This window comes from Paenibacillus sp. ACRRX (assembly GCF_022346885.1).
Lineage (GTDB): Bacteria > Bacillota > Bacilli > Paenibacillales > Paenibacillaceae > Paenibacillus_B.
Genome location: NZ_JAKRNK010000016.1, coordinates 1 through 52,079 on the forward strand (window position 1 = coordinate 1; position 52,079 = coordinate 52,079).

Here is a 52,079-nt window from a genome sequence, read left to right on the forward strand (position 1 = left end):
ACAGCTCTATAATAGACTATTTAATGTTTTATTGTTATTAATTGGAATCAAAAAACCTGTCTATTAGACAGGCTCTGTTTTAATATGGCATGAGAGCAGCACATTTCTTAGCTAGACACCATCAATAATAATTAGGTTCTTATTGCAAGTCCTTCTTCATATAGTAGTGTACGTGCGTCCCCGCATTCTCAATGGACCCATACACCTCAAAGCCATGTCTCTTATAAAAATCCAACGCTTGAAAGCTTAACGTATCCAGTTTAATAAAATCACACTTTTTTTCTCTTGCAATCTGTTCGACCTCGGCTATCAACTTGCTACCGTATCCTTGTTTCCGAAGTTCTTCATCCACATATAAATAATGCACCTCTAACCAATTCCAGCAGATCTCGCCTACAACACCGCCACATACTTGGCCTTCCTCATTTTTGATAAACAGATTTACTTCTTCATATCTGCTTTTTAAATGATCTGGGAAATGCTTTGCATTAAATTGAATAAGTCCATTCCTCACGTATTGCTTGTCCGTGCTATTTGATTCACGTGTAATGTGAAGTTTCATCGTTCCACTCCTGTTCTCTGCTGTATTCATTTGACGTGAAAGGGATTATATCTCAACATAAATTTAACACATTTAACCATATAAATATATCACTTGAAACTGAAATATGCATACTGCTTGGGCAAAACAAAAGTAGCCACACGACCTGTAAAAAAAGGATTGGCATTAACATAAGGTTAGCCCTTTTGTCCTATCACACCTAAACTAGAATTCATTCGATGATAAGCGCTCATTTAGACAATAAAAAAATCCATTTTAAGTGAAGTCGACTAAAATGGATTCTTAATGTATCTAATTCATGCTATTGCTATTTCTTTAATATAGTGAACTATTTTTTCTCCATAATCGCAAAATAATTTTGCTCCTCATCCGCAAAGTTAAATACTCTACCAGAAGGCATGCTTACCATTTCACCGACTGTAATATTTTTATCCACGAATTCTTTGTATAATTGTTCAAGATTATCTGCAAAGAACAGCAGCGAAGGCGTACCCAAATTTAATTCTGGCTGCATCTTGGCAATGAACTCCTTATTATGAAGGACGATGCTTGTTGCTGCCTCCTTAGAGGGTGCAATTTCAATCCATCTTAAGCCTTGCCCGTTATCTTCCTCCGAAATTACGCTGAATCCTACTTTTTCTGTCCAAAACTTCACTGCCTCATCCTGGTTGTTTACATAAACCATAATTTGACCCACTTTATTGATCATCCGCTTCGCTTCCTTTCTGCTAGTCCTGATTATATTATTTTTTACATTTGAACTCTTGATTATACTTAAAATACAACATCAAATATCTATGTACGATAGGTCGGTCTAAAAGAGTGATAAATAAAACATCCTTATAGCGTCTACTTTATCACCATAGTGTCATTCTACCCATTTCAAGTCCCATTCACAACTTCATATAATGTAAAGAATTAACGGAATTGTTCTTCATGCATCCGGCTTAAATAAGTCGTTAGGGAACGACATACTAGTCAAGTCTAATATGTCGTTCCCTCCCATTACTTCTTTGTTACGCGTGTGCCTTTATTTCAATTTTAATGCCATCAGAAAAGCCACAAATAGAATACAACAGCCTGCCAGAAACGGGGCAAACATGTTCACATCAAATAAACAACCTGCTAGAGTCGGACCCAATATATTTCCTATACTGATATAGGCATTATTCATACCGGCCACATAGCCTTGTTCACTCCCTGCCATTTTAGAGAGTTGTGTATGAAGAGCTGGTCGAAGCATAGCCGTAGCAAAGAAAATACATGAGGTTACAAGAAAGATGCTCCAAAAATCTGCTGCCAATAGCAAAACTATATAAGCAATTGAAGTTAAAAGAAGAGATCCTTTTATCACTTGTTGTTCGCCAAACTTCTTAATGACTTTCGCTACAATCAATGCCTGTATGCCAACTCCAATAATCGCGCCCGTGGTTAGAATAATAGCAATATGCTGCGGTGTAAACTGAAAACGATTCGTTACATATAAACCAAGCACGGATTCAAAATTAGCGATGCCAAACGTCATCACCAGAACGAGCACAAAGAGCATCGCATACTTGGATGTTAAAGATTTCGCATACTGTTTAAAAATAGATTCTTTGGGCCGCTCCCTTTCTCGTGCTGATTTCATCTGTTCTTGCGATAAGCTTTCAGGTAAACAAATGATGGAGAAAATAACTGCAGCAACCGCCGCACCAGTTGCTACATAGAGCGGTACTCTCGTTCCATACCCTGCAAGAAAACCTCCAAGTCCAGGTCCAATTACAAATCCGAAGGACATCGCTGCGGACAGCATGCTATTTCCTTTAGCCCGATCTTCGGTAGTTGTAATATCAGCTACATAAGCCATCATTGGCGGAACCATTAAGGCTGCAGCCACTCCTTCTAGCAGTCTTGAGGCATACAACATCCATAACATATCCCCAATAGCAAATATAAACTTGGCTACAGCAAAGACAATGACACCTGCAATGATAAACGGCTTCCTTCCATATCGATCCGATAATTGTCCAGTTCTCGGAGACAGCAAGAACTGAGTAATCCCATAGGCTGCAACCAATAATCCCATCGATTGTCCATTTGCTCCAAATTCAATAATTAGTTCTGGCAGAATAGGGGTTATTAACCCTACCCCCACCATAACAATGAATATATTAATCATAAGAATTAAGAGTACTCTTTTATTGTTTGTTAATGTAATCATACGAATCCTCCTTACTTGCAGTACAGCAATTCTAATGTTCTTCAACCGCACCTTCGTAGCTTATAAATGCAAAAAAACCTCCTTATCCACGAATTACGGGATAGGAGGCAAACATGCGGAAATACAAACAATAAGATACACTGCTCGCGTTAAAGAGCAAATATCTTATCGTTAATATGTAAAAGCCCACACTAATCCTATCCAGAAAATCCGTAAGATCACGATTTTTCTTTTGTGGAATCGGATTAGTAGATCATTGGCTTTTGGTCACCCTTTCGATACTTATTGTCAGTCAGCATAGCATATTACAGTTTTGAAGGTCAATAAAGGATTTTCTATTTGGGAGCATGCCACACTCCCATAAGGTGTCATTGATTTATAGACGTAACTCACGTACATATACGGAACAACTTACTTGAATACAAATATGTTGGAACAGTCGCTTAAAATAGTTAAGGGTTAAGCGCTCTAGCCATTGCGTCCACATAGCTTTGACTAGCGCGTTGGCTTACTTCCGCTTCTGGGACAAACACTTCAAAACAGTGGAAGCAGCCAGGATACAGCTGAAATTCAACGTCAACACCCGCTTGTGCAAGGCGCGTCACATATTCGATCGTTTCATCTCGGAACAGATCAAGCTGCCCCACGCACGTATAGGTCGGCGGCAAGCCAGCCAAGCTGTCCGCTTTCGATGGCACCGCGTACGGAGACAACTCATGATCTTCGACACCCGCGCCCAAGTACATCTGCCAAGCTTCCACATTGTTTGTCCGGTTCCAAGTTGCGTTGTCAGCCGTGATTTCATAACTTGATGCCGTCGTATTGCGGTTGTCGATCATCGGATACAGCGGCATTTGGAAAATAAGAGCGGGCCCGCCTTTATCCCGCGCCATTAGGGCAAGCGCTGCGGTCAAGCCGCCACCCCCGCTTGCACCGGCAATCGCAACCCGATCTACATCGATGCCAAGTGATTCTGCTTCGTCCGTCATCCACACCAAGCCGGCATAACAATCCTCGATGGCTGCCGGGTAAGGATGCTCGGGGGCTCGTCGATAATCGACCGATACAATAACACAATGAGCTGCCTGCACGAAACGTTCACACAATACGTCGTCCATATCTGGATGACCCAGCACATAGCCACCCCCATGTGTCCACAGCATAGCGGGAAGCTTTGCGTCCGTTCTGTTTGCTGGCTCGTAAATTTTGACCAGCATCTCGCCTGCTCCGCCCCTAATCATTCGGCTTGTCGTACTTACATGCTCCGATGCCTCAATAGGAGGACCGGACAGCATACTCCTGCTCCCCTCCAAGTTCGCTTCCAACTGGAAACCAGGGAATTGTGCTAACGCCAACTTTAATTCCGGTAATACCCGACTTTCAAAATTCATGTAAATTCCTCCGACAATAGAATATGTTTTCGAATCACTTGCCATTTTATTATTTAGCCCTTAGATATAAACTCCATTTTCCGTCTCCGCTTCCCACTTGGCTATTTCCGCTCTAACCCGAGGCGCAACCTCAGTGCCTAACAACTCAATAGCTCTCATCACTTGGTGATGCGGCATCGTACTTAGCGGCACATACAGCATAAAGCGAGTAATGCCTACATGTTTGCGGAGGTGAATAATCTTTTGCGCGACAGTGTCCGGATCGCCTACATACAATGCGCCTTCAAAGCTGCGCGCGGCATCGAAGCTAGCACGATCATAGTGCGCCCAGCCCCGCTCCTTGCCTAGCTTATTCATACCTGCTTGGGTAGATGGGAAAAATGTATCGGCCGCCAGCTCCGTATCTTCTGCAACAAATCCGATCGAATGCGAACCCACCTGAAGCCGCGATTCGTCATGGCCAGCGTGTGCGGCCGCCTTCTTATAAAGCTGCACAAGCGGTGCAAAGTGCAGCGGGCTTCCGCCTATGATGGCCAACATCAGTGGAAGTCCCAGCAATCCTGCACGGATAGCCGATTCCTGATTTCCCCCGCTGCCAACCCATATCGGCAAAGGATTCTGAACAGGCCGTGGATATACACCCAGATTGTTAATCGCTGGCCGATGCCCACCCTTCCAAGTTACCTTCTCAGATGCGCGTATTTTAAGGAGCAGCTCCAAATGCTCGTCAAACAGCGCATCATAGTCATTCAGGTCGTAACCGAATAACGGAAAAGATTCAACAAAGGAACCTCGTCCTGCCATAATTTCTGCGCGCCCATTTGAAAGGCCATCCAGTGCTGCAAAATCCTGAAATACACGCACTGGATCAGCCGATGAAAGTACAGTAACAGCACTGGTCAGCCGAATCCGTTTGGTCTGGGATGCAGCAGCAGCCAGTACAACTGCTGGTGAGGATGCTGCATAATCCTCGCGGTGATGTTCCCCTATTCCAAAGACATCAAGTCCCACTTGATCAGCAAGAACAATTTCCTCTACCACCTCACGCAATCGTTGTGCATGACTTATCACTTCACCCGTCTGAATATCCGGCTTTGTTTCTACAAACGAAGTAATGCCAATTTCCACCTGTCATCTCTCCTCTTTAAAGTTTCTTTTTAAATGGACATGGACTAGAATAAAACCATTCACTTCGATATCGTATATCTTTAGTTCAAGTTATTAACCAGGTCTTAGTAGCAACCTGTCCATCCGACTCTTATTTCTGAATCTGAATAGCGTAGGACACCAGCTTTATGTTGTTGCTGCAGCTGTAGAACGACTAGTCATAGCCCAAAATAGTAGAGCTGCTGCACTAACAGAAAACCCAAGCAAGCTTACTCCCCCCCAGCCATAGTGAGCATACATATGGGTTGAAGCAATTGAACCGCCCGCACTACCTATAGAATAGAACACCATATACCCAGCAGTAAGCCGACTGCGCGCATCCGCACGCAAAGGAAGGATCATCGTTTGATTCGTCACATGTACCGCCTGCACAGCCAAGTCAAGCAGAACAATACCGATCACTAAAGCGAATAGGGACTGCTCTGTGTAACTGATGAACAGCCAGGACACTAACAACAGGCTCAAAGCAATACCCGTTGTTTTCTGCCCGTAACCTCGATCAGCCAGCTTTCCTGCCCGTGCTGCTGCCAAAGCTCCAGCTACTCCAGCAAGGCCAAATGCCCCAATTGCACTGTGCGTCAGAGATAAGGGTGGTGCATGAAGTGGCAGCACGAGTGAAGTCCATAAGATGCTGAAGTCAGCAAAGATCAGTAGGGCTAGCACTGAACGGATACGTAATATCCGTTCTTGTACAAACAACCTAAATACCGATCCCAGCAGTTGCGTGTAGGACAGTGATTTCACTTGTCGTTCAACTTGAGGCAGCACTTTAGAAAACATACAGATCATCAAGAACATTAACGCAGCTGAAACCAAATAGACAGAACGCCAACCCGCAAGATCGGTCAATATGCCTGCAATGGATCGCGCAAGCAATATGCCGATTACAATTCCGCTTGTAACGATGCCAACGACACGTCCTCGTTCGGCCGGAGCAGCCATATTTGCTGCAAACGCCACAATTGTCTGGGTAACTACAGCAAGCAGTCCCACCATTGCCATGCCAGTGAACAGCACTATACTGGTGGAGGCCGTTCCAACGATAACAAGAGCTAGCATGGAAAGTAACATCTGACCCATAATCAAGCGGCGTTGGTTCAGTAAATCTCCAAGTGGTACTAGCAGCAGCAATCCCAATCCATAAAAGATCTGAGTAATGGTGATCACCATACCAATAAGGGAATAATCGATACCGAACTCACGCGACAGTTGATCAAGAAGTGGCTGTGCAAAATAGATATTAGCGACTGACATGCCACAAGCAACTGCAAACAAAAGAATTACATAGAAAGACATTGAAACAGGGTGATTCGAATCAGACATGTTCAGCGGCGCCTGTGAAGAATCAGCCTGTATATCGGCGTTGACTGCTACTCTTTCTATGACCTCCTCGATTTTATGCACACTGTATCCTCCATTCCTTTAAAATAACATACCGATCAGTACGTTATGGTCCCCAGTAAATATAACGCGTCGATCAGATTAGTGTCAACACATTTATTTAGTTACACTAATTATAATTTCGTTCACAATGATCTATATTGCGTATAAATCAATCTGTCTTTGACAAAGATAACCGCTGAATATACAATAATAATATACTGTTCAGTACATAAATGGCGTAAGTTATTTATGTACCACATTTATTTACCATGAAGAAGAATAAACGGTAACGAGAGGTATTCATGATGGCAAGAACCCGAGAATTCGACGAAGAAAAAGTATTGGATGCGGCCATGCAGTTATTTTGGGAGAAGGGATATGAGGCAACCTCAATAAGCGATTTAACGACTAGAATGGGCATACAACGTCCTAGCATATACTCTGCCTTTGGTGATAAGAAAGAATTGTTCGAAACTGCGCTGCGCAAATATACGATGTCCCGTGCTTCAGATGTGCGTGCTAGACTTCAAAGCCATTCATCTGTAAAAGAAGCATTTCTCACTTTTTTTGAGCATGTAGTTGCAGAGGAATATGCGGTGGATCGCAGTCGGGGCTGCTTTTGCATCAATACGATGGTGGAACTTGCACCTCATGATGAGAAATTTGAAATACTGACCCGGGAGCACCAAATGTACCTGGCCGTCATATTTCAAGAAACCATTGAACGAGGCATACAATCGGGAGAGCTTGAGGCAGATATAGATGCCAGATCCTTATCACAGGCGCTAATCTTATCGTTAATCGGACTAACTGTCATGTTGAAGTCTCGTCCGCAGCAAGCATTTGTTGATAACGCGATAAAAGCGACACTTGCATTGCTAAAGTAAGTTAGTTGGACTAAAGCTCCTATTGTCGGAAGCTCCTGCGGCAGAGGTTTACTGCGGTAATCCTCTAGCACAGGAGCTTTCAGTATCTGCATCTCCATTGTTATTGCGAAGACCATCTCATTCTAGAGAGCTATCTGTTATAAAGTGATCTGGTTATCGTAACGGGATAGGATGAGGATTGGCATGAAATAGCACATGTTTGCATAGCGGACTGGCGGACTCAACCCTTGGATGATTGAACGTTTTCAGATAGCGCATTCCTATTTTCTTCATCACGTTTTTGGAGGGCTGATTCACGTCGGCTGTAAAGCTATACACATCACTAAAACCTAATTCGTTAAATCCATATTTCAAACAAGCTGCTGCCCCCTCTGTTGCAAGTCCTTGCCCCCAAGCCTCTTTTTTCAGGCGCCATCCGATTTCTATGCAAGGTGTAAAATCAGCATCAAATGTGGCCCTATGAAATCCAATAAACCCGATAAATGCCTTGTCCTGCTTGCTCTCCACAGCATATAACCCAAATCCACATGCTTCAAATTCAGATATAATGGTGTGATAGAATTCATTCGTTTCATTCGTGGTTAACGTTTTAGGGAAATACGTCATCACTTTTTCATCCGCATTTAGTCGACAAAAGGGCTCTACATCCCTTCCTTCCCAGTCGCGTAATATTAATCTTGAAGTATCGATGTAAATCATTTTACCCCTCCCAATCCGTAACAGTTTCTCATGATGAAGTTCTCGTACACATACTGTATTTATTTTACTTCAGGAAGTCACCTTGCCAATACGTCCCATTCCAGCTGCCCCCGCTGCCGTTTAAAGTAAGATTGATCTTTTTATTAAAGTCACCAACAAAGTGCGAATCTTTGTAAACAGCGCCATTGCTGACGAATTCTACTGTCACAGTCATTCCCCCTATATATCGGCCGTCTAGTCTATGAATCGTTAATTCCTTTAACCCTGCTGACATGTTCTTCATAGAAAGAAAATTCCCTACCCAAGCCGTACCGTTCCAGTAGCCGTTTCTTGCATTCAAATCAAGATTAATCTTTTGATCAAAATAATCCAATACTTCATAGTCTGTATGCAGAGCGTTATTGATCGTAAAATCAGTCGTTATTTTTAAATTGCTAATTAACCTGTCATCCGTATTCGTAATGGTGATTGTAGGGGCAGGATCGTCAATAGACGTATTGTTAACATCATGAGTACCCACCACTTTTAACATCACAGCACCATGCGACGGAACGTTAGCCGTATAGCTGTTTGAAAATGTCCCTAAGTTTGATTTAGCCCACAAATCACGAACCATTGCGCCACCAGCCAGTAATCCAATATCGCTCCAACTCACTGTAATATTGGTTGCAGCACCAGTACCGTTAAACAGTACAACTGCTCTTTCGTTATCATTCAGTAAGCGTTTGTTCCAGATGGTAACACCGTCGGCAATTTCTTTAACCACTCTTCCCTGGTAACCTCGGATGTCCTGATTTACAGCAATAACTTCAGGGTTCATTAGGATATCTTTCGTGGCCTGCGTCATCGAACTAATATCGTTACCAGCTATGAGCGGAGCGGCCATAATGGACCAAAGACTAAAATGAGAACGCTGCTCCGTATCCGTCATCCCCCCATTCCCAACTTCAAGCATATCAGGGTCGTTCCATGCACCAGGACCAGCGTATGAATATAAAAATTGATTTTGGCTGACATTGGACGTAATACTGTCCCAATGATCATAAATATCTCCTGATGTACGCCACAAGTTTCCTGTTTGCGCTCCCCAAACCCATGGTGCCTGTTCTCCCCAGTTGCAAATGCTGTAAGCGATCGTTCTTCCGGAGTTCAACAGCGAGTTTCGGAATTCGCCATACCATGTTGCCGCATCCGGTTTCGTCCCGCTTGAGTGGCTTGCTGGATCGACATAACACCAGTCAACCTTGACATAATCGATTCCCCATTCAGCATACGTGCTTGCATCTTGGTCATAGTAGCCACGGCTGCCAGGACGCCCTTCACATGTCTGATAACCGATATCTGTGTAAATACCGAGTTTTAATCCCTTGGCATGCACATAGTCTGCAAGCGCCTTCATCCCACTTGGAAAACGTACGGTATCCGCTACAATTTTGCCTGATGCATCCCGTGAGGTTTGCCAGCAGTCGTCAATATTTACATATTGGTATCCAGCATCCTTCATCCCGCTAGTGACCATAGCATCTGCCATCTGTTTAATTAAGGTTTCACTTACGCCGCAGCGAAATTTGTTCCAGCTATTCCATCCCATTGGTGGTGTCTGAGCCACTCCATTCTCAAGCGCATGTGCGGTAAATACAGCCGTATGATTCAGAGATCCAATAATCAAGATGAAGAAAAACAACATACCAGTAGTTATGCACGACTTTAAACAAGACCGATCCTTTTTCATAAATCGACATCTCCTTTATTCATGTATAAATAAGAGACTGCTGCTTAAATAACCTTCTATACTACAGAATCAGTTATTGATCATTAGGAAGTATGCTGTCATTCAAATACGGGGCCTGAATTAGGGTATCTGCTATTGTCTACAGCGCTTGAAGGGGAAGTGCAAGAGAGGGAGTACTGAAATGAATTTAATCTATCTAGTTGGCTGATGTCTTTATGTAGGCATCATAACACCCCCGATATAAAATAATGGAGCTACCGCAAGGCAGCCCCCGAAAGGAATCATGTTGTTATTCTGGATGTCGAATCTAAGGCTCCGAGAAGAGCTGCTCAATTACAACCGCATCACTGTTATTGTGCGGTCAAAGACTTTACTTCCCTAGTCTACAACTATATAAATAATGTTCAAGACCTAAATCTCAAAAAATCCAATAGAGAGCTCTGCAGGTTATCCACGGCTGGTATGAAGAGTGCTTTATTTTTAATGATCATGGTCTAATCGAGAACAGTAAGCATTCCCGTCATCTGCGGGAAACCATTTTTAAACCCAAACTTTTCGTAGAATTCAGTCTTACCCTCTGCTGCAAACAAACCGATAAACGCAATCCCGTCGTCATGACGACGCTTCTCAATGTATGTCAATAAATGCCGCATAATAGCTTTCCCTACACCCTGACCTTGGAAGGAAGGGAGTACAGCAACATCTTGTATATAAAAATACAATACTCCATCACCAACGATTCGTCCCATCCCAATCGGCGCACCATCTATTGTCACGGTAACCCCATAAAGAGAGGCCGCTAATGATCGCTCTGACATCTCTGTATTAAGACTTCCCCATCCTACTGATTCCCATAACTGCTTATGTTCCAAAACGGTAGGCATTCTCTCACTGATGGTATAATTTACTTTTTCCATATTAACTACCTTTCTTTCATTGATTTGCGGACTAACGCATTCGACTGCCTTATACCGTGATCTCCCATTCAACATGTTCCATGATCTCCACCCAACTTTCAGTTCAGTTCTATCTTATTTCTCCCCCTACCTCAAACACTCCTGTCCTTTCGACAGGTTAAATAATCGCCTCATTCCACTTTGCTGTGGTTCCCTATACCTAGTCTGTTGATATGGATGAACCTTAAAATGATTAGTTCCCTTGACTTAAGTCAATGAACCGTCATAAACCGCCTATTACAATGGAATCAACACAACAACTAGGGGGTAATATTATGGTTTCCTCGAGAAAAGAACTAACGGATCAGCGAAAAATGGCTCTGACTGCTGCCATATCACTTCTCATCATGACCCTTGCTGCCTTTTTTTCATATGGGTTTGTCCATGGAAGCCTCGTAGTACAAGGGGATGCCACCGCCACATATCATAACCTCTTATCATCGAATGTGCTCTTCAAAGCTGAAATCTTGGGGTGGATCATTATCCTGTTCTGTGACATAGTGGTCGCCTGGGCTTTTTACATGTTCCTGAGGCCAATTGATAACCATCTTTCATTGCTCGGTGCATGGTTCCGTCTTATCTATACGGCAGTATTAGGAATTGCCATCCTGAATTTAATATTGGTGCTGCTTCTCACAAACAGTACAGTCCATTCATCATTATTTAAAAACGATCAACTTCAAGCACATGTGATGCTGTATTTGACAGCATTTGAAACGATCTGGTCTATTGGTTTAATCATTTTTGGCGGGCATCTACTGCTTGTTGGCTATTTAGCTTTCAAATCGAACAGCATTCCGAAAGGAATTAGCATCTTATTGTTGATTGCTTCAATTGGCTATATTGCCACTCATCTATGTAACACGTTTTTTCCCCATTTCGATGTGATCATGACGATACTAAAATTTACATTTACTGTCCCCATGATTGTAGGAGAATTAGGATTTGGCATATGGTTGCTATTAAGAGGAGGGAAACTCATTGTAAAGGTGTGATCTCTGCCTAATGCATATCTTTATAGACCCGCTTCTTGATTCTACTTAATGACTCCGGTGTAATACCGAGATAACTGGCCAATTGATGTTGAGGGACCCGCTCGATTAAATGAGATCTTTTCAGCAATAGCGCTTTGAACCGTTCTTCAGGTGTGGAGGCGATAAATGCTGCGAATTCATCTTGTACTTGACCAAAGTTTTCCTCTATCATCCTGCGTGTCATAGATTCTAATTGAGTATATTTATTATACATGTCTTTTTCCACCTCTAGGTCTCCGACGACCAATGCAGAGTCCTCAAGACATGTCATGGAGTACTCGGATGACTTATCTTGTTTGTGATGATTGAATATCGAAATGGCCTGCTCTTCCGTGTAGAAATTCGATGTGACCTCTTTTCCCGTTTCATCGATCGCATACTGCCTTATGCATCCCTTTAATACAAAATAACATTTTGTAGGAACATCTCCTTGTCTGAGAAGGACTGTTCCTTTTTTATATTCTTCGATCATTATATTTTGAACGATAGCCTGTTGTTGTTCTTCGTTAAGAGAAGTAAATTTAGTCAAATACTTAAACAATATGCTTTTCATTCTGCTTCCTCTCTTTTCCTAGAATATACTCATGTTAGTTCACCTCATCTTATCACAATCAGTGCTAACAACTTGAAATTTCGAATGAGAGCGCAACATTTTAAACGTCTCCTTGTGATAAAACTATACTTGAATTCAAATCAAGGAGCTGAGGATATGAATAAGTTGGAAGGTAAGGTTGCTGTCGTAACCGGTGCAAGCCGGGGAATTGGTCGTGGCATTGCGTTACGTCTGGCACAGGAGGGTGCACTCGTTGCCGTACATTATGGAAGAAGACAAGATGCTGCACAAGAAGTAGTTCATACAATTGAGCAAAGTGGTGGATCTGCATTTACGATCGGTGCTGATTTAAGTACCCTTAACGGTATTGAAGACTTATATACGACACTAGATGAAACACTTCAAGAGCGCACAAATAATAATCGTTTTGATATTTTGGTGAATAATGCGGGAATCGGTCAAATCGTAACATTGGAAGAGTCAACAGAAGAGTCTTTTGACGAAGTTATGAACATGAATGTCAAAGCACCACTTTTTGTGACCCAGCAAGCATTGCCGCGACTGAAAGACGGAGGCCGCATCATTAATATCTCATCGTTTGTGACACGTGTAGCTTCACCTAGTGTGTTTGCCTACAGCATATCGAAGGGTGCTGTCGATACATTTACGAAAGTCTTAGCTAAGCAGCTCGGAAGCCGTAATATTACAGTAAACGCCATTCAACCCGGTATTATTAATACAGAGATGAATGCAGGGACGTTAAAGGATCCGAATGGACAAAAATTTGCTGCTGGACTTTCAACCTTTAAAAGATGGGGCGAACCTGAAGATGTTGCAGATATTGCATCTTTTCTTGCCTCATCAGATAGCCGCTGGGTAACCGGACAATGGATTGATGCAAGCGGCGGATCTCATCTGTAAACTGACGAGTTCTTAGACCTCGCGAAAGCGCTAGCCCGCTGCCCCTTTTACTCTCCTGCTCGTCCTTCAGCAGCGAGCGTAGGAAAATGGAATATTGGAAGGATCAAAAAATAACCTCTTACGTTATACTTCGTGTAAGAGGTTACTCTATATTATCTTATATCCTTATGGAAATATTCAGTAAGAGAAGATAGTTAAATGGAGATGTAATGTACAGGTTAAATTAACACGCTCCAACGCTATTATTTAACATATAAAGCAATAGATGAAATAATAGCTTCTGCTGCTGGCTCCCATTTGCCATCCATGTAACTTCCTAGTCTTTGTCCGAGCGCTTGCAAGGTGTCGAGCGTAACGGGAATATCATTTTGCTTCGCTAGAGTAGCAAGGAATGGAGCGGATAAGCTTGTCCATCCACCACGGTCAATTTTGATATCCACATCTTTCACTTCGCCATTCTCTATGACAATACGATAGAATAATTGGTCGTCTGGACGATAGCTCAAGTGATGAGATATTTGTCCAAATACATTTGTTAGGTTATCCTTTTTTGTAATCGAAGCTGGCTTCACGTTAAATTCATGACCTAATACGTTTAACTTTTTCACTTCAGGACCTGTTAATGCTGCATGAATAGCCTTATCCATATTGCTTTGTAATGGGATGGATTTCTCTGTTACTGTTAATGGATGAACGGTCTCGTTGCTTGCGGCAAAAACGGCTGAAGGCAAAAGACTCGTTGTGACAAATGCTGTTGCTACTAGGGCTGCTGAGGTGACCTTCATAAGTTTTTTCATATGATTATTCATCCTTTCCAGTAAATCAATTGTTAACCTTATGTACATTTTATCATTTATTAATATAAGCAGACAACGCTCATTTTATTCCATAATGTAACAAAAATACAATTATGGAAACGCTTCCATTTTCAATGTAACTAATAGAACATTTTATTTGGAATCTAGCATCTCACGCAACAGTCATGAATGTAATTTAAAATTTTAAAGCGAGAATATTTACTAAGTCCAATGACAGCTATTCAAGTACGGGGTACCCTTTAATTAGGCATGAGAATTTCCTTTATACCACTTTCTAAGCTGATTAATATTAGCCTGATGATAGCGGCTATGGTCAGCTATATGCCATAGTCCCCAACGAATGGTTGCTTGCTTTTCATTTTCGTGTCCGAAAGTTACAACCTTATCCAGATCGTCATCTGACAATTGTGCACATGTATCTTTTAACATGTTTATTACATCTTTATAGTTAGACATGAGTGTATTCAAAGACTTCCCTTTAACCATTGGAAGCCTATTATTGTCACCTATCATAGGGCCATACTGTTCTATTAAAGATTGAGGAAGTGTTATTCCTTTTATCCTATAAACCCAATTAAGGTCTACATACAAGATATGGCTAATTAACTGAGCGGTACTATTATAGTTATTATCAGGACCCTTATAGTCTACTTCATCTTGCGACATGCTATCAGTAATAAAGTGTAATCGTTGGCTGTTTTCTTTCACAGCGGAATATAATATTCCCACAATAGGTGACATATAAGTTTCGCCTTTTAAATCGTACAACATCTTAACTTTTCCTCTCTACAATTAATTATAAGTTAACTTTATTGTTGCAAATTTAAATAAAAAGACACCCTCGTCACTCTGTGCCAAATGGAGTACCCCCAAACACTTTACGCAGCGGAGAACAAGAATTATATCATACGTTTACGTTAGCACAACAAGTCAATTGGAACAATATCTTTCAATAATAGAAACTGTTTTATTTATCCATTTTAGTACTTCGTCATATTATATATAGGTACAAAATTAATTTCGGATATTAGAACAATTTTTAATGAACTCTTGACACTTGTTGTACGTTGTAACTATAATGGTTACATCCCGAGGGTGTTAGTAATACAAATAAGCAGCAAATTTTCCAAAGCGGTTCATCTTCTTTCATTGCTTGCTCCAGACTAGTATGCACAGTGCAAATCGAAATGGCTTATACTGGTGGCATCGGTACTAATTCGTTTATCGTTCGGCGGTTGCTTTCTGAACTTACTGAACATATCAACATGAAAGAGTGAACCTTTTCTTTGGAATAGTTGTAATCACATTGGTTACAACATGAATCTCGAAATATTAGAAAGGAGTGATATGGATTACGACGTGCATGACATGCTGCTCACCTAGTGGGGCATAAGGTAGGGCCAGGCGATTACGATAAGACAAAAATCTTAGCGGTAAGCAAAGGAAATAGGTTTTCCAGTCCATTTTTCCAGCTTGATTCTGACAAACATATTCGATGCCTATAGATTGGTAAAGTATGTAGTCAGTCTAGGTAAATTGCACCCGAATGCACAGAAACTGTTCCGGGCATACTTTACCTACTCTTGGAATTTAGGACCACAAAACACTGATGGAATTAGTGGTACAAGTCGGGCTGTATCGCGAGAAAGCACTCAAAGTGCTTGCTGGCGATGCTTATTCTGCCAAAGTTCACGCGGCGAGGAAGAGCCTGCGTAGCGTCAGTGAAGTCCCGTTCTGCGTCATCGCCCAAAAATACGCCGTACCGAGGGCCTATTCAACCGACATGTTTCAACACATTGCAGACGGCTTGGCATTAATAGCTATGGTTGAATCTATTTAACGATGTCGGGAGCGAATCTAAGCGAGCATTGTGTGCGAGCAGCGTTATATTACTGTTTCAAGTTATCAATATAAGAAAAGAGGGAGATTAGACGATGTTTAAGATGTTTAATAAGAAATCATCAATGGGAGTTATATTATTACTTTGTTTCACATTATTGTTGAGCGCATGCACCGGCGAGGCAAGTACGAAGAATACCACGAGTGAAGGAACTCAAGCGCCAACGACAGATCTCAAGATCACGCCGTTCAATCCTGGGGAAAACGGCCTCTTCTCCGTCAGTTCGAGCCTGATCGAAGGGCCAAATGAGATACTGCTCGTTGATGCTCAGTTCGAAAAGAAAAACGCCGAACAACTAGTCAAGATGATCCGCGACACCGGAAAGAAGCTGACTACCGTTTACATTAGCCACAAGGATCCCGATTTCTACTTCGGTCTGTCGGCGATCCGTGAGGCATTTCCTGACGTTAAGATCGTTGCCACCCCGGCCACTGTAGAAGGGATCAAGGCAACTATCCAGATCAAGAGCGATTTCTGGAGTCCGATCCTAAAAGACGACGCTCCGGCAGCACTAATCGTTCCTGAAGTTCTTAACGGTGATAAACTGACGGTAGATGGCGAAACCGTACAAGTGATCGGTCTAGACGGTTCAGATCCGTCACACACTGTCCTTTGGGTTCCGTCCAAAAAGACCATCCTAGGTGGTGTGCCAATCTACGAAAACCTGCACGTCTGGATGGCAGACAACCAGACGCCAGAGAGTCGTGATCACTGGCGGGAGATTCTAGATCGCATCTCGGACTTGAAACCGGAACGTGTTATCCCAGGTCATTATCTGGACAAAAGCTCTGAAACTATATCCAGCGTCGCATTTACACGTGACTACATTGCAGAATTTGAAGCTGCGGCAAAGCAAGCCAAAAATTCCACTGAGCTGATTGCAGCGATGCAGAAGGCTCATCCAAACTTCAAGAATAAAAGTGATCTGGAAATGGGCGCACAGGTTATCAAAGGTGAGCGTTCTTGGCCATGATCTAACGCCGACACCAGCGTTAGCTACGAAGAGGGTTAGGGCGTAATGGTGACACTTTCACCTGCTCTTACCTTCCCATCCACTGCAATCAACGCTTGATCGTCATAGTAAAATAATGGGTCGTCACGCCGCCTTTGGAGCATACTACCATCAGGTTATGTCCATTGTAGCGGCAGCTGACGGCCTTTATATAGTTAATCACTTCATCTGCAAGTTGCACTGAAATTTACCTTCTCTATACTGAACAAGAAGCGTTGGTAGAGCGGCATCCTGCTCAGTATCTTCAGCTGCGTGGTTTCCCCCGAACTCTATTGCTTAATATTGTTTAACTCTGAATTCATTCTTCGAACATTCCTGCATTTGCTGTAACGCTGACCCAACAATCTGGACATAGGTTGCTAAACCCATTAGCATACTTATTGCGAATCATGAGGTTCCCCCTCTGAAGTTGATCTTGGTAACCAGACCTCTCACCCACAATTTTTTTCCTCATCAATAGGAATATAAAGAAGTTTCATAACTGGATTGGAACGCTGACAGAAGGATAAGCTGAAGGAACCGGCTGACCCCCAAGGGATCTAAAAATCGGAGATCATTTTTGTATCCTTTTAAACTAATAAAAGTTATGTTACTTTATATTATATAGTATAATAAAATATAGGAGGCGAACACGATGACAGATAAACCGATAATGGAAATTGGAATCAGTACTTTTTTGGAGGCATCTACAAATCCGGCGACGGGCGAGCGTATAAGCCATACCGAAAGAATTCGGCGAGCGGTTGAGGAGATTGTTCTAGCCGATCAGGTTGGACTTGATGTCTACGGCATCGGCGAACATCATCGGTATGAGTATGCCGCCTCAGCTCCGGCAGTTATTCTGGCGGCAGCGGCAGCCCAGACGAAGCATATTCGGCTGACCAGCGCCGTGACCGTCCTATCCTCGGACGATCCGGTACGCGTCTATCAGCAGTTTGCAACGCTTGATGCCATCTCAAACGGACGTGCCGAGATCATGGCGGGCCGCGGTTCTTTCATTGAATCCTTCCCACTGTTCGGTTACAGCTTGAATGATTACGAGCAATTGTATGATGAGAAGCTGGAACTTCTGCTCGCTATCCGTGAGTCGGAGAAAGTGACCTGGCGGGGAAGTCGCCATCGCGCGGCCATAGACAATCTGGGTGTATACCCGCGAGCTGTTCAGAATCCGCTTCCTGTCTGGATTGCCACCGGTGGTAACGTGGAATCTTCCGTCAGAGCCGGCATGCTTGGCTTGCCTGTAGTTTATGCGATCATTGGAGGCATGCCAGAGCGTTTTGCGCCGCTTGTCGAGCGCTACAAGCGATCTGCGGCAACGGCTGGACACGATGTAAATAAGCTGCAAATCGCGACCCATTCGCACGGCATTGTAGCGGATTCCTCAGAAAGAGCAGCGGAGCTGTTGTTCCCGGGGACACAAGCCTCGATGAACAAGATCGGACGCGAGCGCGGTTGGGGTTCTCAGTATACACGCGCAACCTTCGATGAGGACTGCAAATTGAAGGGTTGCTTGTATGTCGGCGACCCAGAGTATGTCGCTGAAAAAATCGTGCTGCTCCGTCGTAACTTGGGCGTGACGCGCTTCTTCCTGCACTGCGACATCGGATCAATCCCGCACCGTGATATTCTGCGTTCGATCGAACTGCTTGGCACGAAAGTTGCACCGCTCGTGCGCAAGGAACTTGCACGTACTGAGGGCAAGGCATAAGATAACTATACTAAAAGAATAGATCGTATTTAAAGCATGTAAAGTAATAGTACATGCTTTTTTAATTACTTAAATAATTAAAAACTAGATATATTATTTATAGTATTTAAAGTATATAATGCACACATTATATGTATTTAAGTAAATTAATTGGGATTAATGTAGATGTTCACTTTAGAAAGAGAAAAGAGATACATTTTACTAAATCAACAAGGGACGTGATAGTACCGGTAGCTAAGTGTGGCGGGTAGTACTACCATTTTACCAAAGGATGATTTCTTTTTGTTTTCCTCGACATAAAAAGGGGCAAAATCCCTCAGCCAATTTCCTATGGCTTTTGGGACAGCCCCTCTAATCCTTTAACTGATAGAAAAACTGTTCAATTTTGCCTCAGTACCAAGTATGACAGTGTTAAGCTCATTCCCTCGGCTATCTTGTCCCCTTCTGAAAAAGAGACTGCGTAAAAAATTCTTGCTGTTCACGCGAGCAATCACCTGACTGCGACTTCTCGGCAAATTGCAGCATTCCGCTAAGCCTCTAATCCAATCAGCGATTTCTTGATGTGGAAGTAACTCTTTGTCAATCATCGTATCCACGATGTTTACCAACCGCTCATCATCCTCATCGCTAAAAATGTGTCTACCATTATGAAGCATGCCAGAAATAACAACAAGAACCTCACGCAGCATTGCGAAGCTGCTCTCCTTGCACTGCACCAGCTCGTCAAAAACATCCGCACCGTGGGACACGCTGTGAGCCCAGCCTCCTACTGAAAGGTAACCTCGCAGATCCTTCTCCTCTTTATAATAACGGAGCATCACATGCATTAATTGCTCAATTTCTGCTTGATTGAGAAATGGATTCTGTCTGTGGCGCTGCACAATCAAAGCGATAGGTAAGGCAGAGAACGTCCTTGTAAAAACTGACTGATCATCCTCGCTGCCAATACTATAGAACAAATGCTTCTCATCAGTCAGAACAGTTAAGAGACTTCGTAACTCCTCTTCACTGAATCTATTCTCTTCCTTAATCCACATATAGAACATCGGATAAATCAGGTTATCCCGTAATTCTGGCTGAGGATCGCCAATATATTGAAGTAACAAAGGTAAGAAATCTTGATGCTGCTCACCTTCGCGTAACTGATACTCATCCTTCTCAATTCTTTGCAAATCCAGCATCAATTTGGTCCTTGTATCGCTCATTTCCCTATCTCCTTCAACATTAACATAATATCCTCTATAACAACCTCTGGCTCATCATGATGAATATAATGTCCACTTCGACTAGCAATCCGGTACTTGCTTGACGTTGATAGCCATTGGAATTCTGCTTGGAGTCTTTGCTCGATTTCCAATATTTCTTGCAAGCAGATTTTCGGGTAGAACCTTTTCATAGGCAAGTTCTTTATATTCCGGTGCAGCATCAACCAAAACCATACCGCAGATGTTCAGTGGATAAAGGCTGGCATATAATCTAGCGACCAAACCACCAAAAGAATGTCCCACCATTCTTTTTATTTTGTATAGTCACTTTTAATCACCCAGTTCAATTATAAGCTTCACGCTATTAATATTTCCATAATATTCTGAGTATTATATAGTTTCGCGAACTTTCTCATTTTTTATTTTGTGACTTTAGCTGAAACCACGCCAAAAGAAATTTGTAGAATACCAATTGATAATTTGCTTACTTCTAAGTTTTTTTGTTTTAAACATTTTGCACTGAATCGCCGAAATCACTTGATGTCTTGTACATAAAAATAAACCATCGAAATGATGGTTTTGTTTAACTAAGCCCCCTTGCTTTTATCTCGTTCCATACAATACGTTTTTGGGATTTACAACGATGAGTATAACAGCCACCACAGCATACAAAATTGCGCTATACAGGATTAAATCTAGTAAGTTTCCGTTTATTAAGCCAATAAAGAAATTAAACAACTGGTGGATCATAATTGGAACGACTAAATTATGATTTAAGTTATAAAATGCAGTCATGACGATCTTCGTAGCAAAAAGTGCAATCATAAAGAAAATAATATATTTAATTAGATCCATACCCATATATCCTGTAGTGAACCATAGAGGTAGATGCCACAGCCCCCACCAAAATCCTATGATGATCGAAGCTTTTAATGGCGAATGCCTCTTTTGGAGCTCCATTTGAGCGAAACCTCTCCACCCTAGTTCTTCTCCCATTGCCCCAGAAACAAGTTGTAGAAAAAAGTGATAGCTCAATACTCCCCATGACGAAATTGCAAACATAGAACCTACTTCACTATTTTTAGCTACGAGAAACAAGGTTATCACAAATATAAAAGTTTGAATGCTAACCGCAGCAACAAGCACAGAGAGTTTAAGTTTATTCTTGAATTTATTTTTTGCAAATTGGATAAAGCTTTCCCCGGGATAGATCCTTTTAAATAGAATTGCAAAAGCAAAGGTTGAGGACCAAGCCGCTATAATAAACGCGACATCAAAGAGCCATGCAGGAAATTCTAACATCTTTATAGCTCCTGCAAGACAAAACAACGGCCAAAAAATGATATTGGTTAGGACAACAAAACTTGTTATTGGTTTTTTTAGTTTCTTTTCTTTATTCATGCACAATCCCCGCTTCAACTATGTTTTTCGCGAATAAGTTAACGTTCCTATTCACGAATAACTTTAGCTTAAACCTAGGAGTTACTCACAGGTCAATACAGGTCTGTATCATTTGATTGGTGCATACATTTCAAAAAACACACGTTCAAGCCCATCTTCATAAGTGGTAAGTAATAGATTAATATAAACCTGCCCCAAAAGCTCATACCCATTTTCAATTGCTACTTTTCTTAAGCTGGCTTCCACGTTATGGTCAATATTTGCACCACCCGTCGACCATCTTCCATCTTCAATCACGGTATACATACATTTGGGATGAGCTAGAATTGCACCTTCTATTTTTTTATCGAAGTCATCTACTTTTCTGACAATGAGAAACTTATCTTCCAGAATGCCTTCGTCATTAAAACTTATGACTCTTGTTAAAGAGGTTAGTGTAACTGCTTTTTTCAGGCTGTCTGTGTTCTCTTTTAGAGTTGCATATTCATCGTACGCAGTGAAATGATCGATTTCTCCTTTTATTTCTAAAGGCTTCATTACTTTTACTGTGTATTTGCCTAAGAATCGTTTTATTTTCTCGCAATCCTTTTTAACACTCTGTAGTTTTTTTAAAAGTTGCTTTTTATATTCCATTTCCTCTAATACTGCTTGTTCTTTCTCTTCTAGTAATGATTGTATTTCCTCTATACTCTTCCCTTTTTTTAACTCCTGGATTTTTTTAATTTCAATATCCATTTCTCTATAGAAATTGATTGCTGTTATATCATAGATATCAAAATGATTATATTCTCGATACCCATTCTCCGTATTTTGCTCAGGCTTGACTAATTCCTTTTCTTCATAAAATTTCAATGTATCTCTAGATACACCTAAAAACTTAGCTACTTGTCCAATGCTGTACATCGTGCTCTCCTCTATCATTCCACATATTCTTTATAGTTTTATTATCCAAAGGGCTGTCGGATTATTTTGCACAGTGACCTGCTCTCTGCGGCTTGAACCCTGCCGGATAGTACCCATTTGTTAAGTTGCACCATATTGTAATCAAAAGAACCGACTATAAAAAGTCGGTTCTTTATCTTAACGTCGTCAATTACTATCGTTGGTTTACCACTTACTTTTCTGGCACCTCGCCTAGTAAAGCTTCATGATCCGAACTTGTTTTAAGATCTATTAAAGCACATACGCAAGCAGCATGTTGTTTAAAAGGTCTTTTATGTTTCGCATGAAGATATTATGAAGAACTAATTCTTAAACCGCTCCACTGCATCCATAAAACGCCCATCCATCAGTCGAACGATGTGGTTCACGATTGCCTCACAAGGCGTTTTCATCCCATCCTCAATCCAATCCAGCAGTGTCCCTGCAAAGGCATAGCTGTAAAATTGAACGATGAACGTCTTGTCCTCTTCCGAAATCGCACGGGAAACCGAAACTTCATTGATGACATTGCTTAGAAGTTCAAACAAAACCTGATTTAAAAACATCTCCAAATGCTCTTTTCCAAGAGAACGACATGTGTTCATACAAAGCGACTTGTTGCTTTCCACATATTCTAAAATAATTAATAGCCCCTGCTGCCAGGTTGCATAGGATTTGTTATTCTGGATAGCGCCTAGTGCCTCCGTTTTATAGATCCATCCAAGCAGGTCATAAATATCCTGAAAATGATAGTAAAAGGTTTGGCGATTTAACTTGCAGGCTTCCACCAAATCTTTAACCGTTATTTTATCTAAAGTCTTGGTGCCCAGCATATCCTTCAATGCATCAGCCAATGCATGCTTGGTGTACGGATGCATAAGAAACCTCTCCTTATGATGCGATGTTTCTTATTATTTTACCATAATCTATAGATTTTTTAGACATAGGGCACCTAACGTTGAAATATTAGACACAGGGCTTTTAGTGTCTATTTTTATTCCTTTCATACTCCTTTAAAGTGAAGGTGTAAGAACACTCAAGGAGGTTGTTAGGATGTATTACAGCAATGGAAACTACGAAGCATTTGCCCGTCCAAAGAAACCACTAGGTGTTGATCAAAAATCCGCCTATCTGATCGGCTCTGGTCTTGCATCACTGTCCGCAGCTGCATTCCTCATACGTGATGGTCAGATGAAGGGGGAAAACATTCATATTTTAGAGGAACTCGATATTGTCGGAGGTGGATTAGACGGCATCTACGATGACGGCCGGGGTTTCATTATCCGCGGTGGCCGGGAAATGGAAAACCACTTCGAGTGCCTATGGGATCTCTTCCGCTCCATTCCCTCTCTTGAAACGGAGGGTGCATCGGTATTAGATGAATTTTACTGGCTCAACAAGGAAGATCCGAACTACTCTCTTCAGCGTGCGATCCTTAATCGTGGTGAGGATGCACATACTGACGGCAAATTTACACTTAGCCAAACGGCTTCGCTGGAAATTATCAAGTTGTTCTTTACTCCAGAAGAAGCGCTTGAAGATATGAAAATTACAGATGTCTTCTCAGAAGATTTCTTTAACTCGAATTTCTGGCTTTACTGGCAAACGATGTTTGCGTTTGAGCCTTGGCACAGCGCCATGGAAATGCGCAGATATATCGCTAGATTCATTCATCATATCGGAGGATTGCCAGATTTCTCAGCTTTGAAATTTACAAAATACAATCAGTACGAGTCTCTTGCACTGCCGCTAATGAATTATTTGAAAGACCATGGTGTTACCTTCCAATATGCAACGACCGTAACGAATGTTGAGTTTGATATGTCAGAGAACAAGAAAGTTGCTAAAAAGTTGGTCTATGTTCAAAACGGACACGAAAAACACATTGACCTGACTGAAAATGATCTGGTATTCATCACCAATGGCAGCAACACCGAGAGTTCTACTTTAGGCGACAACAATACGCCTGCCATTATGAACACTTCCCTCGGTGGAAGCTGGGAGCTTTGGAAGAAGATCGCGGAGCAAGATCCTGCCTTTGGCCGCCCAGACAAATTCTGTGGCAACATTGCCGAAAGCAACTGGGAGTCTGCTACCATTACAACGTTAGATAACCGGATTCCGCCTTATATCGAAAAAATATGCAAGCGCGATCCATTCAACGGAAAGGTCGTTACCGGCGGTATCGTGACGGTAAAAGATTCAAAATGGCTGATGAGCTTTACGCTGAACCGTCAGCCTCACTTCAAATCCCAGCCAAAAGACCAACTCGTCGTATGGGTATACAGCTTGTATTGTGACGTGCCAGGTGACTATATAAAGAAACCAATGAAGGACTGCACAGGTATCGAGATCACAGAGGAATGGCTCTACCACATGGGCGTACCTGAAGCAGAGATTCACGATATGGCAGTAAACTCCGCAAACTGTGTCCCTTGCATGATGCCTTATGTTACATCTTACTTCATGCCAAGAGCTGCGGGAGATCGTCCGAATGTAGTTCCTGATGGCTGTGTCAACGCTGCCTTTATCGGTAACTTTGCTGAAACACCACGAGACACGGTATTCACTACAGAGTATTCGGTACGTACCGCCATGGAAGCTGTGTACACGCTGCTTGACATTGACCGCGGCGTGCCAGAAGTATTTGGATCCGCTTATGATGTCCGTGTGTTGTTGGATTCCACAGCAAAAATGATGGATGGCAAGAAACTAACCGATATGGAGCTGCCTCCAACAATCCAATTAGCAGCAATGACGGGTGTGCAAAAAATTTCTCACACCAGAATCTTGCAGCTGCTTAAAGAGTATAAGTTAATCTAAACGAAATCGAATAGATGTAAAGCTATGAGGTTGTTGCACAATGGTGAGAGAATCAAATCACCGTGCTTCAGCCTCATTTTTTGATTAGAACAAGATCCATCTCGAGTTATATGGCAAACTATAGACATCAGGCGCTGGGCCTGAGGAACCACGACGTTCTTCCTTGTTAAAACAGGGCAATGCAAGCGCTGGTGTATTGTTGCGAACAAGCACCTAGTGTGACGGATATGTTTCGAATCAGTGGTGAGTATAATTACATGATCAGAATCCAGAGCGCGTCCAGAGAGGATGTTGGCCAATTTCAAGATGCTATCATTAGTTCGGGCCATCTAATTCCATGTCGTTCATCTCAGCCCGTTGTTACGGAAAGAGAATCACAATCTTCGACAAAAAATGAAAGAATATCGAATATATTTTCATTCGCTACAGCTGCTTTAATATTGCTTCCTTCAATAAACAGAACCTTGCTTGTATGCGCATCTTTAATCGCCCACTTTTTTTTCATTTTATTGTTAGCATCCTTTCATGTGAACACTCCCATAGTATTATGAATTAACTATATCAGGCTGGCTAATCTTTAGAATCTTTCTTCGTTTTTTAAAATTGGTGGTAACGGCTATAAAGAACGGGTAGACATTGCATCAAGTGATATATCAAAAAATTTGACAAAATGTCTCTCTCCTCTCCTGCTTGAGCTTAACTAGGCAGGAGAATTTAAGCAACAAGTTGAAATACCGAAGAAACAGTCTCATTGCAGTTCTTCGTTCAACTATTTTTAAAACCTCTTGCACCTTACGCAACGTCACGTTTTAAACTAAAGACACCGGTAAACAGCTAGCGCCAAAGAAAGGAGTGGATCATGCAGCAGCATTGGAAAGTGGGTGATCTCGCCAAATTGACCGGACTTACAGTCCGCACATTGCGGTTTTACGATCAGATTGGTTTATTTTCACCGTCAGGGCATTCCAAAACCGGTCATCGGTTATATAACGAAGCCGATATCAGACGACTGCAACCAATCTTGTCGCTTAAAGATTTGGGCTTATCGCTTGAAGAAATTCAGACGCTGCTGAAAGGCCATACGTATACCCCGTCGGATATCGTGGCTATTCAAATTGAACGGATCCGAAAAAATATAAAAAACGAACAGAAGCTTTTGGCCGAGCTTGAACGCGTAGCCGAACGAATGAACCACCAGGAGCCACCTTCAATTGGTGCATTTATTTCACTTCTGGAAACGATGAAGTTGAACCATGAAAAGGATATTATAGAACATCGGTTGAACTGGGAACGACGTTTCGATCAGCTTGGCAATTTTCTAAACGATAATTCGACATAATTTCTCTAAGAGGAGGATTTACTTATGAAACAACGATTTACGACTCACTCTACATTTCAAATTGAGCGCATTTACCATGCTGCTCCGGAACGGGTATTTGCGGCATGGTCGGACCGGAAAGCCAAGGCGCGCTGGTTCCAGCCTGCAGAGGAATTTGACTTCCGCGTCGGTGGACGGGAATTTGGTCGAGGTGGCCCACCAGGTGGACCCATCTTTACATTTGAGGCCAATTACCAGGAAATCGTGCCCAACGAACGTCTGGTATACACATACAGTTTAGACCAAGGAGAAATCCGGATATCAGTTTCCATCGCTACCATTGAGATTATGCCGGTCAGCGATGGTGCCAAAATGATATTTACAGAGCAGGGAACGTTTCTCGACGGCCATGATACGCCAGAACAACGTGAACATGGGACAAAGGAAATGCTGGACCTTCTCGGAAAATCCCTTGGAGAAAGTAATCCAGATATCTTTGAACTCGTGTCTCGTCGGAAGTTCGATGCCCCTAGAAGTGTGGTATACCAGGCTTGGACGGAGCCAGAACTCCTCGCCGAGTGGTGGGGACCTGACGGTTTTACGAATACGTTCCACTCTTTCGATTTAAGACCTGGGGGCGTCTGGGAGCTTACGATGCATGGCCCTAATGGGGACGACTTTCTGAACCGAAACGTTTTTCATGAAATCGGGCCGGAGTGTATTGTGCTGAGGCACGAATCCAGCCCTCACTTTATTCTGACTGCCGCATTCGAGGAAGTTGATGGTGGGACGGAGATCACTTTCCGGCAAGCTTTCGAAACAAAGGAAGAATACAACAAGCTTAAACCCATATGCGAAGAAGCGAATGAACAAGTTTTAGACAGGCTCGAATCGCTCGTGAAGAGGCTTTCTGTATAGGTACGATAACTCCCATGCATCCGATACTCTTGCCCACACAACTGTACTAAGTTAATAAATAACTACATTTAAACATAAAGGGCACCATATATTAGTCATGAATAATATGTGGTGCCCTTTATTTAAAAGCTTACTGCTCTCTTTCCCGATAAAATCCTTTGCAAAATATCGAGTTTTTAGGCTTTATGAAGATTAAAAACGAATTAATGATATCGGAAGATGAGATGATTAAATTTAACCAACAAATAAATATTAACAGTGTCTTGATATCACCTGACGAAAAGAATGAAAGGGTCGCTGGAACTACTGACAATACTATATACGGTAGGCTCATGAATAGCCAAAACCTCATTTTCGATAGAAGCGCATTCGTATTAAGCCAAAAGTGAAATCCAGTATATGTTAAGCTAATATCATCTTTCTTATTGATAACAATAATATGAAGCATCTCATGTGTTATAAAAACTGCAATCACAACAATGAGAATAACGGGAAGCTTTATTGTCGTCGTAACGTTATTTGTGAACTCTACAAGCCCGAGCCAGTTGGGCGCTAGAAATAAAAAAATCCACATGACATAGACAAACTTCATAAAGTGCTTCCGAAACCAGTCATTTCGTATGAATGGCGTCCATTCATATAAGTCAAGGTTTACTTCAGGTAGTCTTTGAAACCACTTTACCAATTATCCCACCACCGTATCGCAACTTATCAGAGATCATTCTCACTCCACATATATTACCATCTTCCATTCATAATTAGAGCACATTCAAGGTAGCATGTAGTTCAAATAGACAGGGACAAGCCCTGCCTATCTACTTAATAGTTTGGCAACCATTGCTTATAGGTATCTGCACGTAATTGCAGCTCATTATACAGCACGCCGGCATGGTAGCCGTCGCAAACGGCATGATGAAACTGCCCCGACAAAGGCAACAGTATTTTTTCGTCACACCGAAAATATTTCCCCATGGTAAAGATGGGTAGTAAATAAGTCCCCTCATTATAGACGTTCAGATTAAAACCCGTGAAGCTGACCCACGGAATACTGGAAATGGGGAAGGTGTTCGGTGGCTCGCTTGTTTTAGAGACAAATCGTTTAATACTTCCGTACTTTTCTATATCATCTAAATAACGATTGTAGAAATCATCAAACTCTTCGCTGTACAACGTCCAGATACTTGAAAAAGTCTTATCATCATCATGAAAAATGGTAAAGCTAGGAGATAAACTATCCCAATGACCTAACCTACCCTCAGAATCAATACATGTGCGAAATTCAACATTGCGGTTTACCACGGTAGTTATCATGTGGATTAGTGTTGGATACAGCTTAATTGCCTTATTATTAAGTTCTTCAAGCAACAGGGTGATATCAATATTTGCAGTCATGCTATAGGTGCATCTGACATTGTTTAAATAATGTTCAAAATAGGGCTTTCGATTCCAGTTATCCATGTCAATCGGATTGAAAATCATCTATTATACCTCCTAAAATTAAAGCATTTTTCATTTTAGAAGGTTATATCGACTGCTTTAACCATATCCTCATCACAATCCTAATCATATATTTTTTTCTTTAACGATGAGTCTACCATAATTATAGCCAAAACATCAAAAATGTTGCTTACAACTGATTACCTTGTGCAACAAAAAACAGGCGTCCTTTGCACAACTTATATGTGCGAAAGACACCTGTTTGATTTTCTGACACCTGCATTAGCTTTTCTTATCGATAGGAGGTTCCACTACTATGTTCCACTTCGATTATCCCACATTGTAATGCGGTTTTAGCACAACATCTTGTTTCACTTCTTGGTTCTTGTTCGACTGATTACGCTGACCAGGTACTGAGATAAAGATCGCGATCAAGAAAGAGAGCAGACACAAGACCGCGATGACGGTAAAGGTAATATGGAAGCCACCGAACAAAGCACTAAGGAACGAGCCAGCCAAGGCACCTAAACCAAAACCTTGATAAATGATTCCATAGTTCTTACTTTGGTTCTTCAAGCCAAAGTAGTCAGCCACAATCGCTGGGAAGACTGTGATATTACCGCCAAAACAGAATGCGATCACCGCCACACATATGAAGAAGGTCCCCAAGTTCAAAGGTACGAAGTTTAAAGTCATAACAGACAATGCCGTTGCGAAAAGCGCTCCAGCAACCACTTTCATACGTCCTACTTTATCGGACAATGCGCCGAGAATGATCCGGCCGGCTGTATTAAAAATCGCTACCATAGCTACCGCATTCGCTGCTGTGCTGATATCAAGTCCGGCAAGCTGCACACCAATGTCTTTGACGATGCCAATCAGATACAATCCACTCATACAAGCTGTGAAAAGAATAATGAAGAGCATATATGCTTCTTTTGTACGCAGCATTTCTTTGGCTGTGTAATTCCGCCCACTGTGTGATTGAGAATTTGCGTTTGCAGGTGTTTCTGTGATTACGGCTTCTTTAATTAAGAACGAACCAGCAATCACCATCACCATCACGATCAATCCCCAGACTAGGAATGCGTAGGAGACCCCCATGGTATTGATGAAATTCGCATTGATATATTTAAAGACCAAGCTGCCTGTCCCAAAAGCGCCCACCGAGATCCCCGATATTAATCCTTTTCGTTCAGGGAACCATTTAATTAAATTCGATAGCGATGTGATATAAGCTGTCCCATCCGCAAAACCAACAACCACACCAGCAAGCAAGTACAACATCCACAACGTTGAAACCTGTGAGCTAGCGATGAGCCCAGCCCCGAGAACAGCACCTGCAATCATCGTCAAACGCCGAATTCCGATACGATCCTGAATTTTACCAGCAAACAATGTCGCAAAAGCTAGTGCAAAACTGGTGATGGAAAACGTAATCGATACGGAGCTAAGCCCCCACCCAAATTTGTCCGCTAACGGCTGATTAAATAAACTCCACGTATATATGGTTCCTAAGCCCATTTGTACAATGATTGTTCCAAGGACGATCATCCATCGATTGACCTGCGACCCAGTTGCTTGATGCGTTCTCATGATAGATCCCTCTTTCCATTCAGCTATGATCAAGTTGTGCGTTATCAGCAGGGAAGTGAAAGCTTCTTACGCCTTGCTTTCACACCTTTATCTTACAAGATAAAACGCTTTCTTGAGCCAAGAGCGACATGGAATGACGGGATTACGGAATGAACTGCATTTATATATGCATTAACTGCCTAAACTCTTTGACTTTACTTCGACTGACAGGCACTTTGGCATCCATATCACGTAAACGCAGCAGGTAGGTATTGTTGAACCATGGAACGATTTCATGAATTTGCGACAAATTGACGGTATAGGAACGATGACAACGATAGAATCGATCTTGAGGCAACATCGCATGAAAGTCCGAAATACTCATCGGCATCGTATAGGTACCGCTCTTCGTGAATACATTCGTCACCTTCTCTTGTGCTTCCGCATAGTAGATGTCATCGCTATCCGTTACGATATATTTATCATTTTTCAGCAGATTAATGCGTTTCTCCTCAGTTCTTTGCCTGCTATCCACAGGATTTGAACTGCCTCCTTGCTGCAGCTCCCGTTCGAAGGCGGCCTCCAGCTTACGCAACATCGCGGCAATTCGGTTTTCGTCATAGGGCTTCAAAATATAATCAAAGGCTTCCAGTTCAAACGCTTGAGCAGCATGCTCCTTATAAGCAGTTGTAAAAATAACATACGGCTTTTGCGCGAACTTACTGATATTCGTCGCTAGCAGCATTCCGTCCAGGGATGGGATGTTAATATCGAGAAAAATCGCATCGACTTCCTTCTCCTGCAGAAATTTGAGCACATCAAGGCCATCCTCGAATCGTTCCACGATTTCGATGCGGCTATGTTTAGTAATCAGATATTCCAGCTCTTCACTGGCTAATACTTCATCTTCCACAATTATCGCTCTCATCGTGTCTCCTTTTGTATGTCGAAAAAGATATTCGTTCCTTGATCCAGCCGCTGTATTGTAACACCATGCCCGAAAATGAGCTTCACACGCTTATGAACATTAAAAAGACCAATATGGTTCGGTGGAACACGCTCTTCCATCACCTGTTTAATCATATCTTCTCGGATACCCACGCCAGTATCCAGCACACCAATCCGAATGTAATCTTCTGTATCTTTGACATAGATGGTGACCGTACCAGGCCCTTTCACCTTCAATATACCGTGGACAATCGCATTCTCCACTAATGGTTGAATGATGAGACTGGGAATCTTCACCGCGATTTCATCCACATCATAAACAACCTGCAACCGATTTCCAAAGCGTGCTTTTTCAATTTCGACGTAGTTCCGAACCTGCTCCAGCTCCTTATGGATATCGATCAATTCATCCGTTAGCTCCAAATTATATCGCAAATAACCGGATAAATTGACAATCAACTCCCTCGCTTGATCCGGTCTAGTCCGGATCGAAGAACCAATCGCGTTCAACGCATTGAACAAAAAGTGAGGCTGAATGGTTGTCTGCAGCGCTTTGAGCTCCGCTTTATTGGCCATCTCCTTTATCTCTTCCACACGGGAAACTTCCATTAATGTCGAAATGATCTGGGATAAACCGACGGCCATAGTCTGCAGCGGATAGGTAATTTTATGTGCTTTCTGATAATAAATCTTCAAGGTCCCCGTAACTTCTTCTCGCTCTTTCAACGGAATAATGAGTAAGGATTGAATGCCGGGCAGCGCATCGTCCAACGCATGGTTGCTGATCATGAACTCCCCGCTCCGTATCGTCTCTTTGGTCATATCACTTATAATCTCATGCCGGAATTGATAGCGATCTTCCCCAAAACCGACATAAGCGAGCACATTCGAGGCATCCGTAATCGCCACTGCATCGGCTTGAATATCTTCTTTAATAATAGAACAGATCTTGTGCAATGAGTCGGTATTGATGGAGCGGAAATAGGGTAATGCCTTATTCGCAATGTCCAAAGCCAACTTCGCTTGCTGCGCGGCGATTCCTTCCCGTTCACTTTCTACATTCTGAATTAACAAAATGATCAATCCTACATTCAATTGCCCTAGAATCATCGGCGTTGCAATTTTGGATACGATCTCTAGACCTAATGTTGTAGGCTGCGCCATGACTACGATCAACAGCATCGTTAATGCCTCGCAAGCCATCCCGGCAAGAATCCCGATAAACCAACGTTTCGCTTTAGGTGTTCGAAGATAAATATAGCCAGATACCAGCCCCGCAATAATACTCGTGATGAGACATGGAATCGAGGTCACTCCGCCGATATCGATCAAATAACGATGGATTCCGGACACCACACCCACGACAAGACCGACCCAAGGCCCGAAAAGAATTCCTCCTGCCATAATCACGATGATCCGTACGTTGACGAGCGATCCTTCCACATCGATGCCTGAGTAGGTGCCGAATAGTGCAAAGGTACAGAACACAATCGTAACGACGGTGAACTCCTTCGTTGCCAGCGATTCTTTTTGCAGAATCTGCTTAAAGCTCGGAATACGAGTTAAGAAAAACAAAATAATTAGCAATAATGCTGCCCGTTCAAAGAGCTGAAGCAGCATCGTGAAATCTCCGTCTATGGAAACTACCTCCCGTTATCACAAGCTGTTGTTTGTTTATTTTATCAAAGTTTGCTCTGTTTTCACGTTCCAAATCCATACAGGATATTTAACGTATACTTCGTTGGCCGTTATTTTGACATAAAAGATTATATTAGTTTTTAAGACGAGAAAAGTTCATTCGCCTCGAATCTAGCAATGCTGCAGTTTTTGAGGGAAAATGGCATTAAAAGTAATGGAGATTACTTATAAGTTCTAATTAGTGAGGGCGTAATCCATAGCGGGAGGCGCAGCGAGGTTAAACGGAACATATTTTAATTAGAGCAAGAACTCTCTACTTATCCTGAAAATATTATTCACACGGATGGATCTGTACCTATGGTGCAGGAGTACAGCCTTGAAGCTCAAGTCGAAGAAGATAAGGCAAAATCTCGACAGGAATCCATGAAGTTTCCAGTGACGATGATGTACATCGGAGCTTCCGATGTGATGCCGTAAACGTTTGTCAATTTCAATGTCAATTCACTGACTGGAATGCCCCTGGTTGTCTACGACATCACGAGCGAGCAGCCAGCGACGATTGAATGGGAGTAATAAAAGATACTCCGAAAACCCACTACATTCAAGGATTTTCGGAGTTCTTTTTTTAGAGTCGACTCTGTGCAAGGCTGGTCTTTATTTCATAGATTTTTTGGAGCGTATGGACTTGCTTTGTCTTCTCGTCATCGTCCTCCGTGTGAAGATACCACTCCACAAGCCTGTAGCCGAATACGAGAAGGATCAGCTCGTAGACGCAATTATCGGCGATAGGGGATACATCCGCATATTCCGAAAAGCCTTTGTAATATGCGGGGACACATCGCTGGTAGTATTCGACCATGTGATCAATATCCGCTTCATCCGCAATCAGGCTTGCGAGATCCTCACCTAGGTAGCCCCATCCGGTTGTATCCCAGTCGATGAGCGCGATTTTCCCGTCGGCATAGATCAGGTTGGTCACCCAGAAGTCCCGGTGGCATAGCACGAGGGGCAATTTTTCGATGCGGGCGAGTATCTCGTCTGCTTGCTCATCGATGTCGATGAGCATTTGCCACACGTGCTGCGGAAATTCGCAGTCCTCCGAGCGTATATAATCGTAGACAACCGGCCATGACCGGTAATGCAGGTACGTATTCTTCATGAAATCCGCATGGCTCAGGTTGGTCAAGCTCTGCAGCACAGCTGGCTGCTCCACATACAGCTTGCCTTGGTAGCGTCCTAACTCCAGCGCGGCCTGTTCATACATGTCACCAGTCAAGTCTAAACCGCTTATGCCATCGATATATTCCAGCCACAGCTGGAGTTTATTTTCTTCGGCATTGATCTCGGCGTGATAGCAGGTCGGCCAGCGGAAGGAATCTGAGAACGTTGCTCCCAAGTCAGACGCATAGAGATCATATTCCCGGCGCCATGAATCCGGGTCGCCGTAACGCTCCCATTTCTTCTGATTTTTCAACACAATACGGTACGGCAATTTTTCGCCATCTGCGGTTTCGGCGATTCCCGTTACCAAGTATACATTTCCCACGGTTCCGCCCTGTAACGGCGTGGTTTGGTAGTCGGCCGAGACGATATCCTTCTTGAACCGTTGGCTTAAGGCATAGATTAGCGTTTCGAATTTTATATCCATTTCTTTGATCCTCCATTTTTCTTCGTTTGCTTGCTCCACATGGCGATTGTTTTGTTTCGAGCCCTCAATGCTGTTTTTTGGACGCAAAAATGCCACGGACAAGCAGCCTCTAAAGAAGCTGCTGTCGCGTGGCATCAGGACGCAAAAAAGATACGACCTTCATCGTATCCTGCAAACAACAATATTCACGAAAGGTTACTTTGAACGGCATACCAAATAATACGGGCGTTTTCCCACTTTTTTCACGTATGCCTGCTATTCAGTTTTAAGACCAAACCACCATATAAGTAGCTGCCATTAAAAACATCTCCCTTCGTGTCAGGAACTTGCTTATCGCTAAGCTGTTTATAAAATAACCTGATTTGGTAAAAAAATCAATGCCTTACAGCACAGACAAGAAACTTATTGCATAATTGTTGCTTCGAACAATAAAATGGAAGAAAAATGGTTAGCATATCGAATCTACCCTGGGCCGCTTGGAATCGAATAGTCGCAATGGCAAGAAGCTCTCTCATCACAAACTAGCTATATTGAGTTGAATACGAGGAGGACTTAAATTGGATGAAAGCTTATCTCAATCAACCAGTTCCCTGACTACGTTGACCGCAGCACAGGTGCTTGCGCTTAATCATGTTAAATCGAGTGCGATGCTAATGCGATGTCACGTGCGAGAGTCAGCGGAGAGAATTCTAGTGCGTACTGGCGTGATCACCGTGACTATTGACGATCTCATGTCGGGCATCGGTATGCACGCTCGTGTCACATTAAACTTCCATCCGGACCGAATTCTGCCGAGCGGTCTAACCGTTGTTGAGGGCCTACTGCGAGATGGGGCCTACCATAGTCAATTTGTAACCGGCGTTTCCAACGGAAGTCGTACGGCGTTCCCAGGCGGGGATCGCGATCGCTGGGAGGAAAAGCTTTTCGGTGGGGTTTACCAATCGGACGGCGTACGAGATTACGAGAGACCGAAATACGGTGCTCTCAACCTAATGAATTATGTGGATGGTGCATCCCCACGCTTTGGCTCATGCTATCTTCGACTGCGCCCTCATATTTTGAGCCGCTGCACATTTACATTCGGCGATAGTCATACCGATTCGAAGCATGTAGGGACGATCGATATATTTGATACTGTGCTAGCCGAGCTGCTAGGAAACACAGACATCACCCGCGAAGCGCTTGGCTCTCCAAATACTGATGTACCGAAGCTTGTAAAACATCTTCTCAAGCTGCACGAAGTCACACTCGACGATGCTTGTGCTGTTCTTGGACGATCACTAGATGACTACATTGAGACTCAAGTCCATGGAGACATCAAAATGTCCAGGGATGTCGAGGCTCTAGTTGCGGACTCGTCGTATAAAGAGACGCCGATTGGTGATCAACTTGAAACCTTGTGCTCTAAATACAATGTAAACCTAGCTTGGCATCCTGGTTTCAGACTTTCGGCGCAGACTGTTCCGGACGATTTCCGGGGTCCAGCGATGCCTCCTCTTGCAGAACGTGTCAGTCGCGGGTTCGCTATAAGACCAGGTGAGTTAGATGCAGTCACCTTGGGTAGAGCAGCAGCAACTCTCCACTTTAATCCTGAAAGTTGGCAAGACTGGGGTACCCCTAACGAGACATCACAGCACCTCAAACAGCTTTGGCACATCCTTGTAAGATACGGACAGCCCATATAAGGAGGTGAGACGCATGGACGGAACAGACAAAATCTTTTTGATCGGCGAACTGGCCGCGGCAGCCGGTGTAACCGTAAGAACCCTTCAGCACTACGACAATATCGGGCTTTTACCGACATCCGGCCGTACTGATGGTGGACGACGTTATTATACCAAGGAAGACATGCTCTGTTTAGAGCAAATCATGTTTTATAAATCATTAGGATTTTCCTTACAAGAAATACGCGACAAAGTAGTTAAACGTCCGAAGTTATCTCAGATCGATCAACTCCTGCATGAGCAAGAGGTTGTACTCTATAGAAAAATAGAAGATGCTCATGCAAGCATTGCTTCAATCGAGGCATTTCGGACTGCCATCGCAGCTGGAAACGACCCGTCGTGGCAGTTAATAACCGGTTTTATCAGAACCTTAAATAACAGTAATCTGTTGGATTGGGGGCAATACACTTTCAGTGACAGCCTGAAGGAAATGTTCGGTGAATATTTTCCCAAAAAAGAAGCCTTCGATTTTTATCATACTTGGAGAGCAATAGCATTGAAAGCCGTAGCGCTTGCCAAGTCCGGGATGGCACCGGAAGATCCGGTTGCACAAGAATTAGCCGAGGCCTGGTGGAAAATAGTACTGAAAGTAACTGAAGGGGATGATGAACGAATCCATGCTTTTGCACAGATCCAAGAGGATCGTGCTTCATGGCCAGAGGGAGACCACGATCTCATGGATGCATCTCAATCTTTTATTGATCTATCGGTAAGGTAAATCACTATTTAAAATCCCGACCCAAGGAAAGCATAGAATACAGCTCTTTAAAACTTAAATACGATAAAGGCCAAATACACTCAGAGGAGGTTCCCAAATAAAATGATTATGAGCAAAAACTCATCTTCTAAAACAAGTCCCACATATTCGAATAAAACTTGGGCTGGATATGCCCTAGTCCCGCGAATGCTTTTTTACAAACACCAGCATTCTGTTGTTTACTTCTTCAGGATACTCCCCAGTTATCGCATGTGAGGCATTAGGCCAACTTTCGATATCAATATCTTTTACATACTTTTTACCATTTTGAACTGCCTTTTTCGAATTATGCATGATGCTGTTTTCTGCCATTAATGCAAGAATAGGAAGATCAACCTTTTTCAAATCTTCAACACTAATTCGATCAGGAGCTGGAAGCTTAAGCTTGTAGTTTCTCATTGCTAATTCTATTAGCTTTGCAATCGGTTCACTTTCATCAGCCTTAGCGCCTCCAGAAATATAGCTTAACATCTTTTCTCTGATAGCTCGGGGAATAACTGACACAGATGCCGGAATTGATAATACAATCATCTTTAGTGAAATTGGAGCGAATACAAAAACTGGATCTAGAAGGCTAATAGATGCTATTCTTTCGGGGTAATATCTCGCTAAATTAATAGCAATCCACCCCCCTATTGAAACTCCAACAATATGAGCTCTAACTAAGTTTAACTCTTCAAGCACCTGATTTAACCATTCAGCTTGTACCTGCCGGTTGTCAATTGCAGCTGTCTGTATGCTCATTCCGGGCTCCCCGAGTAAATCAATTGCATAGATAGGCCTTTCCTTCATTAGCCCCTCCAAATTCGGCTCCCACATCGGTGTAGAAGCTGAGCGTCCAGGAAGCAATACGATAGGCTCTTTGTCCCGGTTATTCTCTTCAGTAAAGTAATAAACACGAACTGTACCATATTGAATTTGGATATCCTTTGTTTCATTAGGCTTTGGAATAAGTGCCATTGCTTCGTTATAAGCATTCTTAAACTCTGCTTCTCCTGCTTTAGAAGTAAAATGACCCAGTTCACTTTTTATCATAATAACTCGTTCCCCCTTAGAATTAACACCATTAAGAATATATAACTACCTGCTGTACAGGTTTCTTCCAACTCATTAATCGCATCTTTATTAATGATTTAATCATATTACGCAACGTAATGAGCAATCGTTATTTTCAATGGAGTTTGGAAACGATCCATGCATACTAATCATTTTTTTAAGAACAAAGTAGATGAGAAATGCGGCATATACGGCTAATTCTATACGGGCACCCAAACTAATTGAAACTATCGTGTCCCGTTAGTTTAATGCCAGTCCCATTCCGAGTAAGGGTGATTATTAGGTCCTCTAGGGTCTTTCAACCATACACATTGCTCCATTGGATGCAAATGTATCAAAGACATTCTGACCGGCATGAATATAAAGAACCGGATAGTACTACAAATTTCCCCAATCGGTTACACCCTCGTTGTAAAATTCTTTATGTTTTTCGGTGAGCATAAAGTTTTAGACTGGAGCCGTTGATTTAACATGGTTATTGAAATGATGAATCGGCAGCTTATGAAAAATAAGATTTATACTGATCCATTAAAAGAAGCAGCGGCAGACCAAGACTGGAAAAATGAAGTCTCTGACTGCCGCTGTAGTCATTCCACTAACGTTTCCTGATAGTTGAGCAAATAACTTTTCCGCTGGGTTTGAACCTATCCTATCGATTCCATCCTTTGGAGATATGCATCTCAATTCTAATGAACTCAGGCAAATTCCTTAATCCGCCTGATTCCTTGCACGATCCTCTCTTTGAGACTCTCCCGCAGCGAGTATATGACCGGTGCCGCAGGGATGTCGAATTTCAGATGGGAGTGGGGAATTTCCGTGAGTATGGTGCCGATCGGGTTACCTTGCTTGTCATGGATTACGTTCCAAAATATTCTCGATCTATTGTCTTCCGTACCCCACTTTTCAAGGGAGTTTCGGAAAATCAAGCGCTTGGCGATAACAAAATCATTCTCCTCGAGCTTCTCCAGAGTGCTGAAACCGGCATCCTCCAACTGATCGAATATGACCGGCATAAGATGATCCAAATAATGACCATAGGCCGCATCTTCGATTTCAGCAAAAGCAGCCGTCAGTTGTTCATGCATGGATTCGTACATGGACCTCCACTCGGACTCGATGTAATGGTTGGCCACCTCGCTTATTTCCTCGATCGACATGTCTTGCCGGAAAACCGGGAATCCTTTCTTCACAAACAAACGCCTCCTCCTCTTCATTTCAATTTCATTGTACAACTTGTAAGCCAATTCGAAGGTTAAGCAAAAAAAAAAGAGAAGGATTATCAACTATTTAATAGAAAACCTTATATGCTAGTTTAAGCTTGAGCTATTGTAATGAGGAGAGATGACGAGTTGACAATGCGCCCCAAAAAGATGGCGGCTAAATTCATGATTAGCACCAGTACTATAAGGAATTACGAGGCTAAAGGCCTAATACCTCCTGCTGAACGATCATCAAATGGCTATCGTGTTTATACGGACCAGCACGCAGCCTATCTGTCGTGTATCCAAGCCATGGCTCCGGCATTCGGAATGGAAGTGACGGCCCAGGTGCTTCGTTGTCTCCATCAGGACAAACCGCAAGATGCAATGTGGCTCATCAGGGAAAAAGAAGTCTCTTTGTACGAGGAAAAGGAGAGATTGGAGAGGTTAATTCAGGATGTTCGGATATTCGCTTACGAAAATAAATCTCCGTATGCCGAGGAGACGTTCACCATTAACGAAGCATCCGAACTGACGCAGGTTCCCAAATCGGCAATCCGCTACTGGGAGCAAGCAGGATATGTAACAGCGGATCGGGACCCTAATAACCGCTATCGTCGATACAATGGATACCACTTGCTAAAAATCAGGTTGATTCAAATGCTACAATGCTCCGTTTATTCAGAAGATACCGTGAATTTTAAGCAATCCATCGCCACGACCAAACATACGGATCTGCAGGAGGTTATGAATGTGGCTGAGAATGTCAGGTCTTATCTAGATAAGATCATCGAATCCCAAATGTGCGGGGTATCCTTTTTATACCAATTAATTCAACTTACAAAGGCCTCGACCTTCGATGGAGCTAGGATCATTCAACCGCGCCTGAATGGAACCGCCGATTAGATCATGGAAGGATTCCGTTAAACAAAAAATAGAGGAGATTAGCTCATATATTGAACTAACCATCCTCTATTTACGTTACTACAATTAACTCAGTCTAACACTTTAGTGTGATGTCAAAAAAGACATTCAATAGTTATTTAAAAGGCTGTCGATTTCTCGACAGCCTGGACAGAAGAATTACTTCTGCTGTTCATTGTATTTCAAATGTAAAATGGGGTAAGGGCGGCCTGCTCCATCCGTCAAATCTTCACCGGTTATTCCAAAACCGCTTTTTAAGTAAAACCTTGTCGCATTCTCATTTTGTTTATTCACATCAACGGATGTGATCCCAAAACTATTGATGCATGTTTGCATAATTTGTTTCCCATACCCTTTGCCAATTCTATTCGGATCGAGAAACAGTGCTTCCAAGTGATTTTCATTAATGGCAGTAAAACCAATGACAGAGTCTTCGGTATACCAGAGACGTACATCAAGATGAGGAAAATACATAGGTAATTCTTTTTTGATTTCCTCTTTATCCTTGAAACTCAAAAAATGATGAGTGGCCATTACCGATCTTTCCCAAACATTTATAATCATATCATAGTCATTAACGGTTGCTTTTCTGTTTTGTATCATCTCGTTCTGCTCCTTTTTCTTTTTAATTTATCACGCTCCTTTCATCACATTTTTGTAGATGGTGATCGTATATCTCCAATTGATATATGACTTCATGCTTACCACTCTTTTCGGATTTATATTAATCGATTTGCGATCAAACAGATTTCACTTTAATTATTTTTACTATCATATTTAGTTGGATTCAATAAATGTTGCTCTCTTTTACGGTAGAACCAGCTCATCCCCTTTTTACTTATTTCTCAAAGTATTCATTTTGACACAGACTTACATGTATGATGTCATGTCATTCACCGTCTCTAAATAGACTTTGTCTGCTGCTTCCTTCCTGTTAAAAACCAATTAGAATTAGATACCGAAATGAACAATCAGTTGGTTATTATCTGAAGCTTTGACAGTTAAGTTAATTAATACTTCTAATTTACAAAAATACCTCATGATCTAAAGAAGCATCATCGGGTATTTTCTAGCTGCTCAAGATTTTTTAGTTGATAATAAGCAGAAAAACACTCTTGTAATTTTGTAATGCAACAATGTGGTTCCACATTTTTTTATACGTGGACACAATTGTTCGATGAAAATAAAGTTCTAGACTGGAGTTGTTTATCTAATGAGGTTTTTCAATTATTAATTTGGCAGTCTTCGCAAAATAAGTTTTAGACTTTTCCAATAAAGTAAGCAGCGGCGGACTAAGACGTGAAAATAAAGTCTTAGACTGCCACTGCTGTTTCAGCCTGATAGTGAACTAATATTCCCCAGTTAGCATAACGATTAGTTTTAATCGAACTCTTAGTTAACATTTGATTTCGACGGAAAGTGATTGTCCCTAATGTTAAGTCAACAGAAACTCTACTATTTCAGCCTTCAGCGTTTCGTGAAATTGCACGCGATCAAAGCCGGGCGGGTCTTGCGAGGGGGGAAAGCTTGGTGAAATCATCTCAGCTGGGAACGGAGTCAGGAAGGAATAATGTCCGGCATTCTCCACCGTCCGATAGTGAATCATTTGCGGTTCAGCAATACTATTCATGATGATCTGCGCGTGAAAAGGAAGTGCGTAAGGGTCTCGCTCGGCATCCAACATGAGAATGGGGAGCCGAACGTTGTTTAATGCTCCCTCATTGCGGAACCAAACGGACGCCGGGGCTAGCAAAACCAGGGACCGGATGCGTGAATCATGAGGGACATCGATCTGCTGCAGCTTCCCATCCGGGCTCTCAGCAGGGAAGGAGGTTGGGATACCGCCAGCTGCTGCAAGCGCAGTGTAGCCCCCCATGGAATGCCCGATGACCGAATAGCCTCCCGACTGTAGAAGCCCCTTAAACCTCTCATCTTCAAAAAACCAGTCGGCTACCATGCGAAGGTGCCGGGGGCGATAGGTGAGATTTTGGACAGTACCTTCCATACTATTATCATTGCGGTTATTAAATGGATGTTCGAGAAGGCCAACGATAAAGCCGCTGCGCGCCAAATGCCGAGCGATCGACCGGTACACAAGCGGTGAACCGCCTGTACCGTGCGAAATGAGGACTAGTCTAAATTTCCCCTCCAGCGGCGCTGCGTCTCTGGCCACCTCCAACGAGTACGGCCCTAACCTATCAGCCTGTTCCGGTGCATCTGTCGGATACATCACGATCATGGGAACGGTCACCTTCAATGCGTTGTCGGTAATTTGTACCTCACAGCAACCTGCATATCCTTCAACAATTTCTTCTTTTTTGTTCATCTTGATTCCTTCCTCTCCTTGAGCTACATGCTCCTAATATGGCGAGCCAACGGGAATATATATGTCTAATACCGAATCCTCGTTCATCGGTCCTAGATATCGATGGTCGTAACGCACAAACTCCGGGAAATTCGTACGAACGCTGCCTGACTGGGGTAACCAGGTTTCATAAATGTACTGGAGCGTATCGCTGAGTCTCGATAATGTCCCCTTATGAGTAAAAACAGCATAAGTTACAACTGGGAGCAGCTTAGCGACCATTCCCAAAGGAACTACACTCTCCTCGCTAGCCACCTCGACACAAGCGATATACGTGACTTCCCATTGCCTACCTGTAAGTTCAATGACCGCATAAAATATGTCTTCCGTATCCGGCTTTCGCTCAATTTCAAACAAACGCTGCCTAAAGCTCCGCCATAGCTTTCCGACTTCGTCCGAATTGACACCCGGTATCGACATGCCGACCAGATGCAGCTTATTCAGGCAGACAATAGCTGGCACGAGGGAGATGCTCTTATTCAAATGCTGCTGTAGCCCCACTTCATCCAAAGGAAGCTTCTCCATCGCCCGAAACAGCGTGTCCTTCATGTCCCTTTGCTTTCGAAATTGTCCAGGCGAGATGGAGAACATTTTCCCAAAGGCTCGGGCGAAGGATTCCTGAGACTCGAACCGGTACAGGATGGCAATATCTATGATCCTTTGGTTGGTATAAAATAAATCGTATGCTGCTTGTGTCAATCTCCGCTTGCGTATGTACTCTGAGACGGAGTTTCTCGTAACCGATAGGAAGATCCGGTGAAAATGGTACGGCGAATAGCCCGCAGCCTCCATAACCTTGGTGCTTAATCTCTCATCGGTCAGATGATCCTCAATATAGGTAATGGCCTTGATTACCAAATCCTTATAATTCACTTTAATGCCTCCATATCGATATACTCACTTTACGACAGAGGGAACGCTCTGTTTTGATATTTTTTGCGGATTTTTACTTTACTCAACAGCTAACAATACTTTCCAACGCAGATAGTTTCCTGATCAGCTACACTCTTCGGTTCGCCAAAAGAGCGGCCTCTGGAAATTGCTCAGTCTCGCTGGTTATAAACAAATCTCACCCGTCCCTCGGTTAATGATGCATCGTTAGTCTAAAACTTTATTTCCCTAGTTTATCAAGAGCTAAATATAAAAAAGTCAAATAAAATAAAGAGTTCTACATATTGTACATGACTAATATGTGGAACCCTTTATGTTAAACTATCGTTCTTAGTTGACGGAATGCTATAAGTTATAACTCCATTAATTGTATGGTCAAAGGTTTCATGCTCATTATGAAATTCCAAAAACGCCTGTACGTCTTTTCTTATTCCCCTGAAAATACAACCCCATTTATAAAACGCCGATATTCGTGCACCACACTCATTCCTTAGCTCCTAACGAGACATTTTCGAACATCAATTTCAATTCATTCACCACATCATCAATAAATATTTCAACCATATTGAGAGATATAATTCCTGGTACATTCATCGGCTCATTCAGAGGATCCGACAAATATTCAATTTTCTCGTCTTTATACGTTAAGATCTCATGTCTTGTCAGGCCACCAACATCATAGCACGCGGCTTTGTTCAATTTCTGAATGAGTTCTTCAAGCCATTCCGTTGAGCGCGACAGCAAAAACTCGATCTTGCTCACATCGATATTGTAGACATTCTTATCAGTAGATTGCTTTTCAAACTCGCGATATACCGTAAAGGTCCATGCGCGGTCGGCATAGATATGAGCAACATATCCGAGAATAAAATCTAAATATAATGAATCGTATTTTGTTTGGATATTCAGAAATTCCTTCAGGTCTTCGTTGGTTGCAAAATCACCGTTTGGTCTCATGAGATGAGACTTATTTTTCTCTACACGGTCGTTCGTCCTTACATGAATCGAATCGGGTGCCAAACTCCCTAGCAAAAATTCAGGACTTGGATCACCACACAAACGCCTTGCGATTTCAAAGTGTACCATAGGCCAAGGCAAGTACAATACCCCCATCCAGGCTAATCTTAAAACAATTTTACCACATTAAGGAATAAAGGTACCAATAATACTCTACCTTATTGGTGAATATGGTGACATACATTCCCTCAAATCCTTTGATAGACCTCTGCATAGGAAAACTTAAGTTGTTCTCCAAATTTTTTATTTTCATCTTCGAGCTTCTTCATCTACATTTTACAGAAGCAATGATGGCGTCCTTATTGTTTTCATCCATCTCTTGCTTGATTTGTTTTGGTGTCGGCACTAGAGTTTGCTGCTGACGAAGTGATTCAATGCGCTCACGTATCTTATCTACCATATCGTTTTTGATATCTTGAATACGGAAAAAGTAATCATATAGATTGTTACCACTGTGATTATAAGATTCACTGATTTTCTGTTCTTTTCGCTTCAATCTGTTGTAATGGAGTAACTTTCCCGCTTTCAAAAGGATTACGCAACCACACAACAAAGTCAGCAAGATCCTTAACTTCTACTTCTTTATAATCTATTTTCCGCTCTTTAAGATAAGTGAAATACTGTTTTAATGCATAGCAATAAGTCTTCAATGTGTTGTTGCTTTTACCTGTCTGATCCAGGTATTTTAAATACTTCATCACAGGAAAAACTGGAACACCTACCTCATCCAACAGTAAATATCTTTTCTTATTTTCATTAAGAATTACCTCTTGTGCTCTCACAGCACCCCCCATCAAAAGCTTTTATCCTAATATATTAAATAATTTATACTAAGCTTTAAAGCCATAGTTAATATTTCTATTAAACAAAAAATAGAGGAGACTAGCTCATATAATGAACTAACCATCCTCTATTTACGTTACTACAATTAACCTAGTCTAATACTTTATTTTCTTCTGGCAACAATTGTACAGAGAAAATAAAGTACTAGACTTTAATCGTTGATTTGCCGTGATTTTTGAGTACGAAAATCGTTAGCTTCCGAGAAATAAGTTTTAGACTGACTCATGATTATGACTCGTTTAAAAAAGAAAACCAGAAAATATAGTGTTAGACTGAGTGAATGAGAGGTATGGCTAGACATATCCGTCCACCGCCGTCACCGGCATGCAGATCGGTAGCGCGCATCGATTCCGGAGTACCAGGAGAGCGAGCAGCTACCGCGTAAGTCCGTCCACCGCCGTCACGCCCTACAGTCTACAACTTTATTTTCTCAGTCTAAAACTTTATTTTCTTTAAACACCAGGTGCATAGCTTCGTACTGGCCATATCTTCAGGTGTGCTTACTTGACTGATGTACCTGGAGCGCTCCCCACCTTTCGTTATCCGATGTATAAATGTGGTATAATAATCCAGAGGGGATAATGGGCGATCTGTGATTGGGACTACGAAGTCGGGATGGTGATATGAATGGCTCTTTTAAAAGATAGTTCAACTTTAGATGAATATAAGGCTAGTTACGCACAACTTTGGGACGAACTCCAACATGTCGAAGAGGAGAAGTTTGAAAAAATAATAGAGAACATGCGTTATGAGTTGCTACCTACTAATAAAAAGTTATTGCATATACTTCAACCGTTTAAAACACATTTACTATGGCTAATTCCCTTGAGTGTAATTGGAGTGCTTACTATGGCTTATGTGTTATTCATTTGGATTTCACTACTCGTGGAATAGTGATAGGTAAAGAAAGACCACTATCTTAATTAATAAGATAGTGGTCTTTTTGTTGATAGGTCTAACGATTTTCGTAAATAAAGCCTTTTACGAATACTCCACTTATGCTACTTGCATTTTTTGCTTTTACACTTACTCCTTGAAGGGATGACGATCCATCCGTAACGCTCACAGTGAGATAGAAGGAACTACCGGATGCTGATTCGTCTGTGTAATACCCAGTTAAAGTTGTTTCGCCCTTTACGTCGTCACTAAAAAAGCCTTTTTTGACAATTTGATAGATAACCGTTCGCGCATCTGTAAAGGCTGGTTGGTACTGCCATCCTGATACTCCGATTATTTTTCCGATCATGTCGAAACTTCCACTGTATGTTGATCCGCTTTTAGCTAACCAATCATTATAACTGCCCACATGTACTGCCGCCATCGGAGTAATAGTATCATCACTCAATCCACTTAGCTTTTTATCTAATTGAATTTCACCCTTAACAGCACTACTCATCGTTTCTTGTCCTTCAATTAAAAGCTTCCATTTCCCGTCTTTATTAATAACAGGAAGTGAAACTTTGTTGACCTCGTTGTTATCTTTACGAACCAGATTTAAGGTTGCTGTGAATGAGTAGTCAGAGTTGGCATTGATTCTTTCTAAGTAAACTTTTGAAAATGGGTTCGTGCTTAGTAATTCTTTGTATTCAGAGATTTGTTCAGCGGTAGAATTAAAACGTGTGTCAATAACCCATTTAGAAGCTTCATCAACATTTCTATTTTGAATAGCCTTGATGTAATTGTTTACGGATTGCTTTGCCAACTCTTTTCCATCGGTTGAATAAGCTTTCGTAATACTTGGAAAAATTGCAACTAACATCATGCAACTTATTACAACTAAACTAGCTAATTTGTTTTTCACCAATCAAACCTCCTTAAAAATATGAATCATTCAGATCAGTACTTACATTTTGATGTTTTATCACTACATTAAATTCGCCTACCTCCTTCTATAGGTGGGCAATCCTTCCCGATCCCCCACCATTCTCTATTCCCTTATGTCTCTCCCCGTGGTCAGTGTAGCATGTGTCTCACTAAAAACTTGAAAATAAATTTTTGCGAGACAAAATAAAAACAGACGCCAAATGATGACGTCTGTTCGAATAAATATAGTTACCAAGGATGAACCGCGCCACCAGTAGTCACCATGGGTTAATTGTCCCCCCACCACCAGTCATAGTCATAATATCTGTGCTCGGAGGAGTAACAGGAGCCGCTGGGACTATTGGGGACACAACGGATAACGCAAGCACTACTGTTATAACTAATTTACCTAATCCTTTTATCATTGATACATCTCCTTTATATTACATTTTCCCTAAATAGTTAACTACCGATTCAATTTCATTTGCAATTTCAAGGCTGCCGAATATGGATGGGTTTTTATACGCTTCTCTTAAAAGCATCCCAACACACTCGCTCGCATCGTGGTGCCTATCTACAGATATAAACATCATAATGCTTTCTAGAAGATAATGGAATGCCTGAGCTTGTTCCTTAATGGAAATGTAATATTCACTCTTTTTAGTGTAATACTCCGCATATGCTGCTACGAGTGCAGGGTTATATGACGATTTTACATTAATAAAGTCTTTCTCATGCTTGAATAAACGTTCAGCAGCCGAAACATCTTTTTGCATTATGTATAAATCGAGGAGGTCGTACATAACAGCGACTTTATGCGGGTATTTGTCCAAACAGTTTTCAAGCTGTATGATAGCTAGATCGATATCCCCTTTTCTTCCGTCTAACTTAGCGGTCATGAAGTCCACCTTTTCCTGGATTACAGGAATGTTGAATGTCTTCAGTACATTATTAAATTTCTCGGCTAAGTCATACCGACCCAAAGCATAATGACAAAAAGCAGTAAAATCAATTGCATATGCTTTATGTACACTCTCATTAGTGTCAAGAGAGATGATTTTGCTACAATGACTAATGCAGTCTTCGTATTTCCCCAAGTGGTAAGCATGCGCACCTAGCTTATAATAGTAAGTAATCTGATCGTCTACGGAAAGGAATTTTGCGTGGTATATTATGATTTTCCCTACAGCATACGTTTCATTTAATCTTGTAAAATCATCACGTTCAATTAGGTAAGATTGGAGCAGTGCTTTTGCCAGCGTTGGCCGAATGCCGTGATCGTCGGTAAACTCGCTAATCACTTTAAACAAGGCAAGCCTTGGAGGTATTTCTTTTGTTTCTGTTGCAAGGGCGTATAAACGTTCGACGGAATCTTCTGAGGTTTCGCGCTGATTGATAGCGAGGAATTTAGTTGCGATTTTCATAATTAGTGGAACGGGCAACGAATTAGGAGCTGCTTCCTTCAGTACCGTAAATAGTGCGTCAGGGCTACGTTCTGTTTCGATGTAAACTTCTGTGATCTCATCCATCGAAATATCTAAGGTAGAAGCAATAGCTAGGATAGTGCGGAACTCCGGGGAACGTGTCTCCCCTATTTCAATTCTGGATAACGTAGCTTTAGGGGTACCTGATAGATCAGAGAGTTGCTGTAGCGTCATCTGCTTTTCTTGTCGTTTACATCGTATCAGTTCCCCCAGCCCCAGTATCACCGTGGACGTGGAGATTTCAGTCAATGGATACACCTCACTTATTGGATTATTTACAATTTATAAGTTTTTCGACCACCTACATATTACCATAATATTTTTTGATGTACCAATTATTTCAAAAGTAACATATGAACGTTATTGTGCGATTTACTTGTTATCAGTGCTAAATGCGAAACTTTTTTTGACATTTTTTATTGGCCAATGTTCCGAAATGCGAATGATCTCAGAGATCAAAATTAAAAATCGACCGTGAATACAAAAAAGGACCTCCCATCATTGGGGGGTCTTTCTAAATTAGTCCACGAACGAAAGTAAAATCGTAAAGTTGTGGCTTGGGCTTGTTAATTTTATACAAACTTTATATAACGTTCGTTGAATGTTATTAATATGAATAATATAGTTATATATGGATGATACAAAATCTCCTGAGTTCAGTAAATTGCAGGTTTTGTTCTGATATCATCACTATTTTTAAGTGGAGGAAACCTATGAAAACTAAGCTTTCTATTAAAACCGTTTTAGCATTATTGCTTTCACTCATCCTCGTTATCCCATCAGCGTATGCTTCTTCCACACCGCCGCCAGCAGAAATCACTCCTACATATCCGGGCACGAATACTAAAATGGTAGTTGGAGACGTGCTATATTCGAACAAGTCCCTTTATGGTTCAGCAGCTGTTGTCGGGCACGTAGGTATTGTCGGCTCAGATTATCGAATTTATCATGTAACTCCCGTTAGTGACGCAAACGGCGGTGGGATCAATGATACTATTGAAACATACATGGGACGACATAACGCAGGTGAGAAGATAGCAGTTTACAGAGCTCGTTACTTTGACTATACAAAAGCAGCAAAGTGGGCTGAGCAAAACTACTGGAGAGCCACTGAATATTCGATTAGTGTACTTGATAAGCTAGGTACACTCGATCCGAACTATTGTTCTAAATTTATATGGCAAGCCTTTTATTTTGGGGGCGGCGTAGACGTTACTGGAAAAAACTTAGGCCCAAATACGTACAGTCTTGTGTATCCATTAAACTTTACCTATGACCAATATTTCGCACGCATTACATCTTTCACAGCTACTCATTAATACTACGGCCAACCGCCTTATCTAAGAAAGCAGATAAGGCGGTTTTGTGCTTTAACATGGTCTTGAACGTTTAATGTATAATGGATATACATGAGAAGGAGGGGAACAGATGAAAAAAGCATTGATCTGGTCAGCCTGCATTATATTAATACTCGTGGGTGGAATATACTCCTACTACTTAATCAAGGTCAATAGTATGGAGCACAGCCTTAAATCTTATCTCATGACTGAAAAAAACTATAAAGAATCAGATATCAATAGTTTAACAGGGAAAATCGCAAAAGCTCCAAAGTATTCCGTCCAAGTTATTTTTAGCGATGAACCAAGTGTCATATACATATATACGGATCATGGCACTGGAAAGTGGAGACAACTGATCCCCGGCGTACCTGAGTCTGAGTCAGGTGTTCCCTTTAAGCACTATGAGCCTTTTAATTAGAATATGGTAAGGCTTATCTTATTCTTTTGTAGCTCGTCTTTAAAATATACCTCATAGATGGAGAGGAAATGGTAGGCAAGTTATAATCATTTGATTCTATAAGATACCACCCTTCAGCTGTTTTTACGAGTAATAATTGCTCTCCTGTTGTTCATAGTTATCAAGAGCTAAATTTAAGAAAGTCAGATAAAATAAAGGGTTCTTCATATTGTACATGACTAATATGAAGAATCCTTATGCTTAACTATCGTTCTTAGTTGACGGAATGCTATAAATTATGACTCCATTAAAAACGGTTCGACTTGATCAATTAATACATTTGTTTCTTTAATGGTATCCAGAATTAATTCACCTTCCACATGCTCTATCTTAACGTTCTTGTAATGTTCTTAAGATCGGATAAGTGGGTAATCAACTGATTGGGCAACGGATTGACGCTGCGGGAAGCTAGTCTTTTCGACCAAATGGACTCATTACTGCATGTACAGTAAATTGTTTTAAATGTCGCGCCTCTTTCCTCAATCCAGTTTTTTAATCTTCGTACGTCATCAATATTATTTAACCCATAATCAAGTATGATTGCGGCTGAAGAATCAATAACCGTTTGTAAAAAACGATACAGAAAATCAAAGCATATTTTATTTCTTAACCCATGTTCGGTAACAAATCCAGCAACCGAATCATAAATATCATCCTTGTGTGAAACAGGGATGTTTATTCTCTTGCCTAGTTCGTTTGATAATGTTGATTTCCCCGTTCCAGACATTCCCCTAAATAATATGATATTAGACATATAACCACTCCCTTGACTTTTGTTACAGGTACAACAGAGGCTGCCGACGCTTGTCCGTCGGCAGCCTCTCATGCAAGATGCTTACTGGATGCAAGCAGTTCTTGCCTTGCTTCAATAAGCCATGGGTGCATAACCTTTAGCTTATCCCTTTGTCCCCAGACATGGTTTAGGTAAACCAATATCGCCCCATCCAGATCAAAAACCTCAAGTCTCTGTCTCATCATCTCCTGATAAGGATGTTCACCTGGCAGTTCCCAAGAAATTTTATCAGCGACGAATAAAACCTTATCCAATGGACTTGCCCCTGCCTTTAGGGTCGTATGGCATTCAATTGCGTTTAATATAGCCATATTCGTGCAACCGAATATTTCCATAGCCATGTCCTTCGAAAGTTTCTGATGAACGATTCTCGGAAAACGTAGCTCCTCATCAATAATGTCGATTGATTGAGCTTCGGCAATACTCATCATCCTATCTTTCGGAACAACATTGCTAACGTCATGGAGCAGCGCCGCTTGCAAAGCAAATGCCTCATTGACGCCAAATAATTGAGCGATTCAGACGGCTTCGTTTCCAACATTGATTATATGGTCAAAGGTTTCATGCTCATTATGAAATTCCAAAAACGCCTGTACGTCTTTTCTTATTCCCCTGAAAATACAACCCCATTTATAAAACGCCGATATTCGTGCACCACACTCATTCCT

At 42.0% G+C, this 52,079-nt stretch carries 51 protein-coding genes and 2 pseudogenes; 15 read left to right on the forward strand and 38 right to left on the reverse strand.

Annotated features, from left to right (window positions below; translation table 11 throughout):
* Window positions 1–139: 139 nt before the first annotated feature.
* The 6 genes from MH117_RS25905 to MH117_RS25930 form a co-directional block, all read right to left on the reverse strand.
* Window positions 140–562: a GNAT family N-acetyltransferase gene (locus tag MH117_RS25905; RefSeq protein ID WP_239333932.1), complete on the reverse strand. Its 423-nt coding sequence runs from the start codon at window positions 560–562 to the stop codon at window positions 140–142.
* Window positions 563–890: 328 nt separating this feature from the next.
* On the reverse strand, window positions 891–1,271 hold the full coding sequence (locus MH117_RS25910) for a VOC family protein (protein WP_239333934.1): 381 nt from the start codon (window positions 1,269–1,271) through the stop codon (window positions 891–893).
* Between the two features lie 321 nt (window positions 1,272–1,592).
* The gene (locus tag MH117_RS25915; protein ID WP_239333936.1) at window positions 1,593–2,765 is read right to left on the reverse strand and encodes an MFS transporter; all 1,173 of its coding nucleotides are present in this window, start codon (window positions 2,763–2,765) and stop codon (window positions 1,593–1,595) included.
* 452 nt (window positions 2,766–3,217) lie between these two features.
* Window positions 3,218–4,156, reverse strand: coding sequence for an alpha/beta hydrolase (locus tag MH117_RS25920; protein WP_239333938.1), 939 nt, complete (start codon window positions 4,154–4,156; stop codon window positions 3,218–3,220).
* Window positions 4,157–4,216: 60 nt separating this feature from the next.
* Window positions 4,217–5,284, reverse strand: coding sequence for an LLM class flavin-dependent oxidoreductase (locus MH117_RS25925; protein WP_239333940.1), 1,068 nt, complete (start codon window positions 5,282–5,284; stop codon window positions 4,217–4,219).
* Between the two features lie 165 nt (window positions 5,285–5,449).
* Window positions 5,450–6,727: an MFS transporter gene (locus MH117_RS25930; RefSeq protein ID WP_481857300.1), complete on the reverse strand. Its 1,278-nt coding sequence runs from the start codon at window positions 6,725–6,727 to the stop codon at window positions 5,450–5,452.
* Between the two features lie 284 nt (window positions 6,728–7,011).
* Between MH117_RS25930 and MH117_RS25935 the strand changes: the two genes are divergently transcribed.
* Window positions 7,012–7,593: a TetR/AcrR family transcriptional regulator gene (locus tag MH117_RS25935; protein ID WP_239333942.1), complete on the forward strand. Its 582-nt coding sequence runs from the start codon at window positions 7,012–7,014 to the stop codon at window positions 7,591–7,593.
* A 153-nt stretch (window positions 7,594–7,746) separates the two neighbouring features.
* Here MH117_RS25935 and MH117_RS25940 read toward each other — a convergent pair whose 3' ends face one another.
* The 3 genes from MH117_RS25940 to MH117_RS25950 all read right to left on the reverse strand — a co-directional run bounded on the left by MH117_RS25940 (window position 7,747) and on the right by MH117_RS25950 (window position 10,941).
* Window positions 7,747–8,292 carry a GNAT family N-acetyltransferase gene (locus MH117_RS25940; RefSeq protein ID WP_239333944.1) on the reverse strand — a complete coding sequence of 182 codons (546 nt, stop codon included), beginning with the start codon at window positions 8,290–8,292 and terminating at the stop codon, window positions 7,747–7,749.
* A 64-nt stretch (window positions 8,293–8,356) separates the two neighbouring features.
* The gene (locus MH117_RS25945) at window positions 8,357–10,024 is read right to left on the reverse strand and encodes a glycoside hydrolase family 27 protein (protein WP_239333946.1); all 1,668 of its coding nucleotides are present in this window, start codon (window positions 10,022–10,024) and stop codon (window positions 8,357–8,359) included.
* 494 nt (window positions 10,025–10,518) lie between these two features.
* Window positions 10,519–10,941, reverse strand: a complete 423-nt coding sequence (locus MH117_RS25950; protein ID WP_239334020.1) for a GNAT family N-acetyltransferase — start codon at window positions 10,939–10,941, stop codon at window positions 10,519–10,521.
* Between the two features lie 314 nt (window positions 10,942–11,255).
* Between MH117_RS25950 and MH117_RS25955 the strand changes: the two genes are divergently transcribed.
* Window positions 11,256–11,975 (forward strand): DUF4386 domain-containing protein, encoded by a 720-nt coding sequence (locus tag MH117_RS25955; RefSeq protein WP_239333948.1) that lies wholly within the window; start codon window positions 11,256–11,258, stop codon window positions 11,973–11,975.
* Window positions 11,976–11,982: 7 nt separating this feature from the next.
* Here the strand turns inward: MH117_RS25955 and MH117_RS25960 are convergent, their stop codons facing one another.
* Window positions 11,983–12,567: a Crp/Fnr family transcriptional regulator gene (locus tag MH117_RS25960; protein WP_239333950.1), complete on the reverse strand. Its 585-nt coding sequence runs from the start codon at window positions 12,565–12,567 to the stop codon at window positions 11,983–11,985.
* A 156-nt stretch (window positions 12,568–12,723) separates the two neighbouring features.
* Between MH117_RS25960 and MH117_RS25965 the strand changes: the two genes are divergently transcribed.
* Window positions 12,724–13,488: an SDR family oxidoreductase gene (locus MH117_RS25965; protein ID WP_239333952.1), complete on the forward strand. Its 765-nt coding sequence runs from the start codon at window positions 12,724–12,726 to the stop codon at window positions 13,486–13,488.
* Between the two features lie 242 nt (window positions 13,489–13,730).
* Here MH117_RS25965 and MH117_RS25970 read toward each other — a convergent pair whose 3' ends face one another.
* A complete protein-coding gene (locus MH117_RS25970) occupies window positions 13,731–14,285 on the reverse strand; it encodes a methyltransferase (protein WP_239333954.1) in 555 nt (184 codons plus the stop codon).
* A 264-nt stretch (window positions 14,286–14,549) separates the two neighbouring features.
* On the reverse strand, window positions 14,550–15,077 hold the full coding sequence (locus tag MH117_RS25975; protein WP_239333956.1) for a DinB family protein: 528 nt from the start codon (window positions 15,075–15,077) through the stop codon (window positions 14,550–14,552).
* A gap of 838 nt (window positions 15,078–15,915) precedes the next feature.
* On the opposite strand from MH117_RS25975, the gene MH117_RS25980 reads away from it, so the two are divergent.
* Together MH117_RS25980 and MH117_RS25985 are read left to right on the forward strand one after the other, a co-directional pair.
* Window positions 15,916–16,146 (forward strand): hypothetical protein, encoded by a 231-nt coding sequence (locus MH117_RS25980; RefSeq protein WP_239333958.1) that lies wholly within the window; start codon window positions 15,916–15,918, stop codon window positions 16,144–16,146.
* A gap of 94 nt (window positions 16,147–16,240) precedes the next feature.
* Window positions 16,241–17,179: an MBL fold metallo-hydrolase gene (locus tag MH117_RS25985; protein WP_239333960.1), complete on the forward strand. Its 939-nt coding sequence runs from the start codon at window positions 16,241–16,243 to the stop codon at window positions 17,177–17,179.
* An 88-nt stretch (window positions 17,180–17,267) separates the two neighbouring features.
* Here MH117_RS25985 and MH117_RS26635 read toward each other — a convergent pair whose 3' ends face one another.
* A complete protein-coding gene (locus tag MH117_RS26635) occupies window positions 17,268–17,399 on the reverse strand; it encodes a hypothetical protein (protein ID WP_275444861.1) in 132 nt (43 codons plus the stop codon).
* 453 nt (window positions 17,400–17,852) lie between these two features.
* Between MH117_RS26635 and MH117_RS25990 the strand changes: the two genes are divergently transcribed.
* Window positions 17,853–18,926 (forward strand): LLM class flavin-dependent oxidoreductase, encoded by a 1,074-nt coding sequence (locus tag MH117_RS25990; RefSeq protein WP_239333962.1) that lies wholly within the window; start codon window positions 17,853–17,855, stop codon window positions 18,924–18,926.
* A gap of 359 nt (window positions 18,927–19,285) precedes the next feature.
* Here MH117_RS25990 and MH117_RS25995 read toward each other — a convergent pair whose 3' ends face one another.
* From MH117_RS25995 to MH117_RS26015, 5 genes and pseudogenes are all read right to left on the reverse strand, one after another.
* The gene (locus MH117_RS25995) at window positions 19,286–20,131 is read right to left on the reverse strand and encodes a DUF2785 domain-containing protein (RefSeq protein ID WP_239333964.1); all 846 of its coding nucleotides are present in this window, start codon (window positions 20,129–20,131) and stop codon (window positions 19,286–19,288) included.
* Window positions 20,128–20,437, reverse strand: a pseudogene (locus tag MH117_RS26000) (alpha/beta fold hydrolase); the annotation flags it as partial. The pseudogene MH117_RS26000 and the gene MH117_RS25995, both read right to left, overlap by 4 nt.
* 297 nt (window positions 20,438–20,734) lie before the next feature.
* On the reverse strand, window positions 20,735–21,532 hold the full coding sequence (locus tag MH117_RS26005) for a type II CAAX endopeptidase family protein (RefSeq protein ID WP_239333966.1): 798 nt from the start codon (window positions 21,530–21,532) through the stop codon (window positions 20,735–20,737).
* Between the two features lie 108 nt (window positions 21,533–21,640).
* Entirely contained in the window at window positions 21,641–22,435 is a 795-nt protein-coding gene (locus MH117_RS26010) for a MerR family transcriptional regulator (RefSeq protein WP_239333968.1), read from the reverse strand.
* A gap of 341 nt (window positions 22,436–22,776) precedes the next feature.
* A complete protein-coding gene (locus MH117_RS26015) occupies window positions 22,777–23,331 on the reverse strand; it encodes a TetR/AcrR family transcriptional regulator (protein ID WP_239333970.1) in 555 nt (184 codons plus the stop codon).
* A 175-nt stretch (window positions 23,332–23,506) separates the two neighbouring features.
* Here MH117_RS26015 and MH117_RS26020 point away from each other — a divergent pair, with 175 nt between their 5' ends.
* Complete coding sequence (locus MH117_RS26020) at window positions 23,507–25,276, forward strand: oleate hydratase (protein ID WP_239333972.1); 1,770 nt, start codon at window positions 23,507–23,509, stop codon at window positions 25,274–25,276.
* Window positions 25,277–25,625: 349 nt separating this feature from the next.
* Here the strand turns inward: MH117_RS26020 and MH117_RS26025 are convergent, their stop codons facing one another.
* Complete coding sequence (locus tag MH117_RS26025) at window positions 25,626–25,781, reverse strand: hypothetical protein (protein ID WP_239333974.1); 156 nt, start codon at window positions 25,779–25,781, stop codon at window positions 25,626–25,628.
* A 354-nt stretch (window positions 25,782–26,135) separates the two neighbouring features.
* Between MH117_RS26025 and MH117_RS26030 the strand changes: the two genes are divergently transcribed.
* Window positions 26,136–26,615 (forward strand): MerR family transcriptional regulator, encoded by a 480-nt coding sequence (locus tag MH117_RS26030; protein WP_239333976.1) that lies wholly within the window; start codon window positions 26,136–26,138, stop codon window positions 26,613–26,615.
* Window positions 26,616–26,639: 24 nt separating this feature from the next.
* Window positions 26,640–27,512, forward strand: a complete 873-nt coding sequence (locus tag MH117_RS26750) for an SRPBCC family protein (RefSeq protein WP_343224486.1) — start codon at window positions 26,640–26,642, stop codon at window positions 27,510–27,512.
* Between the two features lie 130 nt (window positions 27,513–27,642).
* Here the strand turns inward: MH117_RS26750 and MH117_RS26045 are convergent, their stop codons facing one another.
* The 6 genes from MH117_RS26045 to MH117_RS26070 all read right to left on the reverse strand — a co-directional run bounded on the left by MH117_RS26045 (window position 27,643) and on the right by MH117_RS26070 (window position 34,758).
* Window positions 27,643–28,104, reverse strand: coding sequence for a metalloprotease family protein (locus tag MH117_RS26045; RefSeq protein ID WP_239334024.1), 462 nt, complete (start codon window positions 28,102–28,104; stop codon window positions 27,643–27,645).
* A gap of 227 nt (window positions 28,105–28,331) precedes the next feature.
* Window positions 28,332–28,991, reverse strand: coding sequence for a type A chloramphenicol O-acetyltransferase (catA, locus tag MH117_RS26050; protein ID WP_239333978.1), 660 nt, complete (start codon window positions 28,989–28,991; stop codon window positions 28,332–28,334).
* A gap of 288 nt (window positions 28,992–29,279) precedes the next feature.
* Window positions 29,280–30,545, reverse strand: coding sequence for an L-lactate MFS transporter (locus tag MH117_RS26055; protein WP_239333980.1), 1,266 nt, complete (start codon window positions 30,543–30,545; stop codon window positions 29,280–29,282).
* 160 nt (window positions 30,546–30,705) lie between these two features.
* The gene (locus tag MH117_RS26060) at window positions 30,706–31,452 is read right to left on the reverse strand and encodes a LytR/AlgR family response regulator transcription factor (protein WP_239333982.1); all 747 of its coding nucleotides are present in this window, start codon (window positions 31,450–31,452) and stop codon (window positions 30,706–30,708) included.
* Window positions 31,449–33,092: a sensor histidine kinase gene (locus tag MH117_RS26065; protein ID WP_275444862.1), complete on the reverse strand. Its 1,644-nt coding sequence runs from the start codon at window positions 33,090–33,092 to the stop codon at window positions 31,449–31,451. The genes MH117_RS26060 and MH117_RS26065 overlap by 4 nt, the downstream gene beginning before the upstream one ends.
* Before the next feature lie 643 nt (window positions 33,093–33,735).
* Entirely contained in the window at window positions 33,736–34,758 is a 1,023-nt protein-coding gene (locus tag MH117_RS26070) for an aminoglycoside phosphotransferase family protein (RefSeq protein WP_239334028.1), read from the reverse strand.
* Window positions 34,759–35,315: 557 nt separating this feature from the next.
* Between MH117_RS26070 and MH117_RS26075 the strand changes: the two genes are divergently transcribed.
* On the forward strand, window positions 35,316–36,443 hold the full coding sequence (locus MH117_RS26075; protein ID WP_239333984.1) for a DUF3626 domain-containing protein: 1,128 nt from the start codon (window positions 35,316–35,318) through the stop codon (window positions 36,441–36,443).
* 13 nt (window positions 36,444–36,456) lie between these two features.
* Window positions 36,457–37,200, forward strand: a complete 744-nt coding sequence (locus tag MH117_RS26080; RefSeq protein ID WP_239333986.1) for a MerR family transcriptional regulator — start codon at window positions 36,457–36,459, stop codon at window positions 37,198–37,200.
* Between the two features lie 174 nt (window positions 37,201–37,374).
* Here MH117_RS26080 and MH117_RS26085 read toward each other — a convergent pair whose 3' ends face one another.
* Together MH117_RS26085 and MH117_RS26090 are read right to left on the reverse strand one after the other, a co-directional pair.
* Window positions 37,375–38,274, reverse strand: a complete 900-nt coding sequence (locus MH117_RS26085) for an alpha/beta fold hydrolase (protein WP_239333988.1) — start codon at window positions 38,272–38,274, stop codon at window positions 37,375–37,377.
* A gap of 716 nt (window positions 38,275–38,990) precedes the next feature.
* Window positions 38,991–39,509 carry a DUF6022 family protein gene (locus tag MH117_RS26090; protein WP_239333990.1) on the reverse strand — a complete coding sequence of 173 codons (519 nt, stop codon included), beginning with the start codon at window positions 39,507–39,509 and terminating at the stop codon, window positions 38,991–38,993.
* 141 nt (window positions 39,510–39,650) lie between these two features.
* On the opposite strand from MH117_RS26090, the gene MH117_RS26095 reads away from it, so the two are divergent.
* Entirely contained in the window at window positions 39,651–40,400 is a 750-nt protein-coding gene (locus MH117_RS26095) for a MerR family transcriptional regulator (protein WP_275444864.1), read from the forward strand.
* A 177-nt stretch (window positions 40,401–40,577) separates the two neighbouring features.
* Here MH117_RS26095 and MH117_RS26100 read toward each other — a convergent pair whose 3' ends face one another.
* From MH117_RS26100 to MH117_RS26125, 6 genes and pseudogenes are all read right to left on the reverse strand, one after another.
* Window positions 40,578–41,021, reverse strand: a complete 444-nt coding sequence (locus tag MH117_RS26100) for a GNAT family N-acetyltransferase (protein WP_239333994.1) — start codon at window positions 41,019–41,021, stop codon at window positions 40,578–40,580.
* A gap of 832 nt (window positions 41,022–41,853) precedes the next feature.
* Window positions 41,854–42,744, reverse strand: a complete 891-nt coding sequence (locus tag MH117_RS26105) for an alpha/beta hydrolase family protein (protein ID WP_239333996.1) — start codon at window positions 42,742–42,744, stop codon at window positions 41,854–41,856.
* A 33-nt stretch (window positions 42,745–42,777) separates the two neighbouring features.
* The gene (locus tag MH117_RS26110; RefSeq protein WP_239333998.1) at window positions 42,778–43,656 is read right to left on the reverse strand and encodes a GyrI-like domain-containing protein; all 879 of its coding nucleotides are present in this window, start codon (window positions 43,654–43,656) and stop codon (window positions 42,778–42,780) included.
* Between the two features lie 501 nt (window positions 43,657–44,157).
* Window positions 44,158–44,772, reverse strand: coding sequence for a hypothetical protein (locus MH117_RS26115; RefSeq protein ID WP_239334000.1), 615 nt, complete (start codon window positions 44,770–44,772; stop codon window positions 44,158–44,160).
* A gap of 107 nt (window positions 44,773–44,879) precedes the next feature.
* Window positions 44,880–45,082, reverse strand: a pseudogene (locus MH117_RS26120) (DUF6262 family protein); the annotation flags it as partial.
* Window positions 45,083–45,158: 76 nt separating this feature from the next.
* A complete protein-coding gene (locus MH117_RS26125; protein ID WP_239334002.1) occupies window positions 45,159–45,473 on the reverse strand; it encodes a site-specific integrase in 315 nt (104 codons plus the stop codon).
* Window positions 45,474–46,161: 688 nt separating this feature from the next.
* On the opposite strand from MH117_RS26125, the gene MH117_RS26130 reads away from it, so the two are divergent.
* Complete coding sequence (locus MH117_RS26130) at window positions 46,162–46,428, forward strand: hypothetical protein (protein WP_239334004.1); 267 nt, start codon at window positions 46,162–46,164, stop codon at window positions 46,426–46,428.
* Between the two features lie 61 nt (window positions 46,429–46,489).
* Here the strand turns inward: MH117_RS26130 and MH117_RS26135 are convergent, their stop codons facing one another.
* The 3 genes from MH117_RS26135 to MH117_RS26145 form a co-directional block, all read right to left on the reverse strand.
* Entirely contained in the window at window positions 46,490–47,335 is an 846-nt protein-coding gene (locus tag MH117_RS26135) for a hypothetical protein (protein ID WP_239334006.1), read from the reverse strand.
* A 280-nt stretch (window positions 47,336–47,615) separates the two neighbouring features.
* Complete coding sequence (locus MH117_RS26140) at window positions 47,616–47,762, reverse strand: hypothetical protein (RefSeq protein WP_239334008.1); 147 nt, start codon at window positions 47,760–47,762, stop codon at window positions 47,616–47,618.
* A gap of 18 nt (window positions 47,763–47,780) precedes the next feature.
* A complete protein-coding gene (locus tag MH117_RS26145; RefSeq protein WP_343224487.1) occupies window positions 47,781–49,079 on the reverse strand; it encodes a helix-turn-helix domain-containing protein in 1,299 nt (432 codons plus the stop codon).
* Window positions 49,080–49,534: 455 nt separating this feature from the next.
* Here MH117_RS26145 and MH117_RS26150 point away from each other — a divergent pair, with 455 nt between their 5' ends.
* On the forward strand, window positions 49,535–50,140 hold the full coding sequence (locus MH117_RS26150; protein ID WP_239334012.1) for a hypothetical protein: 606 nt from the start codon (window positions 49,535–49,537) through the stop codon (window positions 50,138–50,140).
* Between the two features lie 109 nt (window positions 50,141–50,249).
* Complete coding sequence (locus MH117_RS26155; RefSeq protein WP_028545251.1) at window positions 50,250–50,579, forward strand: DUF3139 domain-containing protein; 330 nt, start codon at window positions 50,250–50,252, stop codon at window positions 50,577–50,579.
* Between the two features lie 364 nt (window positions 50,580–50,943).
* On the opposite strand, the gene MH117_RS26160 is transcribed toward MH117_RS26155, so the two are convergent.
* Together MH117_RS26160 and MH117_RS26165 are read right to left on the reverse strand one after the other, a co-directional pair.
* A complete protein-coding gene (locus MH117_RS26160; protein ID WP_239334014.1) occupies window positions 50,944–51,345 on the reverse strand; it encodes a P-loop nucleotide/nucleoside kinase family protein in 402 nt (133 codons plus the stop codon).
* Between the two features lie 95 nt (window positions 51,346–51,440).
* Entirely contained in the window at window positions 51,441–51,929 is a 489-nt protein-coding gene (locus MH117_RS26165) for an HD domain-containing protein (RefSeq protein ID WP_343224488.1), read from the reverse strand.
* Between the last annotated feature and the right edge of the window lie 150 nt (window positions 51,930–52,079).

What these genes read in the sequence shown, in the direction of transcription:
- MH117_RS25905 (WP_239333932.1), bottom strand. Translation starts at nt 562, where the DNA reads ATGAAACTTCACATTACACGTGAATCAAATAGCACGGACAAGCAATAC.
- MH117_RS25910 (WP_239333934.1), bottom strand. Translation starts at nt 1,271, where the DNA reads ATGATCAATAAAGTGGGTCAAATTATGGTTTATGTAAACAACCAGGAT.
- MH117_RS25915 (WP_239333936.1), bottom strand. Translation starts at nt 2,765, where the DNA reads ATGATTACATTAACAAACAATAAAAGAGTACTCTTAATTCTTATGATT.
- MH117_RS25920 (WP_239333938.1), bottom strand. Translation starts at nt 4,156, where the DNA reads ATGAATTTTGAAAGTCGGGTATTACCGGAATTAAAGTTGGCGTTAGCA.
- MH117_RS25935 (WP_239333942.1), top strand. Translation starts at nt 7,012, where the DNA reads ATGGCAAGAACCCGAGAATTCGACGAAGAAAAAGTATTGGATGCGGCC.
- MH117_RS25940 (WP_239333944.1), bottom strand. Translation starts at nt 8,292, where the DNA reads ATGATTTACATCGATACTTCAAGATTAATATTACGCGACTGGGAAGGA.
- MH117_RS25945 (WP_239333946.1), bottom strand. Translation starts at nt 10,024, where the DNA reads ATGAAAAAGGATCGGTCTTGTTTAAAGTCGTGCATAACTACTGGTATG.
- MH117_RS25950 (WP_239334020.1), bottom strand. Translation starts at nt 10,941, where the DNA reads ATGGAAAAAGTAAATTATACCATCAGTGAGAGAATGCCTACCGTTTTG.
- MH117_RS25955 (WP_239333948.1), top strand. Translation starts at nt 11,256, where the DNA reads ATGGTTTCCTCGAGAAAAGAACTAACGGATCAGCGAAAAATGGCTCTG.
- MH117_RS25960 (WP_239333950.1), bottom strand. Translation starts at nt 12,567, where the DNA reads ATGAAAAGCATATTGTTTAAGTATTTGACTAAATTTACTTCTCTTAAC.
- MH117_RS25965 (WP_239333952.1), top strand. Translation starts at nt 12,724, where the DNA reads ATGAATAAGTTGGAAGGTAAGGTTGCTGTCGTAACCGGTGCAAGCCGG.
- MH117_RS25970 (WP_239333954.1), bottom strand. Translation starts at nt 14,285, where the DNA reads ATGAAAAAACTTATGAAGGTCACCTCAGCAGCCCTAGTAGCAACAGCA.
- MH117_RS25975 (WP_239333956.1), bottom strand. Translation starts at nt 15,077, where the DNA reads ATGTTGTACGATTTAAAAGGCGAAACTTATATGTCACCTATTGTGGGA.
- MH117_RS25980 (WP_239333958.1), top strand. Translation starts at nt 15,916, where the DNA reads ATGGAATTAGTGGTACAAGTCGGGCTGTATCGCGAGAAAGCACTCAAA.
- MH117_RS25985 (WP_239333960.1), top strand. Translation starts at nt 16,241, where the DNA reads ATGTTTAAGATGTTTAATAAGAAATCATCAATGGGAGTTATATTATTA.
- MH117_RS25990 (WP_239333962.1), top strand. Translation starts at nt 17,853, where the DNA reads ATGACAGATAAACCGATAATGGAAATTGGAATCAGTACTTTTTTGGAG.
- MH117_RS25995 (WP_239333964.1), bottom strand. Translation starts at nt 20,131, where the DNA reads ATGAGCGATACAAGGACCAAATTGATGCTGGATTTGCAAAGAATTGAG.
- MH117_RS26005 (WP_239333966.1), bottom strand. Translation starts at nt 21,532, where the DNA reads ATGAATAAAGAAAAGAAACTAAAAAAACCAATAACAAGTTTTGTTGTC.
- MH117_RS26010 (WP_239333968.1), bottom strand. Translation starts at nt 22,435, where the DNA reads ATGTACAGCATTGGACAAGTAGCTAAGTTTTTAGGTGTATCTAGAGAT.
- MH117_RS26015 (WP_239333970.1), bottom strand. Translation starts at nt 23,331, where the DNA reads ATGCATCCGTACACCAAGCATGCATTGGCTGATGCATTGAAGGATATG.
- MH117_RS26020 (WP_239333972.1), top strand. Translation starts at nt 23,507, where the DNA reads ATGTATTACAGCAATGGAAACTACGAAGCATTTGCCCGTCCAAAGAAA.
- MH117_RS26025 (WP_239333974.1), bottom strand. Translation starts at nt 25,781, where the DNA reads ATGAAAAAAAAGTGGGCGATTAAAGATGCGCATACAAGCAAGGTTCTG.
- MH117_RS26030 (WP_239333976.1), top strand. Translation starts at nt 26,136, where the DNA reads ATGCAGCAGCATTGGAAAGTGGGTGATCTCGCCAAATTGACCGGACTT.
- MH117_RS26750 (WP_343224486.1), top strand. Translation starts at nt 26,640, where the DNA reads ATGAAACAACGATTTACGACTCACTCTACATTTCAAATTGAGCGCATT.
- MH117_RS26045 (WP_239334024.1), bottom strand. Translation starts at nt 28,104, where the DNA reads ATGAAGTTTGTCTATGTCATGTGGATTTTTTTATTTCTAGCGCCCAAC.
- catA (WP_239333978.1), bottom strand. Translation starts at nt 28,991, where the DNA reads ATGATTTTCAATCCGATTGACATGGATAACTGGAATCGAAAGCCCTAT.
- MH117_RS26055 (WP_239333980.1), bottom strand. Translation starts at nt 30,545, where the DNA reads ATGAGAACGCATCAAGCAACTGGGTCGCAGGTCAATCGATGGATGATC.
- MH117_RS26060 (WP_239333982.1), bottom strand. Translation starts at nt 31,452, where the DNA reads ATGAGAGCGATAATTGTGGAAGATGAAGTATTAGCCAGTGAAGAGCTG.
- MH117_RS26065 (WP_275444862.1), bottom strand. Translation starts at nt 33,092, where the DNA reads ATGCTGCTTCAGCTCTTTGAACGGGCAGCATTATTGCTAATTATTTTG.
- MH117_RS26070 (WP_239334028.1), bottom strand. Translation starts at nt 34,758, where the DNA reads ATGGATATAAAATTCGAAACGCTAATCTATGCCTTAAGCCAACGGTTC.
- MH117_RS26080 (WP_239333986.1), top strand. Translation starts at nt 36,457, where the DNA reads ATGGACGGAACAGACAAAATCTTTTTGATCGGCGAACTGGCCGCGGCA.
- MH117_RS26085 (WP_239333988.1), bottom strand. Translation starts at nt 38,274, where the DNA reads ATGATAAAAAGTGAACTGGGTCATTTTACTTCTAAAGCAGGAGAAGCA.
- MH117_RS26090 (WP_239333990.1), bottom strand. Translation starts at nt 39,509, where the DNA reads ATGAAGAGGAGGAGGCGTTTGTTTGTGAAGAAAGGATTCCCGGTTTTC.
- MH117_RS26095 (WP_275444864.1), top strand. Translation starts at nt 39,651, where the DNA reads ATGCGCCCCAAAAAGATGGCGGCTAAATTCATGATTAGCACCAGTACT.
- MH117_RS26100 (WP_239333994.1), bottom strand. Translation starts at nt 41,021, where the DNA reads ATGATACAAAACAGAAAAGCAACCGTTAATGACTATGATATGATTATA.
- MH117_RS26105 (WP_239333996.1), bottom strand. Translation starts at nt 42,744, where the DNA reads ATGAACAAAAAAGAAGAAATTGTTGAAGGATATGCAGGTTGCTGTGAG.
- MH117_RS26130 (WP_239334004.1), top strand. Translation starts at nt 46,162, where the DNA reads ATGGCTCTTTTAAAAGATAGTTCAACTTTAGATGAATATAAGGCTAGT.
- MH117_RS26140 (WP_239334008.1), bottom strand. Translation starts at nt 47,762, where the DNA reads ATGATAAAAGGATTAGGTAAATTAGTTATAACAGTAGTGCTTGCGTTA.
- MH117_RS26150 (WP_239334012.1), top strand. Translation starts at nt 49,535, where the DNA reads ATGAAAACTAAGCTTTCTATTAAAACCGTTTTAGCATTATTGCTTTCA.
- MH117_RS26155 (WP_028545251.1), top strand. Translation starts at nt 50,250, where the DNA reads ATGAAAAAAGCATTGATCTGGTCAGCCTGCATTATATTAATACTCGTG.
- MH117_RS26160 (WP_239334014.1), bottom strand. Translation starts at nt 51,345, where the DNA reads ATGTCTGGAACGGGGAAATCAACATTATCAAACGAACTAGGCAAGAGA.